The 55,407-nt window shown below is 61.8% G+C and carries 62 protein-coding genes (1 of these 62 only partly in view); 55 read left to right on the top strand and 7 right to left on the bottom strand.

Annotation, left to right across the window (positions count from 1 at the left end; genetic code table 11):
* Positions 1-859: the 3' portion of a heme o synthase gene (cyoE, locus tag QMX82_RS09040; RefSeq protein WP_442969377.1), read on the top strand. The gene continues 26 nt to the left of window position 1, outside the view; the window shows 859 of its 885 coding nt (coding positions 27-885); the start codon falls outside the window, past its left edge; it ends in the stop codon at positions 857-859.
* Between the two features lie 69 nt (positions 860-928).
* Here the strand turns inward: cyoE and QMX82_RS09035 are convergent, their stop codons facing one another.
* The 5 genes from QMX82_RS09035 to QMX82_RS09015 form a co-directional block, all read right to left on the bottom strand.
* Positions 929-4,741, bottom strand: a complete 3,813-nt coding sequence (locus QMX82_RS09035) for a pilus assembly protein (protein WP_282282507.1) — start codon at positions 4,739-4,741, stop codon at positions 929-931.
* A 95-nt stretch (positions 4,742-4,836) separates the two neighbouring features.
* A complete protein-coding gene (locus tag QMX82_RS09030; protein ID WP_282282505.1) occupies positions 4,837-5,445 on the bottom strand; it encodes a pilus assembly PilX family protein in 609 nt (202 codons plus the stop codon).
* Complete coding sequence (locus QMX82_RS09025; RefSeq protein WP_282282503.1) at positions 5,442-6,227, bottom strand: PilW family protein; 786 nt, start codon at positions 6,225-6,227, stop codon at positions 5,442-5,444. The genes QMX82_RS09030 and QMX82_RS09025 overlap by 4 nt, the downstream gene beginning before the upstream one ends.
* Before the next feature lie 3 nt (positions 6,228-6,230).
* Complete coding sequence (pilV, locus tag QMX82_RS09020; RefSeq protein ID WP_282282501.1) at positions 6,231-6,827, bottom strand: type IV pilus modification protein PilV; 597 nt, start codon at positions 6,825-6,827, stop codon at positions 6,231-6,233.
* Positions 6,828-7,361, bottom strand: a complete 534-nt coding sequence (locus QMX82_RS09015) for a GspH/FimT family pseudopilin (protein WP_208692646.1) — start codon at positions 7,359-7,361, stop codon at positions 6,828-6,830.
* 417 nt (positions 7,362-7,778) lie between these two features.
* On the opposite strand from QMX82_RS09015, the gene QMX82_RS09010 reads away from it, so the two are divergent.
* From QMX82_RS09010 to pilM, 33 genes are all read left to right on the top strand, one after another.
* Entirely contained in the window at positions 7,779-8,639 is an 861-nt protein-coding gene (locus tag QMX82_RS09010) for a ParA family protein (protein WP_282282498.1), read from the top strand.
* Between the two features lies 1 nt (position 8,640).
* A complete protein-coding gene (locus QMX82_RS09005; RefSeq protein ID WP_282282496.1) occupies positions 8,641-9,405 on the top strand; it encodes a hypothetical protein in 765 nt (254 codons plus the stop codon).
* Positions 9,405-10,106, top strand: a complete 702-nt coding sequence (locus tag QMX82_RS09000; RefSeq protein WP_282282494.1) for a DUF2786 domain-containing protein — start codon at positions 9,405-9,407, stop codon at positions 10,104-10,106. The genes QMX82_RS09005 and QMX82_RS09000 overlap by 1 nt, the downstream gene beginning before the upstream one ends.
* Positions 10,103-11,515: a replicative DNA helicase gene (dnaB, locus tag QMX82_RS08995; RefSeq protein WP_282282492.1), complete on the top strand. Its 1,413-nt coding sequence runs from the start codon at positions 10,103-10,105 to the stop codon at positions 11,513-11,515. Before QMX82_RS09000 ends, dnaB begins: the two co-directional genes overlap by 4 nt.
* 104 nt (positions 11,516-11,619) lie before the next feature.
* Complete coding sequence (locus tag QMX82_RS08990) at positions 11,620-11,943, top strand: hypothetical protein (RefSeq protein ID WP_282282490.1); 324 nt, start codon at positions 11,620-11,622, stop codon at positions 11,941-11,943.
* 1 nt (position 11,944) lies between these two features.
* On the top strand, positions 11,945-12,340 hold the full coding sequence (locus QMX82_RS08985; RefSeq protein ID WP_282282488.1) for a hypothetical protein: 396 nt from the start codon (positions 11,945-11,947) through the stop codon (positions 12,338-12,340).
* Positions 12,337-13,095, top strand: a complete 759-nt coding sequence (locus QMX82_RS08980; RefSeq protein WP_282282486.1) for a hypothetical protein — start codon at positions 12,337-12,339, stop codon at positions 13,093-13,095. The genes QMX82_RS08985 and QMX82_RS08980 overlap by 4 nt, the downstream gene beginning before the upstream one ends.
* Positions 13,092-13,679 (top strand): hypothetical protein, encoded by a 588-nt coding sequence (locus tag QMX82_RS08975; protein ID WP_282282484.1) that lies wholly within the window; start codon positions 13,092-13,094, stop codon positions 13,677-13,679. The genes QMX82_RS08980 and QMX82_RS08975 overlap by 4 nt, the downstream gene beginning before the upstream one ends.
* A 319-nt stretch (positions 13,680-13,998) precedes the next feature.
* Entirely contained in the window at positions 13,999-14,238 is a 240-nt protein-coding gene (locus QMX82_RS08970) for a hypothetical protein (RefSeq protein ID WP_282282482.1), read from the top strand.
* A complete protein-coding gene (locus QMX82_RS08965) occupies positions 14,235-14,513 on the top strand; it encodes an Arc family DNA-binding protein (protein ID WP_282282480.1) in 279 nt (92 codons plus the stop codon). Before QMX82_RS08970 ends, QMX82_RS08965 begins: the two co-directional genes overlap by 4 nt.
* On the top strand, positions 14,510-16,258 hold the full coding sequence (locus QMX82_RS08960; RefSeq protein WP_282282478.1) for a ParB family protein: 1,749 nt from the start codon (positions 14,510-14,512) through the stop codon (positions 16,256-16,258). The genes QMX82_RS08965 and QMX82_RS08960 overlap by 4 nt, the downstream gene beginning before the upstream one ends.
* Positions 16,259-16,295: 37 nt before the next feature.
* The gene (locus QMX82_RS08955; protein ID WP_282282476.1) at positions 16,296-17,072 is read left to right on the top strand and encodes an STY4526/YPO1902 family pathogenicity island replication protein; all 777 of its coding nucleotides are present in this window, start codon (positions 16,296-16,298) and stop codon (positions 17,070-17,072) included.
* Positions 17,069-18,364 carry an STY4528 family pathogenicity island replication protein gene (locus QMX82_RS08950; protein WP_282282474.1) on the top strand — a complete coding sequence of 432 codons (1,296 nt, stop codon included), beginning with the start codon at positions 17,069-17,071 and terminating at the stop codon, positions 18,362-18,364. The genes QMX82_RS08955 and QMX82_RS08950 overlap by 4 nt, the downstream gene beginning before the upstream one ends.
* Positions 18,365-18,886: 522 nt before the next feature.
* A complete protein-coding gene (locus QMX82_RS08945; RefSeq protein WP_282282472.1) occupies positions 18,887-19,684 on the top strand; it encodes a PFL_4669 family integrating conjugative element protein in 798 nt (265 codons plus the stop codon).
* Between the two features lie 5 nt (positions 19,685-19,689).
* Positions 19,690-20,265, top strand: a complete 576-nt coding sequence (locus QMX82_RS08940; protein WP_282282470.1) for a DUF3158 family protein — start codon at positions 19,690-19,692, stop codon at positions 20,263-20,265.
* Between the two features lies 1 nt (position 20,266).
* Complete coding sequence (locus tag QMX82_RS08935; protein WP_282282468.1) at positions 20,267-20,731, top strand: single-stranded DNA-binding protein; 465 nt, start codon at positions 20,267-20,269, stop codon at positions 20,729-20,731.
* 240 nt (positions 20,732-20,971) lie between these two features.
* Entirely contained in the window at positions 20,972-21,373 is a 402-nt protein-coding gene (locus tag QMX82_RS08930; RefSeq protein WP_282282467.1) for a hypothetical protein, read from the top strand.
* Between the two features lie 105 nt (positions 21,374-21,478).
* Positions 21,479-21,679, top strand: a complete 201-nt coding sequence (locus QMX82_RS08925) for a CrpP family ICE-associated protein (protein ID WP_336619065.1) — start codon at positions 21,479-21,481, stop codon at positions 21,677-21,679.
* A gap of 119 nt (positions 21,680-21,798) precedes the next feature.
* Complete coding sequence (locus QMX82_RS08920; RefSeq protein ID WP_282282465.1) at positions 21,799-22,755, top strand: hypothetical protein; 957 nt, start codon at positions 21,799-21,801, stop codon at positions 22,753-22,755.
* Entirely contained in the window at positions 22,712-24,628 is a 1,917-nt protein-coding gene (locus QMX82_RS08915) for a hypothetical protein (RefSeq protein WP_282282463.1), read from the top strand. The genes QMX82_RS08920 and QMX82_RS08915 overlap by 44 nt, the downstream gene beginning before the upstream one ends.
* The gene (locus QMX82_RS08910; RefSeq protein ID WP_282282462.1) at positions 24,625-26,592 is read left to right on the top strand and encodes a DEAD/DEAH box helicase; all 1,968 of its coding nucleotides are present in this window, start codon (positions 24,625-24,627) and stop codon (positions 26,590-26,592) included. The genes QMX82_RS08915 and QMX82_RS08910 overlap by 4 nt, the downstream gene beginning before the upstream one ends.
* Positions 26,589-26,819 carry a hypothetical protein gene (locus QMX82_RS08905; RefSeq protein ID WP_282282460.1) on the top strand — a complete coding sequence of 77 codons (231 nt, stop codon included), beginning with the start codon at positions 26,589-26,591 and terminating at the stop codon, positions 26,817-26,819. Before QMX82_RS08910 ends, QMX82_RS08905 begins: the two co-directional genes overlap by 4 nt.
* A gap of 217 nt (positions 26,820-27,036) precedes the next feature.
* Positions 27,037-28,230: a PFGI-1 class ICE element type IV pilus protein PilL2 gene (gene pilL2, locus QMX82_RS08900; protein WP_282282458.1), complete on the top strand. Its 1,194-nt coding sequence runs from the start codon at positions 27,037-27,039 to the stop codon at positions 28,228-28,230.
* Positions 28,227-29,963 (top strand): PilN family type IVB pilus formation outer membrane protein, encoded by a 1,737-nt coding sequence (pilN, locus tag QMX82_RS08895; protein WP_282282456.1) that lies wholly within the window; start codon positions 28,227-28,229, stop codon positions 29,961-29,963. Before pilL2 ends, pilN begins: the two co-directional genes overlap by 4 nt.
* A 4-nt stretch (positions 29,964-29,967) precedes the next feature.
* Entirely contained in the window at positions 29,968-31,302 is a 1,335-nt protein-coding gene (gene pilO2, locus QMX82_RS08890; RefSeq protein ID WP_282282454.1) for a type 4b pilus protein PilO2, read from the top strand.
* Positions 31,292-31,942: a type IV pilus biogenesis protein PilP gene (gene pilP / locus QMX82_RS08885; RefSeq protein WP_282282452.1), complete on the top strand. Its 651-nt coding sequence runs from the start codon at positions 31,292-31,294 to the stop codon at positions 31,940-31,942. Before pilO2 ends, pilP begins: the two co-directional genes overlap by 11 nt.
* 10 nt (positions 31,943-31,952) lie before the next feature.
* A complete protein-coding gene (locus QMX82_RS08880) occupies positions 31,953-33,566 on the top strand; it encodes a GspE/PulE family protein (RefSeq protein WP_282282450.1) in 1,614 nt (537 codons plus the stop codon).
* A complete protein-coding gene (locus QMX82_RS08875; RefSeq protein ID WP_282282448.1) occupies positions 33,559-34,647 on the top strand; it encodes a type II secretion system F family protein in 1,089 nt (362 codons plus the stop codon). The genes QMX82_RS08880 and QMX82_RS08875 overlap by 8 nt, the downstream gene beginning before the upstream one ends.
* Before the next feature lie 154 nt (positions 34,648-34,801).
* Positions 34,802-35,269 (top strand): type 4 pilus major pilin, encoded by a 468-nt coding sequence (locus tag QMX82_RS08870; RefSeq protein ID WP_193756759.1) that lies wholly within the window; start codon positions 34,802-34,804, stop codon positions 35,267-35,269.
* A gap of 6 nt (positions 35,270-35,275) precedes the next feature.
* Positions 35,276-36,211 (top strand): ATPase, T2SS/T4P/T4SS family, encoded by a 936-nt coding sequence (locus tag QMX82_RS08865; RefSeq protein WP_282282446.1) that lies wholly within the window; start codon positions 35,276-35,278, stop codon positions 36,209-36,211.
* The gene (gene pilV / locus QMX82_RS08860; protein ID WP_282282444.1) at positions 36,208-37,641 is read left to right on the top strand and encodes a shufflon system plasmid conjugative transfer pilus tip adhesin PilV; all 1,434 of its coding nucleotides are present in this window, start codon (positions 36,208-36,210) and stop codon (positions 37,639-37,641) included. Before QMX82_RS08865 ends, pilV (QMX82_RS08860) begins: the two co-directional genes overlap by 4 nt.
* A gap of 9 nt (positions 37,642-37,650) precedes the next feature.
* A complete protein-coding gene (locus QMX82_RS08855) occupies positions 37,651-37,869 on the top strand; it encodes a hypothetical protein (RefSeq protein WP_027597843.1) in 219 nt (72 codons plus the stop codon).
* Between the two features lie 3 nt (positions 37,870-37,872).
* Positions 37,873-38,310 carry a type IV pilus biogenesis protein PilM gene (gene pilM / locus QMX82_RS08850; protein ID WP_282282440.1) on the top strand — a complete coding sequence of 146 codons (438 nt, stop codon included), beginning with the start codon at positions 37,873-37,875 and terminating at the stop codon, positions 38,308-38,310.
* Here the strand turns inward: pilM and QMX82_RS08845 are convergent.
* Positions 38,307-38,435, bottom strand: coding sequence for a hypothetical protein (locus QMX82_RS08845; RefSeq protein WP_282282438.1), 129 nt, complete (start codon positions 38,433-38,435; stop codon positions 38,307-38,309). The two genes, pilM and QMX82_RS08845, sit on opposite strands and share 4 nt — an antisense overlap.
* Positions 38,436-38,673: 238 nt before the next feature.
* Between QMX82_RS08845 and QMX82_RS08840 the strand changes: the two genes are divergently transcribed.
* Positions 38,674-39,591, top strand: a complete 918-nt coding sequence (locus QMX82_RS08840) for a glycosyltransferase family 2 protein (RefSeq protein WP_282282436.1) — start codon at positions 38,674-38,676, stop codon at positions 39,589-39,591.
* Between the two features lie 4 nt (positions 39,592-39,595).
* Entirely contained in the window at positions 39,596-40,471 is an 876-nt protein-coding gene (locus QMX82_RS08835) for a glycosyltransferase (protein WP_282282434.1), read from the top strand.
* Positions 40,472-40,486: 15 nt separating this feature from the next.
* Here the strand turns inward: QMX82_RS08835 and QMX82_RS08830 are convergent, their stop codons facing one another.
* Complete coding sequence (locus QMX82_RS08830; protein WP_336619064.1) at positions 40,487-41,155, bottom strand: lipopolysaccharide biosynthesis protein; 669 nt, start codon at positions 41,153-41,155, stop codon at positions 40,487-40,489.
* A 435-nt stretch (positions 41,156-41,590) separates the two neighbouring features.
* Here QMX82_RS08830 and QMX82_RS08825 point away from each other — a divergent pair, with 435 nt between their 5' ends.
* The 19 genes from QMX82_RS08825 to QMX82_RS08735 all read left to right on the top strand — a co-directional run.
* Complete coding sequence (locus QMX82_RS08825; protein ID WP_282282430.1) at positions 41,591-43,612, top strand: DNA topoisomerase III; 2,022 nt, start codon at positions 41,591-41,593, stop codon at positions 43,610-43,612.
* Between the two features lie 992 nt (positions 43,613-44,604).
* Positions 44,605-44,982 carry a hypothetical protein gene (locus QMX82_RS08820; RefSeq protein WP_282282428.1) on the top strand — a complete coding sequence of 126 codons (378 nt, stop codon included), beginning with the start codon at positions 44,605-44,607 and terminating at the stop codon, positions 44,980-44,982.
* Positions 44,983-45,302: 320 nt separating this feature from the next.
* Complete coding sequence (locus QMX82_RS08815) at positions 45,303-45,722, top strand: hypothetical protein (protein WP_282282426.1); 420 nt, start codon at positions 45,303-45,305, stop codon at positions 45,720-45,722.
* 76 nt (positions 45,723-45,798) lie between these two features.
* Positions 45,799-45,975 (top strand): hypothetical protein, encoded by a 177-nt coding sequence (locus QMX82_RS08810; protein WP_178118486.1) that lies wholly within the window; start codon positions 45,799-45,801, stop codon positions 45,973-45,975.
* Position 45,976: 1 nt separating this feature from the next.
* On the top strand, positions 45,977-46,102 hold the full coding sequence (locus QMX82_RS08805; RefSeq protein WP_256664731.1) for a hypothetical protein: 126 nt from the start codon (positions 45,977-45,979) through the stop codon (positions 46,100-46,102).
* A 123-nt stretch (positions 46,103-46,225) separates the two neighbouring features.
* Positions 46,226-46,510, top strand: coding sequence for a hypothetical protein (locus QMX82_RS08800; protein WP_282282418.1), 285 nt, complete (start codon positions 46,226-46,228; stop codon positions 46,508-46,510).
* Complete coding sequence (locus tag QMX82_RS08795) at positions 46,507-46,632, top strand: hypothetical protein (RefSeq protein ID WP_282282416.1); 126 nt, start codon at positions 46,507-46,509, stop codon at positions 46,630-46,632. Before QMX82_RS08800 ends, QMX82_RS08795 begins: the two co-directional genes overlap by 4 nt.
* A gap of 299 nt (positions 46,633-46,931) precedes the next feature.
* Entirely contained in the window at positions 46,932-47,150 is a 219-nt protein-coding gene (locus tag QMX82_RS08790) for a hypothetical protein (RefSeq protein WP_282282414.1), read from the top strand.
* Positions 47,151-47,253: 103 nt separating this feature from the next.
* Positions 47,254-47,724 carry an STY4534 family ICE replication protein gene (locus QMX82_RS08785; protein WP_282282412.1) on the top strand — a complete coding sequence of 157 codons (471 nt, stop codon included), beginning with the start codon at positions 47,254-47,256 and terminating at the stop codon, positions 47,722-47,724.
* A 142-nt stretch (positions 47,725-47,866) separates the two neighbouring features.
* The gene (locus QMX82_RS08780) at positions 47,867-48,034 is read left to right on the top strand and encodes a hypothetical protein (RefSeq protein WP_167497031.1); all 168 of its coding nucleotides are present in this window, start codon (positions 47,867-47,869) and stop codon (positions 48,032-48,034) included.
* Positions 48,035-48,085: 51 nt separating this feature from the next.
* Positions 48,086-48,310, top strand: coding sequence for a hypothetical protein (locus tag QMX82_RS08775; RefSeq protein WP_158897093.1), 225 nt, complete (start codon positions 48,086-48,088; stop codon positions 48,308-48,310).
* Between the two features lie 117 nt (positions 48,311-48,427).
* A complete protein-coding gene (locus QMX82_RS08770; protein WP_282282407.1) occupies positions 48,428-48,859 on the top strand; it encodes a hypothetical protein in 432 nt (143 codons plus the stop codon).
* 65 nt (positions 48,860-48,924) lie between these two features.
* Complete coding sequence (locus tag QMX82_RS08765) at positions 48,925-49,479, top strand: hypothetical protein (RefSeq protein WP_282282405.1); 555 nt, start codon at positions 48,925-48,927, stop codon at positions 49,477-49,479.
* A gap of 80 nt (positions 49,480-49,559) precedes the next feature.
* A complete protein-coding gene (locus tag QMX82_RS08760; protein WP_282282403.1) occupies positions 49,560-50,264 on the top strand; it encodes an ABC transporter substrate-binding protein in 705 nt (234 codons plus the stop codon).
* Positions 50,265-50,548: 284 nt separating this feature from the next.
* Positions 50,549-51,181, top strand: a complete 633-nt coding sequence (locus QMX82_RS08755; RefSeq protein WP_282282401.1) for a DUF3275 family protein — start codon at positions 50,549-50,551, stop codon at positions 51,179-51,181.
* A 76-nt stretch (positions 51,182-51,257) separates the two neighbouring features.
* Positions 51,258-51,623 (top strand): hypothetical protein, encoded by a 366-nt coding sequence (locus QMX82_RS08750; RefSeq protein ID WP_282282399.1) that lies wholly within the window; start codon positions 51,258-51,260, stop codon positions 51,621-51,623.
* 65 nt (positions 51,624-51,688) lie between these two features.
* On the top strand, positions 51,689-52,267 hold the full coding sequence (locus tag QMX82_RS08745; protein WP_282282397.1) for a hypothetical protein: 579 nt from the start codon (positions 51,689-51,691) through the stop codon (positions 52,265-52,267).
* A gap of 54 nt (positions 52,268-52,321) precedes the next feature.
* Positions 52,322-53,773, top strand: a complete 1,452-nt coding sequence (locus QMX82_RS08740; RefSeq protein ID WP_282282395.1) for a DUF6094 domain-containing protein — start codon at positions 52,322-52,324, stop codon at positions 53,771-53,773.
* Between the two features lie 262 nt (positions 53,774-54,035).
* The coding region (locus QMX82_RS08735) for an SNF2-related protein (RefSeq protein WP_282282393.1) at positions 54,036-55,407 on the top strand (1,372 nt) is incomplete at its 3' end.

The following is a 55,407-nucleotide window of genomic DNA, read 5'->3' as shown; positions in this document are numbered from 1 at the left end:
GAAGCCGGGCATCATCTTCGGCAACCTGATCTCGGTTGCCGGCGGGTTCTTCCTGGCGTCCAAAGGGAGCATCGACCCGCTGTTGCTGCTGGCGACGGCGATCGGGGTGTCGTTGGTCATTGCTTCCGGCTGTGTGTTCAACAACGTGATCGATAGGGACATCGATCAGAAGATGGAAAGAACCTGCAATCGCGCCCTGGTCCAGGGCACGATCTCCTCGAAGGTGGCGCTGGCCTATGCCGCCCTCCTCGGCCTGGCCGGGGTGGCGCTGCTGTACGGGGCGACAAATCTGGTCGCCACCGCCTTCGCGGTGATGGGTTTCGTGGTGTATGTAGGGCTCTACAGCCTCTGGCTGAAGCGCACCTCGGTATACGGCACCCTGGTCGGCAGCCTGTCCGGTGCCGCACCGCCGGTGATCGGCTACTGCGCCGCCAGCGGCCAGTTCGACAGTGGCGCTGCGGTACTGCTGCTGATCTTCTGCCTTTGGCAGATGCCGCACTCCTACGCCATCGCCATCTTCCGTCTCAAGGACTACACCGCGGCCTCGATTCCGGTACTACCGGTGGCCAAAGGCATCGCGGTGACCAAGCGTCACATCGTCTGGTACACCGTGGCCTTCATGGCCGCCACCCTGCTGCTGACCGTGCTCGGCTATGCCGGCTACGTCTATCTGGCAGTGGCCGCCGTGATCGGCGCCTGGTGGCTGCGCCTGGCCTTCATGGGCTATCAGGCCGAGAACGACGTGCAATGGGCACGCAAGCTGTTCGGGTTCTCCATCATCGCCATCACCGCCCTGAGCGTCATGATGTCGGTGGACTTCCAGATCCCGGGTGACGTGCTGGTAACCTACGCGCGCTGAGACGCTCCGCTCCATGAAAAAGCCCGGCCTGGTGCCGGGCTTTTTCATGCATGGGTGAAAGCCCCTCCACTAGTCCTGGTTGGTGATGACGCGCCAGGTCTGACGGCGGCTGGCGGGCAGGTCACCCCGCAAGCCATTCGGCGCCTTGCCGTCGCTGCCATAGATCGCCGCGTCCGCCAGGGTTCCTTCCATGCTGAAACTGCCATCACCATAGACGAAGGGCACGATCCCACCGAGCAGACCATCGAGCTGGATACGCCCATAGACCGTATCCGTCCCCAGATTGAACAGGCCACTGTTGTTGCCGCCGGTGTAGGGATCCAGGGCATAGAGGTAGGTGGTGACGCCGGCGGTACAGGCGTCGGTGCTGGGTATCAGGGAGCTCATCAACAGGGTGCCGCTGAACAGCTGGGGGTTGTTGATCACCAGCTCGCCATTCAAGGGCAGATTCAGATACCAGCCCTGTTTGCCATTGGTCGCCGTATTGGCGTCGTAGCTGACCGACGTCGTGGAAAGGGTGTTCGCCGTGCTGCTGACGCTGGAACCGGCAGAACTGGTGTAGCTGATGCGCTGATCGGCGCCCAGGGTCTGTTGCTGCAGACTGGCGATCGTCAGAACTGGAGTGCTGCTGGCCGCCGATCCATCGGTCTGGCGATCCCAGATGCCGTAGAGGGTCATGGCCTTGCTGGCATTGGCCAGGGCATCGTTGGCCTCGAGATACTTGCCGGTACCAAAGAGCACCAGATGTCCCGTGCCACTCGGATGAGCCACGACCGCAGGACTGGCGGTGATCGGCTGGACCAGATTGGTGGTACCGGGCGCCAGGCTACTGGCCTGGGCGGTATAGAGGGGCCGCCCCCCAAAGGCGACACGGAAGTTGTCCGCTGCGGCCGTTGCGGTCAGGGAGGTACCGATCAGATCGAAGCGCCAAAGATTGCCGTGCAAGTCACCGGCATAGGCATAGTCGGCGATCAGGTCGCCGTCGACATCGGCCACGAAGGGCGAACTCAGCCCATTGGGTGCCGCGACGTTATCGGTGGCGGGCAGCGCCTTGATCAGACTGCCATCGGCCACGTTCATCACATAGAGCACGGCGTTGTCCTGGGCACTGTTGTAGCCATTGCTGACCACCACGCCCCAGCCGCCGGTATGCAGCCGGGTAATGACGGGTTGGGCGAAGGTGAAGCCCAGGTCCTTGTAGCTGGCGTCGGCGTCAGACTTTTCCCAGAGCAGCGCCGGGGCATTGGGATTGGTGATGTCCAGTGCAAAGATGCCCCGCCCTCCCCCGCGCAGCGTGCCGATCAGTACCGTGCGCCAAGCCCCGTTGAAATAGACGTCCCCCACCACCGGCGTATTGTCGACATAGGACTGATGCCCGCCGCCGTTGTAGCTGCGCTCGGTCAGCCGGTTGAGAGTGCCGATGACGGCGCTGGGAATGAAGGCATAGACCTCCTGCCCCTGATCGTTGAAGGCATGCAGCATGCCGTCATTGGCACCCACATAGATACGCCGCTCACGGGCTGCATTGGTAGTGCGGAACGTCGCGTAGGAAGTGTCGCCAACGGTCGCGTTCATCAGGGCGATGGGACTGTTGGGGCCGTCCACTACCACCGGTGAGGAATTCACGATGTCCCCGAGGATATGGCCGCGCGGACGGAACGCCGGCGCGGCCCCGGGCGCTTCCAGACTGCGATCGCCGCGCACATAATCCACCCGGCGACTGCCATAGGTGTCGGTGGCACCCCCGGAGGTCTTGTTGAGACTGAGTCGTTGATCGGCATTCAGACTTGTCCAGGCGAAATCGGTCAAGGCGCCGCCCTTGGCCATGTAGATCTGGCGAGTGCCGAAGCCGGTATTGCCCGCAGCGTACTTGCCATCGAGTTGTTGAGCGGCGCTCCAGATCCTCGTCTGGGTGGTACCCGTGCGTTGGTACTTGATGACATCCCCGCTCCAGTCGGCACTGGAGAAAGAAGGCACATAGGTGAAAAGCGCGGTGGTATCCCCTACCCGGGTGGGGGATACGGTCTGGCTGGCGCCGACGCTGGTGGACTGGGTGATCCGCGTGACGACCTTGCCAAGGGAATTGATCAGATCACTGGCATTTTCCGCACTGAAGAACTCGCCCCGCGAATTGATCGCTGCGTGCCAGAGGTCGTAAACATTGTTCTGATTGACCGAGTCGGCCGCGCCCGCCACCGGCCAGGGCGTAGTACCTGCGGCCAAGCCAGCGTAGCCACCGGCGAAGGTATCGCCATCCCAATCCGGATTGATCAGCGCACTGCTCAAGCCGATACCCACGTAGAACCCCGTGAGGTGCTGCCAGGTGGCCGGATCGTTGCGTGGATTCCAGTAGGGCGAAAGCGTATTGGTGCCCCGAACCTCACTGCTGGTCACGGTATTGTAGGGCGGTACCTTGTTGTCGAGCCCGGGTTGGGCATCGGTGCGCCAGTAGAGAAAGGCCAGGTCTGCAAGGGTACTCGCCGTAGTATCTTGGAACGGTGCCTGAGGTGAGTACTGCTGCGCGTCAGGGAGGGTCGCGGCAGAGCCGTCGACGTTGCTGGAAGTAAAGGCCGAATTCCAGATCCCGTCCGTCACCACCAGACTATAGCTAGCGCGACAGCCATAAACTGGTGACTCGCTATTACCTGGATCGTAGGCGTATGGACTGTTGCTCCCACTGGTCTTGAGCAGTTCGCCAACACGAGCAACCGCCTGGAGCAGCGGCGTACTCTGGTTGTAATAGACATCCCCGAGCCAGGCGAAGAAAGCCGCCCGGTGCGCACCAGTAAAGGGTCTCAGCCGATTGTCGTAGGTGGTGGAACTGGAGTTGCTGATGCCGCGACAGTTGGCATTGGCTGTTACCAGGATGCAGCTGTCACTGGTACCTAACGCCTGCCAGCCAAGCCGGAGATTTTCGGAGGCATCCGCCAGGGCCAGGTTGGTCGATGTCTGGGCGGCCAGGGCGCGGCTGCGGTAGAAGGAATACCAGTTAGCGAAGTTCTGCCGTTCGTCCGTGCCGTTGGGGCCGGAAGAGCTGCCGACCAGTACCCGCCGGTAACAGCCCTCGGTCTGCAGGGTGGCGGGAAGACAGGTACTGAGCGTCGTATCGTAGAGATAGTAATAGGCCTGCACGCCGGTGATGGCAGCAGAAATATTGGTATTGGCCGTGACCGTGTAGTTGACCGAGGAAACCACCCCAAGCAGCCCATAGTCCAGGTTTCGGGTACAGGTAACATTGCTGTAGGTAACCGATGTCGTATTGGCAATGCTCGCGGTACAGCCACCGTTGAGCGCTGCCCCTGTCAGAAGGCGCTCAAGCAGAGAGGCGTCGCTGATACTGACCTGGGCACCGTTGATGTTCTCGCTGAAGCCGACACCCAACAGAATAGTGAGCAGCGTGAGGCTGCCATAGGTCGAGCTGGTTCCACGGTAAGTACCACTACTGAAAAAATCCTGAGACGGGTTCTCCGCCAGCATGCTCGGGCTGTTGTTCTGCAGCCCCGGATTTCCGTAGGAGTTGCCCCGCGCCACATTGGGATCTGTAGTAATCAGATTGGGGTTATAACTCCAGCTGACGCGGTAGTCGGTGGCCAGATTGACGCTACCCAGGCTCGACCGATAGCCGTTTACATAGGCACTGGTAAAGCTGGTGGACAGTCGCGTACGGGTCAGCCCGCCCGTACTGCTGTAACTCACCGCATAGGGCGCCGGATAGCTGATCGCTGGGTTGTAGTAGAGACTGTTGAAGGCCGCCGATTTGGCACGGCGGGTTGGGCGGATGGCATCGGTATTGGAGGCATCCGGCACCACTGCCATCTGCATGCTGGTGGAATTGTCCAGGGTAACGAACAGATTGGGACCGACACTGTTGGTCAGAAACAATGGCTGTTGGCTCAGATTCAGGGCCGCAGCCTGAGCCGCAGGTGATACCAGGGTCAACAGTAGGGTCAGAGACCCGATGCCAGATGCAGCCCGACTCATGGCACCTCCAGGGCGACGACACTTTGTAGTATTACCGGGAAGCGCCCATCAAGATTTTTAGCGACTGCAGTGACTCGAAACAGGTTGCTTGTAGGCTTTGTTACATCCACCGAGCTACTACCAATCACTGTTACGGCCCAACTCAGGTATCCGTTAAATTTAGCCTTACCATCCGACCCTTTATAGGAAATGGCGCGATCTGTTCCTGCAGGCTGCAATGCTGCTAATGCCCAGTTTTGAGTCAAGCTACTGGTAGTCAGATCGAAATTCTTACTTAGAATACAGAGCTGCCGCTTAGAATCGTTCGGAAAGGCTAACTTAAGCGGCTGCGCAAGGGAGTCGGTACTATCTGTGCAGTTTGAGAAGCCTGAACTGAAGGCTGTAAAGCCAGGCTGACGACTCACAGCCACCAGTCGCCGCTCACCTTCGCGCAACGCCGCCTCCGCAGCATTGAAGGCCTGGGTGTTTTCCAGGGCGGCGCCGCCGCTGCGAGCCTGCAGCAGCGTCTGACGCATGCTGGAGGCGGCCAACAGTGATAGCAGCAACAACATCACCAGGGCGATCAGCAAGGTCGCGCCGCGCTGCCTGCCAATGACGGGGCTCATAGCGCAAGATTCCTCAGCGTGACAGTGCTATGCAGTATCTGCATGGGCCGACTGGCATCAGCGATCTGCTGCCCGGTCAGGGCCTGCCAATTGGCAGCCGTATTACTGGCCACATCGCTGGGTAATGCCTCAGCGGTGCTGAGCAGCGCCGCATAGCGCACGGCTGGTGCGTCCGCCTTGGGTGGAATGGACCAGCGGAAGTCTTGCAGCCCCTGCACCAGCACGGCATTGCCCTTGGGTGTCAGCGCGCCTCCACGCTCGCTCCAGACGGTGCAGCTCAGAGTGCCACTGCCAGGGGTATTGCCTGCCGTATAACGCAGCTTGAGCAGGACGTTGCCGCCCGCATTGAGATTCACTCGCGGGATGGGGTTGCCCAGGCAGTCCTGATCCTTGCTGTCCAGGGCGCCCTGATAGCGAATGCAGACGCCGGTGGGCGCGTTGACACTGTCTGTGGTCGCCGCAAAGGTGGCGCCGGCAGCAAAGGCAGGACAGCTGATGCCATCGGCATCCGCTACAGCACTGAGCGCCGGAAAGGCCGCCTGCAGGCTACCCTGATAACGGATTTCGGCGCGGAAGCCAGTTCGTGCGAGTTGCCGGTCGAGCACCTGCAAGGTCAGCTGGGCGTTGTTGCGATTGCCCGTCTGGCCCTGCTGGAAGAGAAAGCTGCGCTTGTTGTCGATGTAGATCTGCGAGACGCCCAGCACCAGAAAGGTGCCCACGGTCAGGGCGATCATCATCTCGATGAGGGAAAAGCCCCTCTGTCTACGCGGCTTGAGGTCCATGGCCTACAACTCCGAGCGCAGGGCGTAGTAGCAAACGCCCCTGGGGCAATTCAGCGAATCGTTGCTGACGTCCTGCCAGGCCAACACCACCATCACCGGTGTCACCGCATTGGCCTCGCAAGCCTTGAGCGGTGTGGTATTGCCGGTGGTATCGCTGGAGGGCAATGGCGGTACGCCGGACGCCGGACAGACCGCGAAACTGCTGGCGATCAACGTATCCGTCACCGGCAGCAAGGCTTTCACCTGATTCAACCAGCAACCCAGATCCTGACCCGCTACCGTCTCGCCGCCCGCAGAGCGATCCCGGGTCAAGCAGGTCTTGCCGGCATCGAGGGCCTTGGTGCGAAAGTTGGTACCGGGCTGCTTGATATAGGCCCCGTCGATCTTGACCTTGTCACTTGCCACCACCTGGTCGCGATTGCTGCGCATCAGTTCGAGCAGCTCGTTGGCCAGAACCATCGCATTGCTGCGCTGCACCGAATCCTGGGACAACGCCACGCTGCGCGTCTGCAGGGCGACCATGCCCAGCACGCCGATGCAGATGATCACCAGACTGACCAGCACCTCGATCATGCTGAACCCACCTTTGCGGCGCTTCATCTAGCTGCACCCCACGGCGCTGGCACGGTTGGGCGTGTAGTCGATTACCGTCAGCACCCCACCCTGGTTTAGGGTGAATTGCTTGCCCTGGGTGAGCGCATTGGTGGCGCAGACGCGGATGGTGGCTTCGCCGCTGAGTTTCAGACTGCCATTGGGCTGGAAAGTCAGACTGGTAAGGGGAGCACCGCCAATGAAGCCCGTCCCGTTGACGCCATTTCCCAGCCCGCCACTGTATTGCCGCAGGACTTCGGCATTGGGCAGCACCACGGTCTTGGCTGTGGTGATTTTCAGCGCGCCCATCCAGCCATTGGTATCTTCCGGCTCGGTGGTGATCACGACGTTCACTCCCCGGCTCATGGCTTCACTGCGCGCGTAATAGAGCGCGCGCTGCAATTCCCCGGCTGCCGCCTGGACGCGGTTGCTTTGCACCAGGCTCGCGAAGCCAGGCGCCGCCAGCGCCGTGACGATGCCCAGCAGCGCGATGACGACCAGGACCTCGATGAGCGTGAAACCCGAGAGGCGTTTCGACTGCATTCCCACCGCCTGAAAACCCGTTACTTCACCTGATAGTAGTAAGGGCTCAGGCAACCGCTATGACCGGCTATCGCTTCTATTTGCAGGGGAAGCTACCTGGATCAAGGCGTTCGCCGGAGATGAGCGAAATAGAGCATGGGAAGGAGAGTCGAGGATGACCAGCCGGAATACTGGAAGCAGAAAGATTTCGGGATGACGCTCAGCCTGGCGCTGAGAAAATAATGTCCCGAAAACGCAAAAACCCTCCTGGCGGAGGGTTTCTGGTACAAATGGTGGGTCGTGCAGGATTCGAACCTGCGACCAATTGGTTAAAAGATAACTGGTCGAAAGGTCCTAAACGCTTCGCGTCCAGACCCGGTAGAAAGGTACAGACAGTCGTGGCAGTGGCCTCTAATGAACCCATTAGAGGCTGCGAATTTGAAAACCACATCTGCAATTTCGACCAAGGGCGGTACGGGAAAGACCACCAAGACCGCCAACCTAGGCGCATTCTGCGCCGATGCAGGGCTGCGAACCCTACTGATCGATCTAGACCCTGTCCAGCCTTCGCTTTCCTCCTACTACGACCTTGTCGAACCAGCGCCGTGCGGTGTGTTCGAGCTGATCGCCAGTAATGAGACGCGCCTCGATCGCATCGTCTCCAAGACAAATATCCAGAACCTGTCGCTGATCTATTCCAACGATCCGCACAACCATCTGATCAACCTCCTTCTGCAGGCACCTGATGGCCGGCTTCGCTTGGCTCATCTCAAGGAAATCTTCCAGAAGGATTTCGACCTGGTGCTGATCGACACGCAAGGTGCCCGCACCGTGCTGCTCGAAATGGTGATGCTGGCTTCGGACCTCGCCGTTTCTCCCCTCCCCCCTGAAATGCTGTCCGCACGCGAATTCAACCGCGGCACGCTGCAGATGCTGGATGGCCTCCGCCCCTATGCTCGCCTGGGGCTGCCAGTACCTCCCATCAAGGCGGTCGTTAACGGGCTCGATCTGACCTCGGATGCTCGCACCCTCGACGCAACGATTCGGGAGACCTTCCGGGGCCACGCCGATATCCAGGTCATAGATACCGTCATCCCTGATGCAGTGGTCTATTGCGAGTCAGCAACTCATGGGATCCCTGCACACCGTCTGGAGTACAGGCAGCCTAGCAACCGTCAAGCACCCGCTGCCCTGCAGGTGATCCGCAACCTCGCCATCGAACTCTTCCCTGAGTGGGCTGATCGCTTCACAGCCATGAATGAGTCGGTCGTCCATGCCCTGGTGAAAGAGGGCAAGTGAGATGGCCACCCCCCAAAAGCATGATCTGACCCAGGCCACAGGCATCACTGCAGAAGTGGTGCTGGAACAGGGAAACTTCTACGACGCGAAGGATTTCCGCAAGGTACAGACCGGGCTCTCCAGCGCGGCCCGTGAGCTTCGTTCGCTGACCCAGTACAACAACACGATCCACGGCCGCCTCGGCGCGAGGCTTTCCCATGAGCAGCGCGAGCTGCTGAGCAATGCTGCTGCACTACTGGACTCGGTGAAGTACAACGTTGAGCACGCCAAGGAACGGAAGGCACGAGAGGAGAAGGCTGCCGCCAAGCTTCGCGAGCGACGCGAGCGACAAGCGAAGCAGCTAGTCGCCCAGTACTTCCAGCTGCCGACCACAACCGTTGAGCAGCAGATCGAAGTGCTGGAGCTGTACATCGCCACCAGACCTGTTACCGAAGGCTGGCTACTGAAGGAAGATCATCACCTTCGGGACATGATGCAGTCTTCAGCTCCAAGCTGGACAACCACCGAGAAATGGCGCCTGGACCAGGTAACCAGCCTTATCGCTGATCTGAAATCCTCAGTCGAACGCCACCTGGTTAATTCTGACCACACCCCCGCTGAACGTCTGAAGTCCTTGCAGAACCGAATTGCTGAGGTACAGGAGGCGCAGCTTTCGAAGCCCAGCGCCCAGGAGACCGTCAGAGTCTGGACCGAAGCGCTGCTGGAAGTCGCACAGGCCTCAGGTCCAGTGACGTCAATGGCTTCCTCTCTAGGGGGAGCCGCCTGATGGACGCCAACAAGCAGAAGATCCTTGAGCGCGTCGCCAAATGCTTCGCCCTGGCCAAGGACGCCGGCGCTGCGCCGAACGAAGCCGAGACCGCGCTACGTCAGGCGCGCAAGCTCATGCAGCAGCACGACCTCATCGACACTGACGTCCAGGCCGTGCTCGCTAGCGATGCCTTGGTTGCCACCGGCACTCGCAGAGCGCCAGCCGACTGGCTTCATAAGCTGGCCCTGGCTTGTGCTCATGCCTTCGACTGCGACCCTATCGCCTGCCGTGAACGGCAACTGGGTTGGGCCTTCAAATTCATTGGCATCGGCCTCGGGCCCGAGATGGCCAGCTATGCCTACTCCGCCCTTCACCAGCAACTGATTGCTGCCCGCAAGGCCTACGTGCGTAGCCTGACTCGCTGCAAGCTGGCCACCAAACGCCGCCGCGGCCAGCTCTTCGCCGAGGCCTGGATAGACGCGGTCAGCATTAGGGTGAATGAGTTTGCCCAGTCCAAACCCCTCGAGACCCAGCAGATCATCGACGCCTATGTGCGGTCCTTTCATCCAGACTTGAAGACCTCTGACCTGGAGTACCTCGAGGCCAAAGGGCATGACATCCGGGCCGTCTACCAGGGATTCAAACTAGGCGCTCAGGCACAGCTGAACCGCGGTGTTGGTCAGCAACGCGATCATCTCGCGTTGGGAGGTCGGCCATGACGGTCACGCAGCTTTTCGAATCTCCGGCCCAGGCTGACACCCTGCCTGTTTCAGAGGCCGAGCGTATAGCAGCAGGGTTGGTCCCGCCTCACTCCCAGGAAGCTGAGCAGTCCGTCCTGGGCGGACTAATGCTCGACAACAGCACCTGGGACCTGATCGCTGACGTGCTACTGGAGGAGGATTTCTTCTTCCGGCATCACCAGCTCATCTTTCGGCGTATCGCCCTGCTCGCCTCGCAGTCGCGGCCCTTCGATGTCGTGACCCTCGCGGAGGTGATGCCCGACGTCGATGAGGTGGGCGGCCTTGCCTATCTGGGGACCTTGGCCAAGGACACCCCCTCGGTGGCCAACATTGTCGCGTACGCGGAGATTGTTGCTCAGCGAGCGCACCTACGCCGGCTGATCCTGCTGGGCTTTGCCAGCAGTCGTGAGGCCTCGGCACCAGGTGCCAACGCTGCCGAAGTCCAGGAGCAGACTGAGCAGCGGCTGTTCGCGCTCGGCCAAGACCGCAAGGGTGCCGAGTTCTGCAATGTCACGGCAGTCCTCGGCAAGCTAATCGACACCATTGATGAGCGCTTCAACAATCCGACGCCGGTGACGGGCATTCCTTCAGGCCTCACCGACCTGGATACGCTCACTTCAGGATGGCAGGACACCGATCTGATCATCGTCGGTGCCCGCCCGGCCATGGGCAAAACTGCTTTCCTGCTCAACTGCATCACCAAAGCGCTCCACCATGCGCAGGGCAAGTCGGTACAGGTTTACAGCCTGGAAATGCCGGCTGAACAGCTGATGCTAAGGCTGGTGGCGATTATCGGGCACATCGATGCCACGAAGCTCAAGCTCGGACAGTTGGAGGATGAGGACTGGCCGAAGCTGACCATGGCCGTCAACACCATCAACGGCTTTGGCGATCGCCTGGTCATCGACGACCAGGCTGGCCTGTCCCCCACGATGCTGCGCGCCAGAGCCCGTCGTGCCGCGCGCCGTTTCGGCCCGCCCGCCCTGATCCTGGTCGACTACCTGCAGCTGATGCGCTGCGAAGGTCAGGAGAACCGCGCCAACGAGATCGCCGAGATCTCTCGCTCGCTCAAGGCGCTGGCCAAGGAGATGAAGTGCCCGGTCATTGCGCTTTCACAGCTCAACCGGGGACTAGAGTCCCGGCCGAACAAGCGTCCCGGCCTTGCCGATCTGCGTGAGTCCGGCGCCATCGAGCAGGACGCGGACGTGATCATGTTCCTGTACCGCGACGAATACTACCACCCGGAAACCGAGTTCAAGGGCATCGCCGAGCTGATCGTTGGCAAACACCGCAACGGCGAAGTCGGCACGGTCCGCGCTGCGTTCATCGCGAAGCAGACGCGCTTCGAGAACCTGAGCGCGCAGGCCTGGCAGGAGATGAATGCATGAACCTCCTAACCAATGCTCTCGTGCCCGTTACCGATGAGCCTCAACCCTCTTCCCTGCCCTTCCCCTCGATCGTTCGCCGGCGGGAGCCGGCAAGGAGCTGCTCGATGAGCCCACAAGCTATGTTGTCTGGGGTGACTCACCAGTGCCGTCACTGCGGCCATCACTTCTGCCGTCGCGCCCTCACCCCTGATGAGTTCCAGGTCTGTAGCGTCTGCCATTCTTTCGATGTGGAGCCGCTAGAGCCTGTAGAGCAGCCCGAGCCGGGCCCTTATCACGACACCACCGTGGTCTTCCGCGTGGCCGGCTCGCGTGATGACGCGGCAGGGCTCTTTAAGACGTTGGATCTGCTGTTCAAGGACGACGGCTTGGCCGAGATCGTGGCCATAGAATCCGGCAATCAGTTGCAGCAGCGGGCGGGAGGGCAATGACATGCTCACTCACCACTCTGCGGACCCGGACCTGGAACTGCCCTCCTATACCGCTCGCGACCGTGATCGCGAGCGGTTGGGCAAGGCACTCGCTGAGTTCTTGGCCAAGGGCGGTCAGGTCGTCGAAGTGAAACCTTCCGAGCGCGCCACCAGCGGCCCCAGCTTTGTCATCAGCGCGCAGCGCGAAGAGCTGCGTCTGCTGGCCGATTCAAAGCCGGGAACCGAAGTTTCTGATGAGGACCTGGTGCGGCTCCTCCGTGCCCGCGCCCTACTGGGCGACACCTTGCGTACCGCGTCCAAGCGCCTGGAGCAGCCCCTGCAGCGCTGTCATGACCTTGCCCGCTCGCACCGACTGCCTTTCAAAGCAGGCTATGTAAAAGGGGGAAGCCGTACATGAGCTGGATACGGACCGCTACCGGCCGACACCTCGACCTCACGGGCAGCACTGCTGCCGACATCGATCCCCTGGATCTTGCTCGAGGCCTTGCCCGTACTTGCCGCTTCGCAGGCCAATGCGATGCCTTCTATTCGGTTGCGCAACACAGCGTGCTGGCCAGCTACAACGTGCCGCCCCAGGACGCCTTGCATGCCTTACTGCATGACGCTGCCGAAGCCTACTTGGGCGACCTTACCGGCCCCCTCAAGCGCCTGCTGGTCAGCTACCACCAGACGCTGCTGGTGAGCGCCGCCGAAGTCGCTGGAATGGAATTGACCGACTTCATCGAGCAGTTGGATCACCGGTTACCCATGAACTGGACGGTGCCCTACACCGAGGATGTCATGGCTCTGCACAGTCAGCATCCCTTCTATCACCAGCTCGAAAAGCACCTGCTCGAACTGATCGCCGAACGGTTCGGTATCTCAGCTCGGTTGCCGGACAGCGTGAAGGCTATTGACCTACGTCTGCTGGCCACCGAGCGACGGGACCTCATGCCTGACGATGATGAGGTCTGGACGCTATTGGAAGGCATTGAGCCGTTGCCCACCGTGATCGAACCCTGGCCGGCAGTGATCGCCGAGCAACGGTTTCTTGAGCGGTTGCGCAAGCTCACTTCGCCCTCTACGCCGCCAAACATCAACGCCCAGCAGAAGGTACACAACGCCCTTGGAAGCGATGTATCGCAGATAGCCCAGGAGGGCCGGCACTCATGAGCAAAGAACTCCCTGAGCAGCTTTTCAGACCCGCCCTCGCCTACGCCATCAAGCAAACCATCACTGAGGAGGGTGTTTCCGAGCGCCGAGCCTGGCTGACGCGCTTTGGTGTGTATGCCCTATACCCGGCCATCTACCCCGCGATGCTGTCGTTTCTACAGCGTCATGGTGCAGCCGATGAGCTGCCCTCGCAGCAAGCCTTACTGGAGCGATTGGTCGAGCTCAAGACGATCCGCTCCCCTCGAGGGTTCGGCGTACGCCAAACACGCAGCATTTGCGAGTCCATCCTCAATGTCGTCTTGGAGGTGAAACCGGAGGATGTATGGGACGCAAACGAGTGTCTGCCCGATCAGTGGCATGTCACGACGGCGATGGGTCACTGGTATCAGTGGGTGGCAGACCAAGTAGGTTTGTCGTCCATGCCAGCAGATCAGCAGCGTCTTTACCTGCATACCTTGCGTCCCAAGCTGACTGAGCCTCTGGAGGCAGTTCCAGCCTCTGCAAATCCAGATGTAGTGCTAGCCATTTATTGGCCGGCGACAGACTTCGAACTCGATCCGGATACCAGGAGTATTCCGTCATGAGTGCAAAGTCGATGGCGTCCATCCCCCGAATGCTCCAACCCCGCTGCTCGGCCAGGACGTTGCCCAGTGCCGAAAGGGCGAATATCTCGAGTCGTTTTTTACGTATCCGCACCAGATCCGTGCCTGTTGTGCTGGACGCTGGAATGCGAAGTTCCAGCTCATTCAACAACTGCTCATACGGAAATGTTGAGTTCATGCCGGATCTCCAGTGGTCAGCGGTTGGGTCGGGTAATACCCCTGACTCTATCACTGGGTGCGTCCGGCGCCCTTTGCTTGCTGGCCTTCTAAACGGTCAGCAACGGCCCGGGAGGCACGGCTAATGAGCACAAATACCCTCACCCCTCACGCCACTCACAAGAACCTGCAGGCCCTGGTCGCCTTTGCCATTGACGAGGGCTGGGTAGTCACCCGGACCCGCGGTGGCCACGTGAAATTCACCAAGCTGGGGTGCCCGCCCATCTTCACCTCTTCAACGCCCAGTGATTACCGCGCCGGCCTCAATGCGCGCGCCCAGCTGCGCCGCGCCCAGCCTATGAACGAATTGGACCAGACCCTATGACTACCGCAACCAAGCGCAAGCCCGCCGTCCGCAAATCGGCACACGAGGACGAGAAGTTCGTCGTCCGCTTCCCCAAGGGGCTTCGCCCCCAGATCGCCGAGGCCGCCAAGCAGGCCCATCGTTCGATGAATGCCGAAATCATCATCCGCATGGGGCGCACGCTCGAGCTCGAGGACGAGGTTTCCCGCCTGCAGCGCGTCATCGATCAGTTGCTGGCCGCCAATGATGAGCCCAGCCGGCCCGCAACCCGCCCTGCTCAGGAGATCCGCGCATGAGCAAGCCCAGCAACGAAGCGGTTTCTCAGCGCCTGCTTGCCGGTGGTTTCCCAGGGTCAAATACGCCAGTGGCACGGCTGGCAGATCCGATCAAGGAAACGCCGATGGTCCTGACGCTGGACGAGTTGGCGCCCTACGACCACAACCCCAGAACCACACGAAACCCGATGCACGATGAGATTAAAGAATCCATCAGGGCCCGGGGATTGGATCAGCCACCGCCTGTTACCCGGCGACCTGGTGAAGATCGCTACATCATCCGCACAGGTGGAAATACACGCCTAACGATCCTCAATGAGCTCTGGCAAGAAACCAGAGAAGAGAGATTCTTCCGCATCAGCTGTTTGTTCCGTCCATGGGGTGACCGCGGCGAAATCGTAGCGATGACTGGCCACCTAGCAGAGAATGATCTGCGCGGTAATCTGATGTTTATCGAACGAGCTGTCCATCTTGATGCCATCAAGCAGCAATATCTGAATGAGTCTCCCGAGTCTCTATCTCTTCGGGAATTCTCCAGAAAACTCAAGCAAGACGGTTACACGATCTCTCACTCGCATCTATCAAAAATGCAAGAGGCAGTTAGGGTGCTGCTTCCCGCAATACCGGGACTTCTTTATTCAGGTCTAGGAAAGCACCAAGTCGAGAAGCTCTTGACCTTGCGTAGTTCAGGCCTCAAAGCCTGGCTTAGCTTCAGTGGTCTCGATAGTGACTTCGATTTACTGTACCAAGAAGTGCTCAACGGCTTCGACGGCCCCACCGATAATTTCGTCTTCGATTCCATCCAAGACGAGCTGATCGGCCAGATCCGCAGGGCGTTGAATGTCAGCTATGAGGAGGTGCTCAAGGCGATCCTGGACCATCAGGACAGCAGCCGCCGCTCGCAGCTGGTGGGGGTGCAGGTGCCCGACGGGCAGATTCCCCAGATTCCCGCCCCCGGCAACGCCCCCCAAGCCCAGGTCAATAGTGGCACGCTGGAACAGCAGCCTGGTACGCCAGGCAAGCAGAAGCAGCAAGTCGCCTCCCCAGCCACACTACCGCCACTTCCTGAGCGCATCGGCGGTACCGGTGCGGTCGATCCTACTCCCCCGCAACACACGCCGCCGGATCCCGAGCAACTGTCCGAAGAAGAGCGCGCAGCGCGCTTGAACGGCCATATCGTGACACCCGATGGCATCGGCCAGAAGGTAAGGGATGTTCAGCGACGCATAGCGGCCGAACACGGCGAAACGCTACCTGACTTCAACAGTGATGCCCTGCGTGCCATTCCCGTCCAGGCCGGGGGTCTGTATCCCATCTCGGACGTCTGGTACATCGAGCGCAGCAGTGATACTCCGGACGAACTGCGCAAGGTCCTGAGAACGCTCGTCCTCGAAATCGCCCAGCTGTGCGACGTTCCCGGTGAGCTGCTCAAGCCCACTGATTTCGCACTCGGTTTCACGCTTTCTACCCCGCAGTCAGAGCTGACCGCACGCGGAACGACATCCTGGCAATTCCTGCAGTCCTTGACGGGTATGTACAGCTACGTGGTGTCGCGGGACCCAGAAAACGCCGAGGCACTCACGGCAAGCATCGCGGAAGAGAACGCGACATTTACCTTGAACCTGGGCCAGTTGCTTCTTGGCGATCCCCTTTTCGATAGCAAGCCAGCCAGCACCCAAGGCCGTATAACCGATGCCGCCCTGGTGAAGCTGTTCCGAGTGATCCGTCTCGCTCGCCGGCTGATCGAACTCGAGGCCGGGCAGTAGCCCGGTCACCTTCTGGACCTGCATTAGGAAGTCGCATATGTCCACGAAGTACAACCCCCTGAACCAGGCGCTGATGGATCAGATCCTTCATCACCTGCGCAATGGCCAGGTCCAGCGCTGCCTGGACATTGGCCTGGACGTCGAAGTCCTGAACCTGCTGCGTCAGCCCCAGGCCCACAGCATTTTGAAAAACGCTCCGGCGCGCTGGTGCAAGATCCAGATCGACCTCGACATGGTCAAGAAGCTCCTAGAGAACTGTGAACGCGATGAGCGAGAGACCCGCCTCGTACATCGAGCCATCCAGCTGGGTGCCACCAACGGGATGATCAAAGATTTCTTCGGCATGGCTCCCAGCGAGATCAGTGTCGTGCGTCAGCTGCTCAATGTCCCCGGCCGCTCCGGCCGGGTGGCAGGGCTCAATGACACCGATCAGGTCTGGTATCGCTTCCTCGACTTGATGAGTACGCATGAGGTCGACCACAAGGATGCTATCGCCCTGCTCGACATCTGCATGCTCATCACCGAAGAGCTCAACGGCCCGTTCGAGTCCATCAAGCATAAGCACGACCAAATTACCCTTGGCCTGATCTGGAATCTCGTCCAGACCTGGCTCAACGAGGGCCTCTATCCGCCCAAGATCGCCCGTGCCCCCCTTCGGTTGATATCCGATGCCCGGAGAAGACGAGATCGCCACTCCACCGAAGAACAGGCTGCGGGCGATGCCCGTTCCGAGGCGCTAGAACAGGACCAGTCCACTGTCCTCGGACAAATGGATTTGATCGAGTTGGACTCGGTAGAAGGCGACAACAGGTGAAGACCCCTGCTCCACGCGTCGCCCATCTACTCGGTCGTGCCCTGGACGTTGCAGCGTCACACCTGAACGTCCATGTCCAAGCCCAGCGCGACTACAAACAAAAAACCGGCGAAGACCTACCCAAGGAATTCGCCGGCATCGTTTTCAGTGGAAATCCCCACGAGACCGTTCCGCGCCGGCTGCTGCTCGATGATCGTCTCTCCCCCCTAGAGCGCAATACCTGGCAGGTGTTTCGCCTGCTCATGAACGGCGATGGCGTCACCGCATTTCCGACCTACGACCAGCTGCGGCCTTACCTGGGCAACAACCCGGGCCGTCCCGCTTCACGCGAGACCGTGGCCAAGGCCTTGACCGTCCTACGGCTGACCCGCTGGTTGAGCCTCGGTCGCCGCGTCCGTGACGCTATCACCGGCCAGGTTCAAGGCAACATCTACATCCTGCACGACGAGCCGGTGGACTATTCCGAGGCCATCCAGCTCGATCACGACTTCCTACCCCTCGTGGCCAACGGCCTCGAGCACTCGAACAGCTCCGTCCGTGAGATCGCAGGTCTCGCATTCGACGAGATGCTGGTTAGCGAGACTCAGGAACTGCCTACCCGGGTTGAGGTGTTCAGAGAGCGTTTCCGCGCCCAGGGACTTGAGGATCCTGCTCGTGCTGCGATCCCTCCTGCTGAGTTCGGATTCCGAACTCCGGTCTTGCCGCCCATGAATCACCTGAGTTCGGATTCCGAACTCAGTCAAAAAAGCCCAGATGATCAGCTCCCGCCCCTCAGTTCGGAATCCGAACTCAGTGTAAATCAGGGGGTTTCAGCCTCAGTTCGGAATCCGAACTCATCTAGTACGTATACGAATACAAATACTGATGTATCTAAAAGCTCTGTACTGCGCGAAGAGCAGGACACAGGATTCGCGTGGCCCAGTGCCTACCAGCGGATGACGTCCCAGCAGCAGCAACGAGCCCAACAGGCCATCGCGGCAGTTAGCCCTGACCTTCGGCAACCGCTGATCAAGCAATGGGGCGCGCGGTGCACCTCGGGTGGGGTCGCCAAGCCGCTTGCCTACCTGATGAAGCTCATCCAGAAGGCCCAGACCGGTGACTTCAATGCGGATTGGCAGCCGGCGGTAGTCCAATCAGGCGCTTCGACCTTGTCCGCAGCGGCATCCCCGGTGCCAGCAATTCCACGGTTTGAGCCGGCGCCGATCCAGCCCAGAGCTGTCAGCGATGCTCAAACAGGAAATGAAGTATTCAAAAGCCTTAGGAAAATGATGGGTCGTGGTGGCGCGGAATGATTACTGCGCAATCTAGCAACGCTCACCTTGTTTCCCGGGGAAACACTGACCCAGCGATCGCCACTGGCGATGTCCATGAGGGTAGCCGCCCAGCCGAAGCCGATACTGGTTCCCGGGGAAACACCTATCCGGCAATTGCCAATGGCGATGTCCATGAGCGTAGCTGTCCAGTCAAAGCCAATACTGGTTCCCGGGGAAACACCTATCCGGCGATTGCCACTTGCGATGTCCATGAGGGTAGCCACCCAACTGAAGCCGATACTGGTTCCCGGGGAAACACCTACTCGGCGATTGCCACTTGCGATGTCCATGAGGGTAGCCACCCAACCGAAGCCGATACTGGTTCCCGGGGAAACACCTACTCGCATACCGAGACTTTCTCGCAAGACTTAGCGTCACGCACATGCAGCCATCCTCCTTCTCCGCAACCTCCGCGCATCCAAATACGGTTTCTCGCTGCTCTCCAGCGCCAGTCTCGGCACCCTGCCCGAGCGTCATCTCACAACCCAAGGAATTCTTCTCATGGCTGATACCTTCCAGCTCAACCTGGGCTCGCTCAGGTCGAGCGTAAACCTCACCCTGCATACCCATCATGCGTCGCGGCTCTGGTTCGGTCGGCAGCGCTCCGACAACAAGCCCGGCATGATCGGCTTGTCCGGCTTTTCCAACATCATCAACCGCATCTCCGCCAGTGCCGCCAAGGACGATCCCTACTCCGATCTCTTCCTCATCATCATCGAGGACAAGATCGAGGAGTCCGAGCAGCAGCTGACCGCTATAGACGAACGTCTGGACCAGGTCATGGCGATGCTCCCCAAGCAGCTGGACGTGGGCACCAACCTGTCGATCCAGCCGCTCAAGCTGCCGCTGTACCTGAACTCGCCGCTGGCCTTTAAGGGCGTGTACCTGCTCACCCGCTATGACGAGCTGGTGCGCCGGATCCTCCTGGCCGCGCACATCGGCCTGATCGACAACGGCTCCAAAGAGGGTTGGCTGGACGAAGGCGCCGCCGTGCTGCGCCGCCTATATGGCGTGGGCCAGCGCTACAAGGGCTACAGCGGGGCGTCGCGCGACGACATCGCTGCCAACAACGCCCGAGCGACCAATGCCAAGGAGATGTACGGCTTCCTGGAAATGCCCCAGGACGTGCTCGAGGGGACCCGACGTAGCAAGTTCGCCCCGGCCATCCAACGCCCAGGCGATGCTCCGGCCAGCTCCAGCAGCAGCGATGACGGCTTCGATGGCGACTCTGCCGACGAGGATGAGCATTTGGGCGCTATGACCAGCTCCCACGCCGCCACCGAGATGAGTGAGGCCTGATCACAATGGCACTGCAACAGTCCACTCAGGGTTCGAGAACAGCAGGTCTGCAACAGGCTGCCTTCCAGCCCCTGCAACAGGATGCCTTCGCGAACCTGCAACACGCTCCCTTCTACAAAGGGCTTTTAAAACCCTTTAAAGGTAAGGGGGAGCTGGACCAGTTGGCCGAGCAGTGCCGTTCCCTTGAGGCCAATCTGAACACCCTGGCCCAGGAGCGGATCCTCGCTCAGGCCCAGCGCTTCCCCTTCACGCTCTTGCCAATCCGGATGACCCACCAGCACACCTCGGCTGGCCCAGTTTTCTTGCGCTGGCAGCAGAGTGGGACCCGAAAGATGGGGGTGGGGCTCTGGGCGGACTTGTGCCGCCACGACCTGGTCACAGAAACACTGCTCCAGGACCTGCACGCCATGGAGCTGCAGCGCATTGCTTTGAACATGCAAATCAGCCTGGTCCACACCATCGGCCGGCAGGCCGCCGAGTGCGCCGAGAAGATGGCCCAGGCCACAGCCGTTTACACCGAACGGCTGCAACAGATCATCCAATCCCGCGGCGAAGACGCCGCATCCCAACAGGAGGCCTGACATGGGCACAGCAGTAGTATGGGAAGGCAACATTGGCTCCGCACCCGAATACAAGCGGTTCCAGAAGGACAATCAGGATCCGCGGCACCTGCTCCGGCTGAACGTCTACTTCGATAACAGCATCCGCCTGCAGGATGGCTCCTACGAGGACCGCGGCGGCTTCTGGGCCAACGTCGAGCTCTGGCACCGCGACGCGGAGAGCTATAGCCGGCTGTACCAGAAAGGCATGCGCGTGTTGATCGAAGGCCGTGCGGTCCTCGATAGCTGGAAGGATGGCAACGGCGTCGAGCAAGCGGCCATGAAGGTCCAGGCCAACCGGATCGCGATCCTGCCGCAGCGGATCGATTCCATCACCCTGGGCCAGGGCACGGGGCAGAGTCAGGCGCGACCAGTCTCGAATGGCTCAGCTCCAGCTCGCGCTCCGGTCCCCACCGGTGACGACTTCGACGACGAGATCCCCTATTAGGTTGCCCTAGAAAAAATTCGCGCCCTCAGCGTGAAACTGCCGGATGACGGGCCTCACCTAGCGTGAGCCTGTCGCCCGGGACCAGCAGAGGCAGAAAAGTCGCGCCACTGCGTGAAGCTGCTAGGAGAGTCACCTTCCACCTCGTGTCTCCCCAGCTACCCGCTAACCCCAGGGTAGGCAGAAGCCGCGGCACAACGTGAAGCCGCAGGTAGTGCTTACTTGAACAGCGTGGAACTGCACATGGACAACGCCTACCGCTTCAAGCGCGCCGTACAGATTGTCAGCCACGATTTCGATGCTATCCAGCGCCTGTGCCAGGCCAAGGTCAACGAGGTAGGAGAGGTTCGTAGACTCCGCGCCATTGGGGACGTCTCCATGCGTGCCCAGGGCTACATCAACGCCTGCCATGATTTTCTGGGCCTACCAGGCGACCGGTTACGACAGCTGGTCTGGAGCCTCAACGAGTATCGGATGACTCGCCGCGAGCAGTTAGTAGGGGCCTACTTTGATGACGACCCTGAGGACGTGACTCACGAGGTGGAAGTCGCGATCGATTGGTGGAACGGGATGGATCCCACCGAGCGAGAGCACTGGCTGACGCAGGCGGGATCCAGACGCCCACGCGATGCACGCCGCGCCTAAATGCTCCACCTGAAGCAGGAGTGCGAGCGTATGGGGTCCCCAAAATAGATCGCGGCTCAGCGTGATCCTGCTGGTGAACTCAGACCGAGGAATCGGGACACTCCCATGGCGAGCAAAACCATACCTCGTGTGACTTCGATGGAAGGTCGATCCGGGGCGAACGCCCACCGATCAGCCAGGCGCGCAGGCGAGGCCGCAGGTCTGGCCAAGGCCGGTGTTCATACCTGCCCCTACCAGCACCCCGCCTTTCGCTCCTCCTGGCTCAAAGGGTATGCCCAGGCCCAGCAACAGAGCTTCGACTTTTAGGCCAACCTGTTCGGGTCTGGATAGGGTTTCGCCTTCCGCAGGCTTTCAGCGATCGCCACCCTTGGCCTTCCTGTAACTACCCAAAGGTCTGCGCGATGTTTGCTCGGGGTATCCTGTGCTTGTCCGTCACCACCGTTCTCGCCATTGCGGCCGCAGCCCTGTACGGGGAGTACCGCTATTTCGCCCCTGCCCAAGCTCAGTCCCTCATCGGCTTGGCATTTCGCCTGCTGGCCATTCTCTGGAGCTGGCTGCTGACAGTCTGGGCGACCAAATACGCGGTGCTGCTACTGGTCGATGCCCGGCAAGAGGTGCGGGAGTATCGTCGCCGCAAGGAAGCCGTCGAGTGGTACGTTGAGGCCTTGGGAGGCGACATCACCCAGTCCCAGGCCGACTTCATCAACGACCGGCTGACCTATGGTGATCGCTGGGAAGCGGCGGAAGGACTGCTCAAGGCCTACTACGGCCCGGGTATCGAAACCAGCGACATCAAACGACTTGATGACCTGGCGGATCGCGGCTGGCGAGTGACCGGCAAGCTCCAGGTCGACGCCCTTTGCTTGAGCCTTGCCGGCAGGCATCAGATCTACACTCCACTGCGGCTGCTGCCCCAGCACTCGAAAGCCCCTTTACCGGCCTCGCCTCCCTCCCCATCGCCGTTGAAGCCCTTCCGGGAAGACGACCCCTGGTACTCGCCCGATGTGCTGAAGTTCCTCGCCGCGCGCAACACCTTCATCCTGTTCCAACGGCATGGCGGCATCGATCTCGACTGGACACGTGACGACGGGCAGCGCACGGATTCTGTCTCCCGCGAAGACTGCGCGGCCATGCTCAAGGCCATGTCCGCCTGGACCAGGCGAAAGACGTCCGAGGCTGAAGCGACGGCTTTAGGCACCGACCTCGAGTACGTACGACACGACATCGCCCATGTCACCGATTCGCTCGCCCGTGAGCAGCATCAGCACTGTCACAGCGTCATGTGGGAAGCGACCAGGGACGATAATCGGGAGCGCGAGGAGGATGAGCGCCGGGCGGATGAGTATTGCCACCGGCTGTATTCTGGGCCTGCCGATGAGTGAGCTCTCCAATGCATGCAGACCTCCCAAGTTCAGCGAGCAGCAGCTCGCCGTTGCTCATACCTGGGCCTCACACTTCAAGATCGACGGGCCAAAGCGCGACACCTTTATCGACCATTACCTTCGCTCTACGCGGTTCCCTCGCTGCTGGAGTGTCAGCGTTCAGGTACCCGGCCGAGCAAGCCTTATCACCATCCTGCGCCTTGGGCACCTGGTGCAGCTCTACGATGGTGTGTGCATCCGGACGAAGAAGGTCAAGGCAATCGACCGTATGCCCAAGCGCAAACCGGCGGAGCAATCGGCGTTACGCTTGGCTCGATACCTGCTGCTGCCTCACATCACCTGGCCGCTCCAGCCGCTGATGACGTCGTTCTGCGATTCAGCCCGATCGGTTGCCAGACAGTTGGCCTGCGACGATCTGGGGGCCTTCGGAAAGGCATGGGACATTGATGGCCATAGGCACAACCGCTATTTCAGTCCCCGGACGGCCTACTACCTCACGCAGATCGGCGCCGCGCTCAAAGCCTTTCTCGCGGAGGTCGATCAACCGCGGCTGTTCGCGATTCGCTCAGCGAACTGCCCTTCGGCTGAACTCTACAACTGGCTGTCGCGGGGGAACTCTGAACGACGACATCAGGCGTTGCGGTCACAGCCCATCCTGGTGCCGCTTCTTGTGCTATGCGAGGACGACGACTGGCCTATTGGGAGGCGAAACTTCGACCAAGGCCCCGCCCAGCTGCAGGCATCGCTTCGGTGTTATCACCCCAACGACACGACCCTTGCGGAGGCACTTCTTGGAACGGCAGTGGATGCAGGGCTACCTTTGGTGCCGTTGCTCGCCTGGGTGTTCAGGGCACCAGCCGCCTCGATCCGTTTTCTAGGAAGCGTTCGCCCCAACTGCGCCGGCACGGCGCTGGGTCTCATCAAGCGGGAGGGACGTGGCTTGGGCTGGCTGGGGCTGCTGGTAGGCGCCCAACTAGGCAATCGCCGACCTCAAAACCGCCGTGACTGGCGGGCCATCCATGAGCTGCACCGCTGCGTGCCCTACAGCGCCGCTGGTGCCATCGACTGGTCGCGTCTACTCGCCGGTACTCCGACGGCATGGGATGACCCCCGATGGCCAGGCATTCGCGCGACGCTGACGGACGTGAGGGAGCTGCTTAGCGCTGTGTGTGATGAGTCACCGAGTGCCCAGCGCGCCGCCAAGGGGCTTGAGGACTTTCTTAGACGTAGCTCCTATGCCCAGATCGCCCGCCTGGTGCATGATTTCCACGAGGCCATGACCAAGGCCCGGGAGTTTGCCGACAGCCAGGGTCCGCTCCGGCAGACGGATGCGCACACCTCCTGGCCGCCGCTGCTGAGCAAGTCGCGCACCGTCGATTGTCCGAATGGCCTGCAGATCCTGGAGCTGGTGTGTCCTGCTGACCTGATGAGTGAGCACCTCGCCCTGGGTCACTGCATCGACAACTACGACTATCGCGCCTATTCCGGCGCCTGCCGACTATTCTCCGTCCGGGAGTCAGGCCGCGCCCTGGCCTCGGCGGAGCTAGCCATGCCCCTCGAACGGCTCACCAAGAGCGCCCAGAAGCAGCGGATGACTCGCTCGCCCAGCGAGCTACAGGTGGTACAGCTGCGCGGACGCCTCAATCGAGCCATTGCAGGTGACGAGCCTGCAGGGGTTGCATTCGACTGGTTCATGACCTCGCTACGGCGTGGCCGACTGTCGGTAGCCCTGGAATGGCCAGATGTCTCGCACACCATGAGTCGATTCGCCAAGGATGCCTGGCGTATGCACTATCAGCGATTCCTGTGGGAGTGGCTGACGCACCGTTTGGGCCTTGCTGACGCTGTCGCCGGCCTGGCTCACACGGCATGAAGCGGCCCTCCCTGCGCAATACCTCAGGCACATCCCAGCTCCTGCAGCGCGCTGTGTTCGACGGCTACGACTTTGGCCTGAAGATGCCCTACCTCGAAGGGGCCAACCGTCTGCTGACAAGCCGCGGCGGCAGCTTCATTCGCCGCGGCGAGCATCCGTTGTCCGGGTATTGGCGACTACCCCAGCGGCGCCTGCTGGAGGACCTGGACGTGCTCTTTCACCAGCTGGGCGAACTGGCCGACGGTCGATTCGTCCAGGACTGGTCGGGCTTCAGCCGCAAGATCGCCGACGCCCAGGCCGATGCCCGACGAGACCTCTTCATCTGGGGGATGCGCCTGCGGATCGCGCCGCTGTCCGGGGGCGGCGTGGTGCTGTCCGGGGACTATCACCCAGGGTGCGTGGCCGTGGCCAAGCGGATGCACGGCGCCTTCCTGTCCACGAGCCGCGCATGGCGGGTGCCAGCCTCGCCCGAGATCGTGCGCAGCAACCTGATCCTGGAGCTGGGACTGCTCGAGGAGCAATTCGAGATGCTCGACGTGCTCCAGGAGCTGCTGTCCGATGGCTCGGTCAGCGCCGCCCGTGACGTCACAGCGATGTCGATCGGCGGACCTCCGCAAGAGCGGAGCGCGGCCTCAGCCGACGAGGACAGTGCGGCAGACGTCTACCTGGCCGCAGTGCCGGACATCGCCAAGACCAGTTGGACGCTGCAGGCCATCGAGGCAGAGCTCAAGCCGTATTCGCTGATGTCCCACCAGCCCGCGGGGATCCGCCACCTGCTGCAGCGCACCAGCGCACTGCTGGCCGATGACATGGGGCTGGGCAAGAGTCGCCAGGCGGTGATCGCCGCCGGCATCCAGTCTGCCGGCCGCCAGATCCTGGTGGTGGTACTGGCCAGCCTGGTGATCAACTGGGAGCGGGAGATTCAGGCGGTCTATCCAGACGCGCGGATCGCCCGGCAGCGGTATCAGGCTGATGCCCAGTGGGTGATCGTCAACTACGAGCGCCTGGGCGACTTCGTCGCGCTCGCCGAGCAGTTTGCCGTGATGATCGTCGACGAGGCCCACCGGCTGAAGGAACCCACGGCCGCCTGGACGCGCAATGGCTTCGACATCGCCGCCAAGGTGCCCAATCGCTACCTGCTGACCGGGACGCCGGTACTCAACCGAGAGTCGGAGCTCCACACCCTGCTGCGCCTGTCCGGACACCCTATCGGGCAGCTGCCGCTCAAGGACTTCTGCGAGCGCTTCGCCGGTAGCTCCGAATTCCGTCAGGGGCTACGCGCCGAGATCGGCGACTGGATGCTACGCCGACGCAAGGATGTGCTGCCCGATCTCAAGGGTAAGCAGCGGCAGACCGTGCCGGTGGTGCTGGATGAGGCGCAGCAGGTCGAGTACAACGCCATCCGCAATGCCGATCAACCAGTCTTCGCGCGGTTGGGTCGGCTTCGCCAGCTCCTGGAGCGCGTGAAGGCGCCGGTGGTGATGGAACTGCTGGGCGAGCTGGATCCCGACGACAAGGTGATCCTCTTCTGCGAGTACAAGGAGACGGTCACCACGTTGCAGCAGCTGTGCGAGGCCTCAGGCCTGGGGTGCGTTACCCTGGTGGGCACCGATAGCCTGACGAAGCGGCAGAAGGCAATCGATCGCTTCCAGCAGGACGCCGATTGCCGGGTCTTCATCGGCACGACGTCAGCGGCCGGCACCGGCAACAACCTGACCGCAGCTAACTACGTGTTCTTCCTAGGGCTGCCTTGGACGCCGGGACTGCAGGACCAGGCAGAGGATCGGGCCTACCGCAATGGCCAGCGGCGGCTGGTGGTGGTCAAGATCCCGCTGGTGGAGAACTCCATTGATCTGCAGCTGTGGCAGATGCTGCAGGACAAGAGGCGGATTGCCCAGGACCTCATCGAGCCAGACGCGGTCAATAAGGCCCAGGAACAGCTCGCCAGAGAGCTATCCCCTTGAATGACGCACACAACGTCGAGTGGTTTCTTGCCCGACTCCAGCATGAATTCCCGCAGTGTAATTGCCTGATGAGTGCAATCTGCCTCGATGGGGGCGCTGCGTTGAGCGTTATGCAGAAACACTCGGTTGTGACCGTCACCTTGCAGATTGATGCTAGACGGCTGCGTGATGCCAGGTATATTCAAATGCTGCTGCAGTTGGTCCGTGAACAGCTGCATCGCAGCTGAACTACCGACACGTTGGTAGGTCAGTCGTTGTGGGTGCGCCAGACCACCCCCTCCAGATTTGCAATTCTGGTGGCTTCAAACTGAGCTCACCCCCGTCAGATGCGGGGGATTTTTTTGCCCGCCGCTAACCTCTTTCGCTCCAGATACGGTTATCTCCTGCTTTCCAGACAGGTGACTGGCACCGTGAGCCCCACTACGAAATGGGGCCTCACCGCACATGATCTGGAAGCTCAATACCCTCTCGCCGCTCGCCTTCGCCGTTGCATTGGCAGGCTGTGCCCAGCAGGAGCCTGCGCCCAGCGCACCCGGCCCCGACAGCTCGCGTAATCCGGAGCTGCTACAACCCGATCTCTATCCGAAGGGTGCTGTGTCAGAGCCCCAGGTCCGGTACGGCCGCTACACCTTGGTCAACACCGCGCCAGAGACCGAGCAGCGGGATCTGATGGCCCAGATCATCGACGTGAACATTCCGGCGAACATGAAGCCGACCGTTCGCGACGCCATGCAGTACGTGGTCAATCGCTCCGGTTACAGCCTGTGCGGCCCCGAACAGGGGCACGTCAACATCCTCTTCACCCGGCCCCTGCCGGCCGCCCAGTACAAGCTCGGGCCCATGAGCCTGCGCAACACCCTGCAGGTGCTGGCCGGCCCCGCTTGGCAGGTCAAGGTCGACGAGGTCATGCGGTCGGTGTGCTTTGTACTGCGCCCGGGCTACCAGCTCCCGGAAGGCCAGCGCTACGCCGCCGTGCCGGCAACGGCTCCGTCTACGACCGCCGTGAAGCCAGCGCCAACCCCGTCCAGCTCGCCGGTCACCGTCGCCACCGTACCAGCGGCTAAGCCGTTGGAAACGCACACCGAACCGGCCAAGCCGGTAACGAACGCCGCTACGCCGTCAGCGGTCAAAGCTACGCCCGCCGGCGCGGCGCTGACATCTGCGCCGGTCAATGCGCCTGGGGAGGCCTTGTCTGTCAGGCAATCTCCGAATGCCTCCTCGGCGAAGGGCACTCCTGCCAAACCTACTGCACCTGCGGCTAAGCCTACGAACGTAGCGGTCACCACACCAGCAGCCAAGCCTTTACCCACTGCTGTCTCAACGTCTTCCGCCGCGTATCTCCTGCCCTCGGTCCGCCTGACCGAGCCGGCCTCTGCCATGACCCAGACCTGGGATGCACCCATCGGCAGCACCCTGCGGCAGTCCGTCGAGGCCTGGGCCAAGCGTGCAGGCTGGCAGGTGGTCTGGGAACCCGATGACCTGGACTACCCCATCGAGGCCGCCCTGCACTTCCGCGGCACCTTCGCCGAGGCCGTTGCCCAGGTCTTCCCGCTCTACGACGGCGCTCGCCGTTCATTCATCGTCGATGGCAATTCCAGCCAGCGCATCGTTCATGTTTCCGAGAGGAAGAAGTCATGACCCACCCCCTTCGCCTGAGCGCCCTGGCCGCGGCGCTCCTGCTCGCCAGCTGCTCGGTGCAGCGGGTGGACGAATCGGCCCAGCGCGCCGAGAACGATGGCGCCATGGCCAGCCAATACGCGGCCCTGCTGCGCAATCAGCAGCAACAGCCCAAGCGCGAGACCGTCGTGTTCAGCGACAAGCCCTGGGTCTCCACGCAACCGGTGGTGGCCAAACGCAGCATGCCCTCGGCGCTGGACTGCGAGCTGAGCTATCGGCCCTCCGGCAGCGTCGGCATCACTGAGATCGCTCAGTACATCACTAGCCAGTGCGGTATCGCCGTGCTGGTGTCGCCCGATGCACTCAATCCCAATGCCGCAGCGCCCAGCGCACAACCGCCCAGCACCGCACCGGCGCCGATCGGCAATCCCAGCCCAGATAGCCTGGCAGGCCTGCTGCCTGCAGGTGTGATCACCAACCCGGCAACGATGGGCGCTGCAGCGAGCTCCACTGGCTCCGGCTATCGCGCGTCGGACTTCACCAGCCTGGCCGGCGGAAGCCAGGTCAGCGGCCTTAAGTACAGCGGCAAAGCCTCCGGCTTGCTCGATGAGGTCACCGCGCGCCTGGGCCTAGGGTGGCGCTATTCGCCCGTCGAGCGCGCCGTGCGGATCAGCTACTTCGAGACGCGGGTCTTCGACGTCTGGTCCTTTGGGGACAAACAGGTCATCACCAGCACCGTGAAGTCCGGGATGACTACCGCTGCCGGCACCAGCGGTAGCACCTCCGGCGGATCGAGTACCAGCTCCGGCGTTTCAGGGGATTCAGGCAGCAACCAGAGCACTACCGTGACCCTGGAATCTTCTATCCTGCAAGACATCCAGAACAACGTGAAGGCGATGCTCAGCGTCGCCCCAGCCGGGCGGATGTATCTGGCCCCCTCCACCGGGACCCTGACCGTCACGGACCGCCCTGAGGTGATCTCGCGGATCGAAGCCTACCTCAACAGAACCAATCGCAGCATCACTCAACAGGTGCTGTTCAACGTCAAAGTGTTTGAGGTCACGTTCACAGATACGGACCAGCAAGCGCTTAACTGGGCGGCGGTCTACAAGTCCCTGAACACGAAATGGGGCCTGTCACTCTCCAATACCGTCGCAGGTATCAGTACCAGCGCGTCTACTGCATCGGTCGGCATCGTCGATACCGCCAACTCCGCCTGGGCGGGGTCCAACGTCATCGTCCAGGCCTTGGCCGAGCAGGGTCGCGTTTCCAACGTGCGGTCGCCCTCGGTCACGACCCTGAACTTGCAGCCGGCGCCCCTGCAGATCGGCAATGTCCAAGGGTACTTGGCCGCCAGCTCGACGACGACCACCGCCTCGGTGGGATCCAGCACTTCGTTGACACCCGGCACCATCACCAGCGGCTTCAACATGACGCTGCTGCCGCGCGTGCTTGAGAACGACGAGATGTTGCTCATGGTGTCGATCAACATGAGCAACAAGCCGACCTTTCAGACCCTGACGAGCAACGGTTCCAGCCTCCAGCTACCCAATTACGATGCCAAGTCCCTGTCGCCCAAGGTCAAGCTGCGCAGTGGCCAGACGCTGATCCTGTCGGGATTCGAAGAAGCTAACGAAAACGCCAACAAGACCGGTGTGGGTGATCCTAGCTTCTTCGGCCTCGGTGGCAGCCGCACGCGGACTTCCGGTCACAGCGCCCTGGTGATGCTCATCACCCCGATCTTGACGGACTGAGCGCATGGCCATCTCTGGTATCCCACCGGCAGTCCCCGCGCAGAACGTGCAGATCCTGACCTATCACGGCAAGAGCTTTGTCTCCGGTCTGCAATGGCATCCGTTGGGCAGTCTGACCGGCTACATGAAGGAAGCCCGGGAGTACGGGCGCCTGCACAAGATGGACATCGTCGCCATCCGGCGCACGCCCAATGTCATCCAGGCCGGCTTCGTCGCGCGCAGCGCCGGGGCCATGAAGGGTATGTACTCGCTAGCTGCGGCGCTGGCCGGGCAGCTAGGTCAATCCTGGCTGGCCGCCTGGCAGGTGCCTGGCGATGAGCCGCGCTATGCACTGGTGGCCGTGATCGACGGCGCCGTCATACCCGGTTATGACCTGGTGGGCTCGGCAACCGAGATTCAGCGCAAGGTAGCCCAGCTCGAAAGCCGTGCGCTGACCTTCGATGAGACCTACCTGCCGATCGAATTCGGCCTGGGCGGCAAGCCGCTCGACATCGACGAGCTGTTACAGCCTGGCAATTTGAAGCGCGACTACGCCCTCAAGCCGCTTGCTTTCGGGATGAGCAAGGGCGAGTGGATCCGCGTAGGGGTCCTCGGACTCATCGTGGTGGCCGGGATTATCGGCTACAGCCAGTGGGAGGCGCATAAGCGCGAGCAAAGGCGACTGGCCGCCGTCGCGGCCGAGGCCGCGCGTCAGGCCGAACTGCAAGCGATCAACGAGCGCTCCAAGGAGCAACAGACCCTTCAAGCCCTGGAGCACCCGTGGGCGAAACGCCCAGGCGTGCCGGACTTTCTCCTGACCTGCAACGGCGCTATCGATAGGCTTCCGCTGTCCATCGCCGGCTGGCTGTTCACCTCGGCACAATGTGATGGCGTGCTGCTGTCTACCAATTACAAGCGTGACGGCAACAGCACGGCTTCAGCCTTTGTCGCGGCTACGCATGGTCACTTCGCTGATGAGCCGGCCTTCTTTGACGAAGGCAATGGCGCCGCCCTCAAGCTGACCTTCGAGCCCCCATTGGCGGGCGACGATGAGCTGCTGCAGGCCACACCTGCCCTGGCTGATCTGACCTCCTGGCTGCATGGCCAAGGCCTGGCACCAATCATCAAGGAAGTCCCGGTGGTCATTCCGGCGCCTCAGGCCATGCCTGGCCAGCCGGCGCCACCTGCGCCGCCGCCCCCGGACTTCAAGCACTTCGAGCTGACCTTCAATACCGCGCTACCGCCGGACATCGTCCTCAAGGACGTGCCCCACCAAGGCCTGCGATTGCGCGAGATCAAGACCCTTCTACAGAGCGATCAGCTGGCCTGGTCGGTGACCGGTGACCTCTATGTCAAATGACCTCTCCCTCGTCGTGCTCGGCGCCCTGATGCTTGCAGTGGCCGCCCCAGTCATCGCTGCCGAAGCGCAGTCCTCCGACCCAGACGGCATCACCGTTGGCGAGCTCTCCCGGGTGCAGAGTGAAACCATCCTCTACAAGGCCCAGGGCGAGCGCGCCAAGGCGCTTCGCGAGCTCAACGATGGCGGGGCCCAGGCCAAGACGGCGCCGCAACCTAGCTATCTGCCACAGCCCATCGTGCAGTCGAACGGCGCAGCGAGCGGCACGCCTGAACATAGCGGCACGGTGGAGCAGTTGCCCGTTGTGAAACTGGTCTACGGCGCCGGTACCGCACTGCACGCCACCCTGCTCTATGCGGGCGGCTTCGAGATCGATGCCTCACCAGCGTCGACCGACCTCCCTGGTGGCTACCGCGTGGCCAACTTGAGCCTGGACAGCGTGGTGCTCAGCCGCGGCGGCAAACGCTATCCGCTGGGGTTCTCCAACCGCGCGCCCAGCTATCCAGTAGCCACCGTCGCGGCGGGTCAGACTTCTGTGTTGCCAGTGACCGTCACACCGATGAACCCGGTAGCGCCCGTGCCGGTGCCCGCTCCAGCCCCCATTGCCCTTCCGGGCTCCGCGCCTACCGCCCTTCAACCCTGAGGTGACTTTGATGAGTTCGAGCAATCACGCTGTGTCCGCTGCGGACGAGCCGGAAGGCGACGCCAAGGCTATTGGCCAACGGTTGGCTGGGGAGCTGGTCAGCGAGCTACTCCCGCTCCAGCCCCGTCGCGTACTCACTGCCGAAGGCGCCCTTTGGGGCTCGGTGAAGCCGGAACTGCGTCAACTCCTAGCGCTGGTGGAAGGCGTACGGCCCGGTGACCATGCCCAGCTGCTGGTGTCAGGGCAGCACCTGCGCGATCCCTTCGTCATGGCCTTCATGGGTGAGCTGGATCGTGCGGATCTGGACTACCGCGTGGTACCCAGCACCCTGAGCGAGATCCAGGCGCTGTACCAGGTCGATACGACCCGCGGCATCGGTACCAGTAGCCTCGACAGTACCTCTCGCCAGCAGGAGGTCATCCGTCTGCTCGGCGAAGCTCACAGCCGCGGGGCGTCGGACGTGCACTTCGTGGTCGGTCGTGAGATCACCCACATCCTCTTTCGCATCCATGGCCTGCTGACCGAGTACGGTCAGATCCAGAGTCACATGGGCCGCGAGCTCTGCTCCGCCTTGTACAACTCCATGTGCGACGTGGCCGAGGAGCACTATCAACCGGAGATCAGCCAGGACGCACGGGTCAAACACGCCTTCGTGGCTCAGTTGGGCCTCTTCGGCGCCCGGGTTGCGTCTCGGCCGTTGGTAGAAGGACCGCTCATGGTCCTGCGACTGCTCTATGACGAGAAAGCCAAGCAATCCCTAGATGAGCTGGGCTTTCTGGCCGAACAGATCGCCCTGCTCAATCGACTGCGCGGCCTTCCGTACGGCGTCATCCTCATCACCGGTCCGACCGGATCCGGTAAATCGAAGACCCTGCAGGTCACACTAAATCAGCTGCACAGCGAGACCGACGGCACCCGCCACATTCTCTCCGTCGAAGACCCGCCCGAGTACCCCATCAAGGCCAACCAGTCGCCGCTGGGTCACGCCGAAACTTGGGACGGCGCCATCACCAACACCATGCGTCTGGATCCGGACATCCTCATGTATGGGGAAGTGCGCGACCTCGCCACCGCCCAGGCAGCGTTTCGCGGTGGCATGACCGGTCACCTGGTCTTCTCGACCCTGCACACCAACAACGCGGTAGCGAGCCTGCAGCGGCTCATCGACATGGGCGCCGACCCGAGCCTGGTGACAGACCCTGCACTCATGTCAGGCCTCATCAACCAGTCGCTGTTACCGGTACTGTGCACGCATTGCGCCCAGCCACTGGCCTCTCAACGCGACCAGCTGAACCCGGCCCTTATCGAGCGACTGGAACGGGTCATGGATACCGCGAAGGTCAGGCTGCAGGGTCCTGGCTGTGCGCACTGCCGCAACATGGGCGTCTCCTCGCGGACGGTCGTTGCCGAGGTTCTGATCCCCAACCATCGCTTCATGCAGATCTTCCGCGACCAGGGTGCCAGCGCGGCGAAAACCTACTGGGTCAGGGACATGGGCGGGATCACCAAGATCAAGCACACCATTGGCAAGGTCGCTGCTGGGCTGATCGACCCCCGGATGGCCGAGACCATCATCGGGCCGCTGGACCTCGAGCTTTTCGTCCTGGAGCAGCCCAATGCTTAGCCGGATTCTGGACAGTTGGACGACCTTTGCCGATGCCTGGTACGCCAAGCAGTTCGGTAGCAAGGAGCGCATCCAGTTCTACGAAAGCCTCTGCGCGCTCCTGGAGAACGGCGTCGGCATCGACGATGCCCTGGAAGAGCTACGCGCAATCTTCAGCGATGGCGGCAAAAAGCGCCGGGACCCGACCGCCTTGGCTACGGCTGGCATCAGCCAGGCCGTGCGAAACGGCAAGTCCCTGGGCGATGCCTGTCAGCGCTGGATGCCCTACCAAGAGACCGCAATCATCGCCGCCGGCGAGCGGTCGGGCGCCCTGGTACAGGCTTTCCTGGATTGCGTGCAGATGATCGAGGCCCGGGGGCGGATCCTATCCCTGATTCTGTCCGTGACCGTCTATCCCATCATGCTCTGGGCAATGATGGCCTATCTGCTCCACGTCATCGCCTCGCGCATGGTCCCGGCCATGACCCGGGTCTCCAACCCCGAGGGCTGGACCGGCATCCCCTACCTGCTCTATCAGGTCTCCAGCTACGTCAACAACTGGGGCCTGCTGACCCTGATCGTGGTGCTGAGCGTCATTGTCTTTGCCATGGGGTCACTGCCCTACCTGACCGGACCACTGCGCGTCAGGCTCGATCGCGTACCGCCTTGGTCGATCTACAAGGCCCTCCACGGCTCCACCTTCCTGCTCAACATCTCGGTGATGCTCAAGGCCAACATCAATCAGATCGAGGCCTTGCAGTCCCTGCAGCGCGGCGCCACGCCCTGGCTGCGCGAGCGGCTGATCGCCGCCATCTACGGCGTCAATCAGGGCAAGAACTTCGGCGAGGCCCTGCGTCTGGCTGGGCACGAGTTTCCCGATAAGACCGCCGTCCAGTTCCTCTGCGTATTGGCGACCCGCAAGGGCTTCTCCGAAGCCATCCACCGGTTCAGCAATCGCTGGATCGAGCAGACGCTCAAGCAGGTGGAGCGCTACACCAAGGCTTTCCTCATCTTCTCGACCATCGCCATGGGGCTCTTGATGCTCCTGGTCGTCAGCGGCGCCTTCAGCTTGCAGAGCAACGTTGCCAGCCTCCACCACTAGACCCACCACCCAAGGAACCGTCATGAGCAAACCCACCCCCTGTATCGATCCCGCATTTGTCAGCGTCGATGTCGAGTCGCCCAGCGAAAAGAATGAGTCCCAGCCTTTCCGCCTGCCGCCGCGCCACCGCCAGCGTGGCGTCTTCAGCCTGGAAATGATGTTCGTCTTGATCATCGCCGTCGTCGCCCTGGGCTACATCATCTACAACGGCGGCAGCCTCATGGGCTCCCAGGATGTGACCAACGAGCAGTCCAACATCGGCACCCTCATCGCCAACACCCGCAAGCTCAAGGCCAGTAGCGGCTACGGGACGTCCGGTACCAGCCTGGTTTCCCAACTGGTGGCCAGCAAGGGCCTGCCCAACATGAGCGTCAATGGCAGCAACTTGTACAACGCCTGGGGCGGTTCGGTCACCGTGGTGTCGAGCGGCATGACCTTCACCATCACCGAGAACGCGCTGCCTCAGGATGCCTGCGTCACCCTGGCCACCAAGATCAGCCGCGGCACCAAGGTCACCACCGCCATCAACGGCGGTACCGCGGTCACCGGCGAAGTGGATCCCGGCACCGCCACCAGCGGCTGCAGCAAGGACAGTAACGTCCTGGCCTGGACGGTTTACTGAGTTCGCATGAGCCTGATCACGCAAGCCAACTTCGTCGACCTCTTCCTCGGCCCGGACTTCTCGGACGTGAAGGGCCTCGACGGTTCCGGTAGCCGGCGGGAATCTGCGCCGGCGGCCTGGAGCACTGAGCTGCAGGCGCTGCGCGAGCAGTGCCAGGCAAAGTCGACTGAGTTCGGCGATCCGGAGTTCTCGCTGGTCCAGGACGGGATCGTCCTGCGGGTGACGCAGATCAAGGACGCCTTCTCGGAGGACGTCTTCATCATCCGCAAATCCAATGCCCAGATCCGCCCCTTCCACATGCTGGGGTTTCCCGAGTCGCTGGCCACGGCCATGCTCAGTGACCAGGTGCGCGGCCTGGTGATCTTTTGCGGCGAGATGGGCACCGGCAAGACCAGCAGCGCCGCCTCGCTGATCGCCGCTCGCCTGCAGGCCTGCGGAGGCACGGCGCTGGCGATCGAGGATCCGGCCGAGACCAACCTCAATGGTCTGCACGGCGAGGGTCGCTGCATCCAGATGCAGGTATCCCGGCGCACAGGGGGGTACGAGGAAGCGCTGCTGCGCGCCCTGCGCACCGGTGCCGACATGATCCTCATCGGTGAAATCCGCGATATCCCGACTGCTGTTCAAGCGGTACGGGCCGCCATCAATGGCGTCTTCGTCGCCACCACCTTCCATGCCGGCAACCCCACCCAGGCGCTGGAGCGGGTGCTGGCTCTGGCCAGCAATGAGATCAAGAACGCTCGCGAGATCCTGGCTCAGGGTCTGGTAGCGGTGGTGGCTCAGACGCTGGAAACCCGCAATGACCGCCGCATCCTCAAGGTGCGCAGCCTTCTGGTCAACGGCGAAGACGGGCCCAGCATCCGCGAGAAGATCCGCGCCGGACAAATCGCGCAGCTGGACCAGGACATCGACAACCAACTCAAACGAGACCTCTGGGGATGAATACCTCATTCAGCAAAGCATCACAGCGGGGCTTCATCGCCCTGGATATGCTCTTTGGCTTGATCGTCTTGGCAGCCGTGATGACCGGGGCCGCGGTCATGATCGCCAATCAGATGGACTCTCAGAACTACCAGATCGCCGCTGACCAGCAAAAGCAGGTTGCCGACGCCGCCGCCAAGTACCTCAAGGACAACTTCGCCACGGTCTACGCTGCTGCCGGTACCACGACGCCGGCGCAGATCACCCCGGCGATGCTGCGCAACACCAACTACCTCCCCGCCGGCTTCACTGACGCTAACGCCTTCGGCCAGACCTTTGTGGTGCTGGCCAGGCGGGTGGCGACCAACCAGCTCGAATCTATCGTGCTCACCACCGGTGGCCAGGTCATCGATGAGATAGGCACCCGTGAGATCGCTGAAAACCTCGGCGCCCCGGGCGGCTTTGTACCGGTGGCCAACACCGGCATCGTCCAGGGCGTGCGGGGTGGCTGGTCGTTGGCGCTGAGCAACTACGGAGTGAACCCGGGCGCGGGCCACACCGCTAGCGCCCTCTTCCTGCAGGACGGCACGCTGGCCAACGATTACCTCTACCGCAATGCCATCGCCGGCAAGCCCGAGCTGAACCGGATGAACACTGCGCTCAACATGGGCGGCAACGACCTGAACAATGCGGCCAACATCACCGCGTCCGGTACCGCCAGCATCAGCGGCGATGTCAACGCTGGCCGCAACGTCAACGCCACGGGCAACGTGAATCTCAACGGCACAGTTACGGCCGGCGGAGACCTCCGGGCAGGCTCTCTCTACCTGCAGGGCAATGCCACCATGAACGGCACCGCTACGGTCGGAGGCAACGTTGCGGTCTCTGGCGATACCACTACCGGCTCGATGTACGCCCGGGGCAATGTTCAGGGCGTTACCGCCAGCATGTCGGGGGAGACCTACACTACAGGCTGGTTCAGGACCCGCGGGGACACCGGTTGGTATAGCGAGAAGTGGGGCGGCGGCTGGCACATGACCGACAGCGACTGGGTACGAGCCTACGCCGGCAAGAGCGTGTACACCTCTGGCCAAATGCGCGGGAACAGCCTCTTCTCCGACGGCAGGACCTATGTCGGTGAGTACATCCAGCTGATCGGCTCGGCGACGGAAAACGCGGGGTGCGCCACTAATGGACTGGTCAGCCGCGACGGTGGTGGTGCCTTGCTTTCATGCCAGAGCGGGTTGTGGAAGCGCCAATCCAGCAAGACGCCGACCTGCCACGCCTACACCATTCCGGGTTACGACCCGAATGACGTAACGACCTATGCCTGTCCTGTCGGTACCAAGGTAGGTTGGGACACGGCAGGTAGCGGTCAGCGCTGGGCGTCCACGCCCAATATCGCCATCGGGCACAATGACTATGCGACCATTTTTTGTTGTGAATTCTGAGGTAGACGCATGTACGACATTCCGACCCTGTTAGCGCTGCGCCTTTTGGCCAGCGCTGCACGTGTCCAGCAGCAGACATTGGAAACCATGGCCCTCGATGAGCCAGGGACCCATCAGGCCCGTGAGCTGCTCCACCAGGTCGATGCCCTGCTTGAGGAGATGATCGATCCGGAGCAGCTCGAGACCCTGGTGCAAGAGCAAAAGCGCCTGAGCCGGAAGGTGGGCTAGGCCATGCCCATGCTGTGGGTCATCCTGGTGGTGATGCTTGCTGGAGCGGGACTGCTGAGCGAGCAGCTGCAGCGCAGCGACAACCGGCGTCAGGCCGTCGACGTCTCCGCGCTTGCTCACAATCTGCTGATCTACCGCAACGCCCTGGCCGAATACGCCTACAACAACCCGGGCCTCTCGGGCGCGCCGGCGGATTCCGCGCTGGCATTGCCCACCTGGTGGGTGCACGCGGCAGGTGTGAGCGGCTACGTGCAGGCCGGATCTAGCTACGCCTACTACGCGGCTCCTCCCAAAGGTCTGGTCACGACGCTGGCCGAGCTCACCAAGTCCGCCGCGGTGGGCTACGCCACGAATGGACAGCTCGTCAGCCCTTCGTATGGGGCGACCGGGATAGCGCTGCCACCCGCGGTCCCCGCCGGCGCTGCCGTGGCCTATCGCTAGACCAGCAGCTCAGCAAGTAGGGCAATGCCGCCGGCCAAAGCAGCACCAACGGTCAGGGTCAGAGCCATCATCAGGCCACTGGCGGTCGCAGCGATCATGTCGGTCGGTTGGTCTTCGGTGTCCATGGTGAGTCCTCTTCATCAAGGTAGCTCCAGACCCTCGTTATCACGGAAATTCTTAGCGGATTACCAGCAGGTGGATCAGCGGAACGATTCGGCGGGTGACTGACCAGTCCGGCCGGTCTTTGCAGCGGGGAGGATAGGTTGGCGTTTAGGTCAGTGAGGACCCGAGGCTCAGTTTTCAGTCGCGATCGTAGGGTCGAGCACAGTACAATTTCATGGCGTCAAGAATGGACCTTTCGCTATGCAAGCTCTCCCCCTCCCGCGCACGTCACCGGATGATGATGCCCTGAGGCATCTGCCCCTGATCTCCGTGATCGTTCCCTGCTACAACGCAGGTGCTTATCTTGAGGAAGGCCTGGCGAGCATCTACGCCCAGGACTACCCGCGCTTTGAAGTCATCGTGGTCGACGATGGATCAACCGACGACAGCGTGCAGCGCCTGGTCGCGCTGCAGGAGCGTTTTGATTTCAAGCTGGTGACCCAGCCCAATGCCGGCGTCAGCGCTGCATTGAATACCGGCCTCGCCCATGCCCGAGGCCAATACGTCGCGACTCCTGACCTCGATGATCTGATGCTGCCGCAGTCCTTGCGAATCCGCGCGGCCTACCTTGAAGAGCATCCCGAAGCGCCTTGTGTGGGCGCCCTGGTCAGTTTCATGGATAGCGCCGGCAACTGGCTCAAGGACCAGCACGCCGTAGGTGTTCAGTGGCTGGACTTCGATGAGATCCTGCGCAAGACCCGAGTGGTGGGTGCGCCGGTTGCGCTCTATCGCAAGGCGGTACTCGACCAGGTCGGTGGCTACGACCCGGCAATTCGCGTCCAGGACTTCCAAATGACGCTCAAGGTCGCGGCACTGGGTCAGCCCATTGCGATCTTGCCTGTTACGGTCACCCGTTATCGACGCCATGCCGGCAATCTCTCTCGGCGATACCGGCTGCTGCTTGAGGCGGATCTGCTGGCGATTGCGCCCTATCAGGATCACCCTGGCTATCGGCAAGGGCATACCTCAGTCGTCAACAAAGCCCTGAAATACGCTGTACGGCACGACAAGCTGGAGGCACTGCGCATGCTCCGGCTGATCCCGCTGCGGGCCATGGATCGCACCACCCTGCACCGCGTCCGTCGCCTGCTCACGCCTTATCGGCCTTCCAGGAAGTAGCGCCATGATCTCCATCGTCATCTGCTCGGTGAAGCCTGAGCTGCTGGATGCGGTTACCCAGAACATCGATGCCACCATCGGCGTGCCCTATCAGCTGATCGCCATCGACAACCGGCAGGCCAACCGTGGGCTCTGCGCCGTCTACAACGAAGGCACCGGGCGTGCTCGGCACGATATCGTTTGCTTCATGCACGAAGACCTGGAATTTCTGGAGGCGGACTGGGGCCTCCGGGTAGTCGACCACTTCCAGGAAGACGTCCAGCTGGGTGCCATCGGCGTTGCCGGGGCCCGCTTCAAGAGCCGCGGCCCCTCGGGCTGGATGGCGGCCGGCAAGTCCGAGACGAACTGCATGCGCCTTTATCAGCGGCATCATGACGGCACGGACAACCTGTTTCACCTTCGCCCTGCAGGCGATGGACGTCCGCGTCAATCGGTTTGCACGCTCGATGGGGTCTGGATCTGCGCTCGCCGCGAAGTGGTGCTTGAGGTGCCCTTCAACGAGGCCCTACCCCCGTTCCATTTCTATGACATCGACTTCGCCCTGCGCGTGAGCCGGCGCTATGAAGTGGCGGTGGTCTACAACGTCGGGCTGCGCCACTTCTCGGAAGGCCATTTTGATGCGCGTTGGATGCGGGCCGCGCTGGACTATCAAGGGCTACGCGAGGAGGTGGTGTCCCGTGTGGCAATGGGTGCTCAAGACCTATCTGTTGCCACGCTGGAACAACGCGGCGCACGCTTCTGGATGAAGTTCTTACGCAAGGTGAAGGCGCCGTGGCGCCTGCGGTGGGAGTGGGTACAAGCCAGCGGCGCGCTGGGCTATCCCAAGCTGTGGTGGCTGGTGGCCAAATTTCTCTGCTACTACCCGCTGAAATTCCGCTAGGCCTGCCAGGCCTACCTAAGACGCGAGTGCTCGCTGCGGGTTGGCCAGCTCGCGTTGTACCTGGTGTGGACACGCCCGGGGAAAGACGTCCTCAGGTATCAGGCTCTGTTGGGACAGGTTGATAACACGTCGACCTTCCGCTGCCAGCACGCCAGCGGCCAGCTCCATCGCCGGCAGGATTCGCGTCTGCAGGTGCTGATCCAGGCCGCACGGCGCTGATTGCCCAGGTGCCGTCTCATAGAACCGCGGCGCCTGGACGTTGAGATCAACTCCCGCCAGGTAGATCTCGTCAAAGCCCAGGTGATAGGCCAGCTGCAGGCAGATGTAAGCAACCGTTCGCACGTCGAAAACGCCGTAGTCCATGTCCTTGCTGAAGCCAATATCCCGTGCCCGCTTGCTGAAGGGCGAGACCAGCCGCACAGCCTGGCTTTGATCGCGCCCGAAGTAGTCGCGAAAGCTGGCCCGGGGCGCCTTACGCAGCCCGTAGGCCTTGCCGGCGTACCGGCTGGACAGCCGCTGGATGTCCTCGGGCCACAGGGCAAGGCGCTGCGCTTGCTCGACCGCAGCCTCATAGAGAGCAGGCTGCTGCTCCTGGAAGCTGCGATCGCTGCAGACGTAATACAGCGGCAGGACGGACGCCTCGAGGAGCTTGGTGACCGCACCGTTCATGGTGATGATCGGCACGCCGGCCCAGCGGCGAATGTCGAGCTCGGCCGACGAAGGCCCGGACGCCAAGATCAGGACAGCACCCCGATGAGCATTTTTTTGCGATGAGAAAGCTCTTCCCACGTGGACAGTCTCCATAGGCGGGCCAGATAACTTGACCGTGGCCAAGCGCGGATAGGGTTCGTTAGGAAGGGCTTGTTGTTATCGAAAGCGAGGGGGCTGTTGCAGAAGACCAACTTGGAAAGCGGGAAAAACTGGCAGCTGGTGTCCGCTAAAATTGACCCAGGTCGCAATGGTCCCAAACCAGGCCCTTCGCCCACAATGATCGTTAGCGGGACAACTATTCCCAAGGTGTAACCATATCTGGACCGTTTTCGGTTAAGCGCTGCCCTCGTACGCCATGCCTGGCACCGTTTGCCCTGCAGGCCATTCGGCCATCGACAGGGGAATCCCATGCGTGTGTTTTTGTGCGAGAAGCCCAGCCAGGGCAAAGACATTGCCCGGGTGCTCGGCGCCACCGGACGCGGTGAAGGCTGCATTCGCGGTCAGGGGGTGGTGGTGACCTGGGGGATCGGTCATCTCCTGGAGCAGGCGCCACCCGAGGCCTACGATCCGCAGTTGAAGTCCTGGTCGCTCGATGCACTGCCGATCCTGCCGGCAAGCTGGAAGGTCGAGGTCAAGCCCAAGACCAGCAGCCAGTTCAAGGCGGTCAAGGCGGTGCTCAAGGAAGCGACCGAACTGGTCATCGCCACTGATGCCGATCGCGAGGGCGAGATGATCGCCCGCGAGCTGCTGGAGCACTGCGGCTATCGCGGACCCATTCAGCGTCTGTGGCTGTCCGCCCTCAACGACGCCTCGATCCGCCAGGCCCTGGCCAGCCTCAAGCCGGGGGCCGAGACCTTTTCCATGTATCACTCGGCGCTGGCTCGCTCCCGGGCTGACTGGCTGATCGGCATGAACTTCACCCGGCTGTTCACCCTCCTCGGCCGGCAGGCCGGCTACAGCGGGGTGCTGTCGGTAGGACGGGTTCAGACGCCAACGCTGCGTCTGGTGGTCGACCGCGATCGGGAGATCGCCCACTTCGTCCCGGTGCCGTTCTGGAGCTTGGACGTACTGCTGGCCGCCAACGGCCAGACCTTCACCGCGCAGTGGCGACCTGCCCGCGACATCACCGATGACGAGGGGCGCTGCCTCGACCAACGCCATGCCCAGGCTGCGCAGGCGCGCCTCACTGCGGGATCTACCGCCATTGCGGTGTCGGTCGACACCGAGCGGGTCAAGGAGGTGGCGCCCCTGCCCTTCGATCTGGGCACGCTTCAGGAGATCTGCTCAAAGAAGCTTGGGCTCGGGGCTCAGGAGACCCTGAACGTCGCCCAGGCGCTGTATGAGACGCACAAGGCAACGACTTACCCCAGGACCGACTGCGGCTACCTGCCCACAAGCATGCTGCCGGAGGTGCCGGCCGTGCTCGAGGCGATCCGGCGCACGGATCCGTCCATTGCCCCGGTGCTGGCCAGCATCGATCCGGCGCAGCGCTCGCGGGCCTGGAACGACGCCAAGATCACCGCGCACCACGGCATCATCCCGACCTTGGAGCCCGCCAACCTGGCGGCCATGAGTGACAAGGAACGTGCGGTCTACAGCCTGATCCGCGCGCACTACCTTGCCCAGTTCATGCCCCACCACGAGTTCGACCGGACGGTGGCCGACTTCGACTGCAACCAGGTGGCGTTGCGGGCGGTGGGCAAGCGCATCGTGGTGCCAGGCTGGAAGACGCTGTTCCAGGCAGTAGCAGCTGATGACGATGAGGACAGCAAGGAGAAAGACCGCGCGCAGATCCTGCCGCCGCTACAGAACGCCTCTCGCGCCCAGTTACAGCAGGCCCAGCTCAAGGCGCAGCAGACGCAACCACCCAAACCTTATACCGAAGGCGATCTCATCAAGGCGATGAAGACCGTGGCCAAGCTGGTGACCGACCCGCGCCTGGCCGCCAAGCTCAAAGAGACCACCGGCATCGGCACCGAAGCCACCCGGGCCAGCATCATCCAGGGCCTGATCGATCGTGAGTTCCTCCTCAAGAAGGGCAAAGCAGTGCGGGCATCCGACGCCGGCGTCTCGCTGATCGCCGCGGTGCCGCCGGCAGTGGCCGACCCGGGTACTACCGCCATCTGGGAGCAGGCCTTGGACATGATCGAGGCCGGCACCATGCAGCTGGACGACTTTATCGCCAAGCAAGGAGCCTGGATCGGCAAGCTGGTCGCCCAGTACCGCCAAACCACGCTCAACATCAAAGTCCCGGAGGGCCCGTCGTGCCCGCTCTGCCAGGCCAAGATGGCCAAGCGAAAGGGCAAGAGCGGCGACTTCTGGTCCTGCCTGCGCTACCCCGACTGCAAGGGCCTGGTGAACATCGAAGCGCCGAAAGGGAAAGGCAAAGGCGGCCCAGGAAAAGCCAAGCGCAGCAGTGCTTCCGCCTAGGATCCGGTCCTCTGGGAGCTTTCTTGCCTTTGTCACGGTCACAGCCCCATAATGCAAGCGTTCCACCCCGCTCGCGCACTGGCGGTCATCAGTGGCAACCCCGAAGCTTCTCGACCTGGTCTTGAAGCTTCACCCCTAGAGCACGCTAAGCATCGGGTAGGGCGTGTAGATCTTTGCGTGATGCTCTCCCTGTGTCTCCCTGTTCTGCAGCAGACACGCAGCCGTCTAACTCGTGATAAGCGGGTTCACAGGCACATAGGGCTCACAGAAGGTTCGGTGCACACTGTACTTCGGGCCAACCTGGTGTGTTGGCCCACACTGTTCCTCCCCTTCAGCTGCATTCGAAGGGTAGCCTGGTCCTCTCGGCATCGCCTGGTGGACGAGGCTACCCCTCGGGTAGCCCTCCTCTCTGCCGGTGCCCGCCGGCGCAAAAATGGGATCCTTTTGTGCGCGGATGCGTGCCTTGCGATTACTGGCCCTAGCCACGATAACGGGTCGGGTGAATGCGACGATCATCAGGACGGTAGGTCAATGCCCAGGGACCACCAGCGCCGGTGCTCACGCTCACAGGTGGCATCTTTGTCTTGAGCTTCACTAGCCTCACCCTCGCCGAGGCGCCTTGCTGCTAGACCCAGCGCTGCGCCTGGCGCGCTTCTCCTGCTTTCCTCCCCCTCGCTCGACCCCCGCTTCCGCTTTTGCCTCGCTCTGCCCTCCTTCCGCTTGACAGCCTTATCCGCCGCCTCCGATGATTGCCCCATGTTCCGCTGACGTCGTCAGCAACATGCCCAGGCAGCTCTGGATCTCAAGACTGCAACGTGGTCACCCACGTCGATCCGCACCCATAGTTCGCCAAGCTTCCGGAGGCGCGAACGGTTGACTGGTTCTACCGGTTGATGGAGGCACCTCACACATCTGCTCTACCTACCCAGCGGGGACACACTCCCCCGCCCGGGATCAGTGTTTCTCTGCATCATTCCTGCAGGAGAAACATCATGATTTCCAACCTTTCCCACACTGCTGCTTTCCCCACCAGCAACCGGGTAATGCTCGAACCCAACAAAAGCACGCTGTTCCAGCCTGTTTTGATCAGACAGCATGTCGATCAGCTGTATGCACAGTCCTGCGCTCGCTATACCACCTACGACACCATGGTGAGCAAGGGCTTCTCCGAGTCCATGCGCGAGGCGTTCAGCGAAGACGAGCAGGCGGACGAGAAAACGATGTTCGCTTTCAAATATGCCCGTGAGCGTTACGGCTATTTGAGCATCGACGAGCAGGAGCAACTCGATGAAGAACTGGCAGACGATGGGTACTGCACCCATGGCTTGACTTGGATGACCTGCCCCTGCGGTTGTTTCGAAGGGGACTGAAAGACACACATGCCCTCCTCCTGGAGGGCTTTTCTTGTCTGCTCGGATTGACAAGCGCGAGGCCCCTGCACATTCTTGAGCCATGTTCCGCTGACGTCGTCAGCAACATGCCCAGGCAGTTCTGGATCTCAAGACTGTAACGTGGTTACCCACGTCGATCCGCACCCATAGTTCGCCAAGCTTCCGGAGGCGCGAACGATTGACCGGTTCTACCGGTTGATGGAGGCACCTCACACATCTGCTCTACCTACCCAGCGGGGACACACTCCCCCGCCCGGGATCAGTGTTTCTCCGCATTACTCACCTGCAGGAGAAACATCATGACCACACCTACCCTGAGCTACCGCTTTGGCGAATCCGTCGGTACTGCCCTGCGTGAAGTCATTCGCTCCGTGCGTAATGCTCAAGCCCAGGCACGCACTGCGCGTCCGTCCATAGCACCGGCTGAACGTCATGTAGTCGAGTTTCCGCAACCGATCTTATCGGCACAGGATCTTGAGCTGATGGATCACGTGCCTGCGATGACACGCCGTGGTGGGATGGATCTTCACACGTGGTTCAACAAGAACACTCGCGAAGCCCAGCCTGAAAAGCCCAAGCGTGAGCGCAAGCCGCGCAAACCCAAGGCTGCCGCCTCTGCCACTGAGCCCGTCCAGTCGCCAGCGCCTCTAGCGCTGCGGCCGGGCTCCTTGGACCAGCTGATCGCCCCGTTCGACCCTGAGGTCGCACTGGCCAGCTGATTCACACCTTACCCACCCCTGTCGGGAAACCTCCCGTCAGGGCGGTTTTCCTGACGCCACAACTGAAAGGAAAGCCATGGCTTCGAAACGACTCGCTGCAATTGCAGACGACTTCCGTAAGGTTGGTACTACCGCCATGGGCGCGGCACTGATCGGTATTTTCCTGAGCGATCATCAGGTCCTCACGGTCTATACCTTCCTGTCAGGTGCTATACTCTGGCTCATTGGTATCTGCCTCACCCGGGAGGATTAACATGGACCAAACCACCTTTGGCGTCCTGATGTTGAGTGGCATGCTGGTGTTCTTCAGCGCTGTTGCGGTTTGGGCTGACTGGCCCAACGTGAAGCAGAAGGCTCAGAAGCTGATCCGCTCGCATTGATGCACTGATCTACCAAAGCCCTCCTCGGAGGGCTTTTTCATTTCCGAGGTATTGACAAGCGTTGACCCTCTGACACCTTAGGCCTGTCAGCCACCGAGAACTCTCCCACCATGGAGGCCTTTCATGGGACTTGATCTGGCGTTGTACCGGGCGTTGCGTTCCGTCGATATACCTGAAGATAAGGCAATGACTGTCGTCGATGCGTTGGAAGCTCACATACGTGCGCAGTGGGCTGCCAAGCCTGGCCTGACACAGCGTCAGTTAGATACCCAGCCAGATGTGTCACCGCCCCAATTGAGCACCAAGTCTGACAGCGACCCGATAGCGAGCAGATTTACGATCGACGTATCCCTCATGCTCATTGCCTTTGTGCTGATCTTGATAGCTGGGATGGGATCCACGATATGAGTCAGACCGCCTTTGGAATCACCCTCTTGTCGGTGCTGCTGATCGTCTGTGTTGGTACGCCTGTCTGGCTGGACTGGTCCAACATCAAACAGAAGGCATTAAAGCTGATCCGGTCGCATTGATGCACCGCTCTACCAACGCCCTCCTCGGAGAGCTTTTTCATCGCGGGGGTATTGACAAGCGATACGGCTCTGAACATTCTGAGGGTGTATGCCGCTGACGTTGTCAGCAACATGCCCCGGGCAGTCTCGGATCTCACGACTGCGATGCGCTCCAAGCGCATTGATCCAAACCCAAGTTCGCTAAGCATTCGGTAGCGCGAACGATTGACCGGCACCCCCGGTTGATGAATGCACCTTCCACCCACCCTCGACGGGACTCCCCGTCAGGGCCGGTCTCCGTCACATCCTGGAGACCTTCCATGAAAAGCGGTTTTGCGTTGTACCAGGCATTGCGCTCCATCGATGTCTCGGAAGACAAAGCAACTGCTGTTGTCGATGCTATGGAGTCCGATATGCAAACTCACCTTGCTACCAAGGCTGATCTCGCGCAGCTCGAACTCAAGCTCACCATCCGCATGGGCGTCATGCTCTCGGCCGCTGTTGGCGTCATGCTGACTGCGTTCAAGTTCATGCACTGACCTGGCACCACCCTTTCTGGCTACACCCACCCACGCGGGGAATACTCTTCCCCTCCCGGGCAAGGTGTTCTCCGTTTTCACCTCTTGAAACTGGAGAGTCACCATGAGCAACCAAGCCAACGAAAGCCAATACTTCGACCTGCACACCACCGGTATCGGTTACCTCAACCGCATCCGCGAAGTGAAACCCAAAGGCAGAGGCGCCAAGCCGTTTTTGGCTGTCACCGTAGCAGCCCTGTGCGGCAGCAAAGAAGCGGTGGAATACCGCTACATCGACTGCAATGTCGTCGGCGCCGAAGCTGAAAAGCTGGTTCGTCGTTGCATTGAAGCCGTCAACGCTGAGAAGAAGGTCCTCGTGTCCTTCCGCATCGGCGATTGCTGGGCTGATCCCTTCACCTACTCCTCCGGACCGAAGCAGGGACAACACGGCGCGAGCCTGAAAGGTCGTCTCCTGTACATCGGCTGGATCAAAGTGGAAGGTGAGTTCGTCTACGAAGCCAAACCGCGCGACGCAGCCTCGGCTGAGCAGCAAGGTACGGATCAAGGGAACGAAGGCGACCAATCGGCCGCTTGAGTCACCCTGCTCTTCCAGGCGCCCACTGGGCGCCCCTGCTCTACCTAGGCTTTGCCACTTTTCTCTTCGCACACCCATCCGGGGGCACCATCCCCGGACCGGGGCATGGTGATCTCCATTAGCTGAATTTTTGGAGCCCATCATGCAAGTCATCGCCACCATCAAGTCTGAGCTGCCCGCCCTGCCCATCGTTGCCGAAGTCTCCTATGACGATGCAACCGAAGAGCTGCTGAGCAGCGACCTGTTTTGCGACAACGCCTGGTTTCTGTTCGAGATGAACGCCACCAGCGCTGACCGCGTCCAGGCCTGACTGATCACACCTTATAGGCGCCCTCGGGCGCCTTTGTCTTTTGGAGGCCCCATGGGTACCGAAACCTCACCCGCTCACAGCAAGTTCGATCTTGACGACGCCGGCCACAACTACCCGTTGCAGGTCCTGCAGTCCCGCCGCGGTTTCTACCTCGGCACGCTGGACGATGAGGGCCTGCCCTTTAGCCGCGAGTCGAACGAATACTTCCGCAGCCACAAGGCTGCTGAACAAGCACTCAACTCAGGGAAGTGGACTCGGCATTCGCTGAGCATCTGACGACCTGAACACCACCCACCAGGGGCCTTTTCCCTGGTGGGATATGGCCCTGACGCGCCTTGGCAGTTGCCAGCTAGCTATCGATTGCTATGCTGCGACTTCAACAGGATGTGAACCATGCCATATAACCTTGTAATTTCAGGATGCGTCGAGTGCGCGGTCTTAAGCCTTGAGGCTGCCGGTCAAGCCCTCACCTTTTACCGAGCGCTAGGCCATAAGCCGCGGTTGTTTTACTCGATGTCCCTTGATCACCTTGGTGATGAGATTGATGACGCGGGTAAGCCCGTGCGCGAGCACATTTCAATGAACGCAGCGGAGTTTGCCGAGTACCTCAATAGGTTTCGTCAGGTCCGATACGCCCGCGATCACGATCTCGACTGCCCTACCGTACCTGCGCAGGTTTTCAGCGTATTCGGGACCTACAAAGGTCGTGAACGCCTGATAGCTGAGCTTCATTACCAGGACGAATCAGAGCAACCCTCTGAGATTCGCGTCCATACCCATTTGCTACGTGTCACCCAGGGCCTCATGGCGCTCGAAGACCTGTAGCAACACCTGACCACTAACCCAGAGGGGCTGACCCTCTGGGCAGCTCTTCGTCCGAGGAGCTGCATATGAACAATGATTCGACTTCCGGCACTCACACAATCACCGAACACTCCGGCCTGGTGGCCGTGCTAGCCGACCTGCAGCGTCACGGTTGGCGCGCAACCGAGCTTTGGGATGGCAAGGAATGGGGTCCCATCCAGGCCACCTGGTCCGTTGATGAGGTAGCCGAGCAAGCAGCGGAGACCGAGCTGTCCCGGGTGCGCTTCCTATCGGAAAACCATGCGGGTTACGAAGGCACGATGCTGCTGATTTGGGGCAACAGTCCCATTGAGCTGATCGCCGACTTGACCATGACTCATGGCTTCGCTGAGGCCGTCGAACGTGCTCAGCGGACGGTCTGGCCACATTACCCGGACGATGAAGCTGCCATCCGCTGGGCTTGCCCAAAATGCGGATCGGCTGATGTCTCGGCAGAAGGTGGCGTAGAACCCCCTCACCCTGTGACACATTCGCTCGAGGATGATGAAACCGCCTGCGACGACACCTGCGAGATGACCTGCAATACCTGTCAGCATCAGGACAGCGCCATGTTCTTCGCTGAGGATCTAGACCAGCTGTAACCCTTCTTAACCGAACGCTACCACTACACAACCCAGAGGGGCCGACCCTCCGGGCGGCTCCTCGTTTCGAGGAAATGCCCATGACAACGCTCAACCCTTTCATCCGCGGTTACCAGGACCTGTACATCCGCCGCGAGCTCCTGATCACCTATGACGATCACTTCCAACCCTGCTACCGGCAGATGCCCGAGGAGCAGAAAGATGCAGCCGACCAACAGGTGGTAGGCCACTTCTGCATCTTCAACGATACCCATGCTGTGGCGGTCGAGCCTGGTGAAGTCACAGAAGACCAGCACGCCCTATACCCGGCCAACGGGCAGATACGCGCCGTGGTCTACGCGGTCCGGGCTATGGAGAACGGCCAGGAGCTTCACCTCGGCGACACGGAAACGCTGGAACGGGCCCAAGGCCTGCTTAAGCGCATCCAGTTCGAAACGGGCTTCTACAGCCGCTCCTTCGAGATCACTTCAGCGCACTTGCCAGATGACGAGTGGGACGAGCTGCAGGACCTGGTGCAGCACGCTGATACCCACTTGCTGCTGTTCGAGTGCTTCACCCTGCCAGACAGCGATGCCGTCGGCTTCAAGCTTCACGGCACACCCTGGACGGACGAGCATCTGAACAAGCTGGAAGGGTTCGGACTATCGGCCCTGCAGGCCATGCACCACGAAGAAGGTTTTATGCCGGAGACCATACGGGTGCTTGGCCTGGCAGGCCAGGCCGACGTAAGGATCCTGATCCTCGATCCCAATGGCTTCCTCCTCGAAGGTCTGCCTCAGTTCTAACCCTCCTGTCAGGCGCCTCCGGGCGCCTTTCTTTTGTCAGGCCTATTGACCAGCTACAGCGCCGCTTTCAGAATTCATCCCACATGCCGCTGACGTTGTCAGCCATGCCCAGGTGGTCAGGATCTCAAGACCACGGCGCCCCGCGCTGATCCAACCCCAAGCTTGCCGAGCATCCGGTAGCGCAAGCGGTCGGCTCCGCCGATGGATGCACCTTTCACCGTTTTCTCCCACAGGGTACCCATTCCCTGCTGGGCATGGCGTGCCCCCTATTCACGAGGACCGCCATGATCAAGATCCCCGGCCATCTGGCCATCCGCACCATCCAGGGACGCAACGGCGCCTTCAACGTCGGCCGGCTCTCTACCTCTATCGGCGAATTCGTCATCAAGGACGCTGTGCTCGAGCAACACGTGGAGGGCAAGTACCGCGGCGAGTTCGTCATCACCGAGATACGTGCCTCGTCCTACAGCACTGGCGGCCGCCTGGTCATCGAGATTCGCGCGCGCCTGGACAGCATGGTGCTCGAGGACCTAGACACCCTGACGGCCTACGACAACGCGCAGATCGATGCGCAGTCGCCGGATCCGCTCGATGAAGAGCAACCTGTCGCGGCGCCCCTGCCGAAGGCTCGACCACAACCCGCTCGTCCCGCCAGGTCTGCCAGCACTCTGGTAGCGCCTGCAGACGACACCGCACCCTTCGGGATGCCGGCATCACCAGCAGCTTCTCCGGTAACGCCTGCGCCTGATGTCGATGAAGCTGACCAGGAGCTCTTCGGCACCGTCTGGCCACTTGGCGAGACCGTGCGGCTGGACTCAACGGTCGACCGGCAACGCCTCCGGCAGCAATGCCAGCGGTTGGGCCAGTTGGGCTACACCATGGACTTCAAATCGCAGGCCTGGAATCGCGCGGCCTGACCTCACCCTCACAACCACACCCGGCTGGGACCTCTCCCAGCGGGAAGGCCTGGCCATCACCACAAGGACCTTCCCTATGGGCTGGCTGTTTTCTCACCCCACGCGCGATGCGCTGATCTCCGAACTCACCGCCAACGGCGAAACCGACAACTGCACGCGCACGGTCCTCGATCATCACCTGGTCGATAACGTGCTGTGGCAGATCGTGAAGCTGGTACCCAAACGCGATGGCGTCTTTCCCGGCGTCGCCGCCGGTGAGGCTTGCGTCCTAATCGGTTGCGACCTACTGGACGTTCACGGGGGCCGTTGGGGCCATAAGTCACTGGATGAAAGCTCGGGCCCCTTCTACTGGAGTTGCCCGCTGCACTTCCTGCCCAGGGCTACCCACGGCATCAATCTCGAATGGCGCGAAGGCGTCCGGCGATACCACGCGGCGCGCTGAGCGTCCTCTCTCACCCACCTCGGGGCAACCGCCCCTAGGCGCGTTGCCTCCACAAGGAGCTGACGATGCCCCTCTACCCTATCGATGAGTGCCCCGATCTGCTGGTGGACGCCTGTGTCTGCGATGAAGAACGGCGGCTGATCTTTCTCTCGGCCTGGGGCCGCGACACCGCCGTCCAGGAATTCCTGGCCAGGCTCACCTTGGGACGCAGCGAAGGCGGTCTCGAGCAATTCCACCTAGTCCAGAGCGGCCGCAGCCTGCCGGTCTTTCCGGACGCCGAGCGACTGGAGAAACGCACGACCCGCCAACTGCGCGGCACCCTGTTTGGCAGCCTGCTTCACGTCTGGCTGTTCGACGGGCGCTGCGCGATACCGGATCGTGCCAATCACCTGGCCTACGCCCTGGTGCGCGACAACATCGACCCCCTGGCCAGTCTCTGGCCGCTGGTGGTCAACACCTGCCCACTCCCACTCCTGCCGCACTGGCAGGAACCGGTCATGGAGCTGCTCCTGCAGGAGCAGATGCTCGAGCGCCTACCCGGCGCCCTGGGCGACCTGGCCGGCTGGCGACTCCGACTCAAGCTCGACGAGCTGCAGTACCACCTTGGCCAGCGCATCCGCGCCGGTCAGCTCACCACCTCCTGATTGGGCTGCTTGCGGCCCCTCTTCCCTCACTTTCCCAACACTGGAGCTCCGACCATGGCCCTGATGTTTCCGCGCCTGGCGCGCAACTTCGCCAAAGCTGGCTACTACCCCACCGACGAGGTCACGCTCGAACGGACCCTGCAGGCCCTGAGCCCTGCCTCCACCGGCACCATGCGGATCCTCGATCCGTGCGCCGGTGAAGGCGTGGCCCTGGCGGAAGCTGCTCATACCCTAGGGCGTGAGCGCGTCAAGGCCTGCGCGGTGGAGTACGACCGGGAGCGTGCCGAGCACGCGCGCGGCCTACTCGATCGCGTCCTGCAGGGCGACCTGATGGACACCATCGTCACGCGGCAGGCCTTTGGGCTGCTCTGGCTCAACCCCCCCTACGGCGACCTGGTCGCCGACCACAGCGGCGCCACCCAGTATCAGGGCAGCGGCCGCCGGCGACTGGAGAAGCTGTTCTATCAACGCTCGCTACCGCTGCTGCAATACGGCGGGACCCTGGTGCTGATCGTGCCGCACTACGTTCTGGACGATGAGCTGTGTGGCTGGCTCTGCAATCACTTCACCGGCCTGCAGATCCATGCGGCCGCGGATCCGACCTTCAAACAGGTGGTGATCTTCGGCATCCGGATTCGCCGGCAGGATCTGGCAAGACCTGCCGACGTCAAGGCAACCCGAGAGCGCTTTCGTGCGATCGGCAGCGGCGAGACCTCGGCTGAACCGCTACCGGAGGTATGGCTCGGGGAGCCCTATGGTGTGCCGGCCGCCGTCACGGAGCTGGAGCACTTCTACCGGGTCACCTTGGAGCCTGAGCAGCTTGCCTTGGAGACAGGTCGACTGGGCGGACTCTGGAGCGACTTCACCCTGCACTTCGGCCAGGCTGGCCAAGTACCACGACCACCGGTCAAGGCGCTGTCGCAATGGCACCTGGCCCTGGCTCTCGCAGCCGGGGCGATCTCGGGCGTGGTCACCTCTCCCAATGGGCGCGTCTTGGTACTCAAGGGCGACACCTACAAGGAAAAGGTCAGCCGCACCGAATTCACTGAGGATGAGGACGGCAATGTCCTGGAGTCGCGGATCCTGACCGACCGTTTCGTGCCCGTGATCCGGGCCTGGGACATGACACCGGGATCTCAGACGCTGGGACAGGTCCTGACCATCACCTCGGCGACGGCAGCGACCGAGCCACCACCACCTACAGCACCTGAACCGCTCCGGCTACCGGCTGGACGCTTCGACTCTGGTCGGATCGTCATGACGGCAGCGGTGAGCGAGCGGGTGGAGCGCGGTGAGCTCAACCCCGTGACCTACCTGCGGCGTCACCTGCAGGCGGACTGGGGCGAGCTTGACCAAGAGGACAAGCACAGCAACGACCAGGCTCTGCGCCTGGGCAATCGGCTGTTCTCCAGCTACGACACCCCGATGTCCGATGAGCCCCGGCTCTGGATCATCACCGAAGCCGATCGCAGCGTGACCACGCTGCTGTTGCCCTCGGACTACTAAGGAATCTTTCGAGGCGCGTCTCCTAACAGGGATCCACAGAAGACCACCATGAGGAACAAGCCGAGATTACCTGCGGCGAGGACCCTCAAAATCAACTCGAGATTAACCGTCATCTGTAGTGCCCCCGGCACTGATCCTTTACCGCTTTACTGAAAGTCAGCCGTTACAGACCCGCAATTCCACTAATTGATCAATCACCGCCCCCTGGGTACGCCGATACCCATCCGGGGTCGGCCGTGCCCGCCTCTCCAAGGAGATCCACATGACCGACCTCAACGCTGGCCAACCGGCCCTGCTCACCACCGTCAGCCTGACCGATTTCATCGCCGAGTTCGGTGAGGGTCTGCTCGACTCCCTCAACCGCTCCAACCCACCGGTCTATGCCGGCGCCGCTCACCCCGGGCGCCAGGCCGTGATGGCAGGTCTCAAACGCACACCCTTCCCGGCGCAAGCCGATGTCGTCCAGGCGATCGCCGCGCTGCTGCTCGACCGCGGAGAACAGGCCGGCATCATCAACGCCGAGATGGGGACCGGGAAAACCATGATGGCCATTGCCGTGGCAGCTGTACTCCACGCCGAAGGCCACCGCCGCACCCTGGTCGTCTCGCCGCCCCACCTGGTCTACAAGTGGCGGCGCGAGATCCTCGAAACCGTCCCAGGCGCGCGCGTCTGGGTGCTCAACGGACCGGACACCCTGGTGAAGCTGCTCAAGCTCCGCCAGGCCCTGGGCGAGCCGTACGATGGTCGCCAGGAGTTCTTCATCCTGGGCCGTGTGCGGATGCGGATGGGCTTTCACTGGCGGCTGGCGTGCGGTACGCGCCGCGCCGCCGGTGGACGGCGGCTGGCCTGCTGCACGGACTGTGGTCGCGTGCTCGAGGACGAGGAAGGCAACTACCTCACCCTGGAGGACTTCCAGTGCGAGGAACGGCGCCGGCAGTGCCCGAAGTGCAAGGCGCCCCTCTGGACGCTGATGCGCCCGGGCAAGGCCGCCGGCGGTGACAGGCGCAGCGTGATCCTTAAGTCGATGTGTCGCATACCCACCATCGGCCCCATCCGGGCCGAGAAGTTGGTGGCGGACTTCGGCGAAGAGTTTCTCGCCACGATGCTGGCTGACAACGTCCACGAGTTCATCAATCTGATGGACGCCAAGGGCAACTTCGTCTTCAGCGACCGCCAGGCCAAGCGCATGGAGCGGGCGATGGCCAACCTGGAATTCGGCTTCGGCGAGGGCGGCTACCAGCCGACCGAGTTCATCAAGAGGATGTTACCTCAAGGCTATTTCGACCTACTGGTGGTGGACGAGGGACACGAGTACAAGAACAGCGGTTCGGCCCAGGGCCAGGCCATGGGAGTGCTGGCAGCGAAAGCGCGCAAGACGCTGCTGCTGACGGGCACACTCATGGGCGGCTACGCCGACGACCTGTTCTACCTCCTGTTTCGGATCCTCTCCCGGCGCATGATCGAGGACGGCTACCGACCGAACGCGCGTGGCAGCATGGCCCCTGCAGCCATGTCGTTCATGCGCGACCACGGCGTGCTCAAGGACATCTACACCGAGCGCGACAGCCAATCGCACAAGACGGCCCGGGGCAAGAAGCTCTCGGTACGGACGGTGAAGGCCCCAGGCTTCGGCC

This window comes from Pseudomonas sp. PS02302 (assembly GCF_029959585.1).
In the GTDB taxonomy this organism is placed as follows: Bacteria; Pseudomonadota; Gammaproteobacteria; order Pseudomonadales; family Pseudomonadaceae; genus Chryseomonas; species Chryseomonas aestiva.
Note: the sequence above shows the minus strand (reverse complement) of the source record. Positions and strands in the feature narration are given on the sequence as shown.

What these genes read in the sequence shown, in the direction of transcription:
- QMX82_RS08910 (WP_282282462.1), top strand. Translation starts at nt 24,625, where the DNA reads ATGAAGCGGCCCTCCCTGCGCAATACCTCAGGCACATCCCAGCTCCTG.
- QMX82_RS08815 (WP_282282426.1), top strand. Translation starts at nt 45,303, where the DNA reads ATGACCACACCTACCCTGAGCTACCGCTTTGGCGAATCCGTCGGTACT.
- QMX82_RS08810 (WP_178118486.1), top strand. Translation starts at nt 45,799, where the DNA reads ATGGCTTCGAAACGACTCGCTGCAATTGCAGACGACTTCCGTAAGGTT.
- QMX82_RS08945 (WP_282282472.1), top strand. Translation starts at nt 18,887, where the DNA reads ATGGCTGATACCTTCCAGCTCAACCTGGGCTCGCTCAGGTCGAGCGTA.
- QMX82_RS08865 (WP_282282446.1), top strand. Translation starts at nt 35,276, where the DNA reads ATGAGCCTGATCACGCAAGCCAACTTCGTCGACCTCTTCCTCGGCCCG.
- pilO2 (WP_282282454.1), top strand. Translation starts at nt 29,968, where the DNA reads ATGGCCATCTCTGGTATCCCACCGGCAGTCCCCGCGCAGAACGTGCAG.
- QMX82_RS08760 (WP_282282403.1), top strand. Translation starts at nt 49,560, where the DNA reads ATGACAACGCTCAACCCTTTCATCCGCGGTTACCAGGACCTGTACATC.
- QMX82_RS09015 (WP_208692646.1), bottom strand. Translation starts at nt 7,361, where the DNA reads ATGCAGTCGAAACGCCTCTCGGGTTTCACGCTCATCGAGGTCCTGGTC.
- QMX82_RS08820 (WP_282282428.1), top strand. Translation starts at nt 44,605, where the DNA reads ATGATTTCCAACCTTTCCCACACTGCTGCTTTCCCCACCAGCAACCGG.
- QMX82_RS08755 (WP_282282401.1), top strand. Translation starts at nt 50,549, where the DNA reads ATGATCAAGATCCCCGGCCATCTGGCCATCCGCACCATCCAGGGACGC.
- QMX82_RS08855 (WP_027597843.1), top strand. Translation starts at nt 37,651, where the DNA reads ATGTACGACATTCCGACCCTGTTAGCGCTGCGCCTTTTGGCCAGCGCT.
- QMX82_RS08805 (WP_256664731.1), top strand. Translation starts at nt 45,977, where the DNA reads ATGGACCAAACCACCTTTGGCGTCCTGATGTTGAGTGGCATGCTGGTG.
- QMX82_RS08745 (WP_282282397.1), top strand. Translation starts at nt 51,689, where the DNA reads ATGCCCCTCTACCCTATCGATGAGTGCCCCGATCTGCTGGTGGACGCC.
- QMX82_RS08840 (WP_282282436.1), top strand. Translation starts at nt 38,674, where the DNA reads ATGCAAGCTCTCCCCCTCCCGCGCACGTCACCGGATGATGATGCCCTG.
- QMX82_RS08985 (WP_282282488.1), top strand. Translation starts at nt 11,945, where the DNA reads ATGCTCACTCACCACTCTGCGGACCCGGACCTGGAACTGCCCTCCTAT.
- QMX82_RS09025 (WP_282282503.1), bottom strand. Translation starts at nt 6,227, where the DNA reads ATGGACCTCAAGCCGCGTAGACAGAGGGGCTTTTCCCTCATCGAGATG.
- QMX82_RS08935 (WP_282282468.1), top strand. Translation starts at nt 20,267, where the DNA reads ATGGGCACAGCAGTAGTATGGGAAGGCAACATTGGCTCCGCACCCGAA.
- QMX82_RS08780 (WP_167497031.1), top strand. Translation starts at nt 47,867, where the DNA reads ATGCAAGTCATCGCCACCATCAAGTCTGAGCTGCCCGCCCTGCCCATC.
- QMX82_RS08970 (WP_282282482.1), top strand. Translation starts at nt 13,999, where the DNA reads ATGAGCACAAATACCCTCACCCCTCACGCCACTCACAAGAACCTGCAG.
- QMX82_RS08875 (WP_282282448.1), top strand. Translation starts at nt 33,559, where the DNA reads ATGCTTAGCCGGATTCTGGACAGTTGGACGACCTTTGCCGATGCCTGG.
- dnaB (WP_282282492.1), top strand. Translation starts at nt 10,103, where the DNA reads ATGACGGTCACGCAGCTTTTCGAATCTCCGGCCCAGGCTGACACCCTG.
- QMX82_RS08785 (WP_282282412.1), top strand. Translation starts at nt 47,254, where the DNA reads ATGAGCAACCAAGCCAACGAAAGCCAATACTTCGACCTGCACACCACC.
- QMX82_RS08940 (WP_282282470.1), top strand. Translation starts at nt 19,690, where the DNA reads ATGGCACTGCAACAGTCCACTCAGGGTTCGAGAACAGCAGGTCTGCAA.
- QMX82_RS08770 (WP_282282407.1), top strand. Translation starts at nt 48,428, where the DNA reads ATGCCATATAACCTTGTAATTTCAGGATGCGTCGAGTGCGCGGTCTTA.
- QMX82_RS09005 (WP_282282496.1), top strand. Translation starts at nt 8,641, where the DNA reads ATGGCCACCCCCCAAAAGCATGATCTGACCCAGGCCACAGGCATCACT.
- QMX82_RS08825 (WP_282282430.1), top strand. Translation starts at nt 41,591, where the DNA reads ATGCGTGTGTTTTTGTGCGAGAAGCCCAGCCAGGGCAAAGACATTGCC.
- QMX82_RS08775 (WP_158897093.1), top strand. Translation starts at nt 48,086, where the DNA reads ATGGGTACCGAAACCTCACCCGCTCACAGCAAGTTCGATCTTGACGAC.
- QMX82_RS08790 (WP_282282414.1), top strand. Translation starts at nt 46,932, where the DNA reads ATGAAAAGCGGTTTTGCGTTGTACCAGGCATTGCGCTCCATCGATGTC.
- QMX82_RS09000 (WP_282282494.1), top strand. Translation starts at nt 9,405, where the DNA reads ATGGACGCCAACAAGCAGAAGATCCTTGAGCGCGTCGCCAAATGCTTC.
- pilV (WP_282282444.1), top strand. Translation starts at nt 36,208, where the DNA reads ATGAATACCTCATTCAGCAAAGCATCACAGCGGGGCTTCATCGCCCTG.
- QMX82_RS08835 (WP_282282434.1), top strand. Translation starts at nt 39,596, where the DNA reads ATGATCTCCATCGTCATCTGCTCGGTGAAGCCTGAGCTGCTGGATGCG.
- pilL2 (WP_282282458.1), top strand. Translation starts at nt 27,037, where the DNA reads ATGATCTGGAAGCTCAATACCCTCTCGCCGCTCGCCTTCGCCGTTGCA.
- QMX82_RS08965 (WP_282282480.1), top strand. Translation starts at nt 14,235, where the DNA reads ATGACTACCGCAACCAAGCGCAAGCCCGCCGTCCGCAAATCGGCACAC.
- QMX82_RS09030 (WP_282282505.1), bottom strand. Translation starts at nt 5,445, where the DNA reads ATGAGCCCCGTCATTGGCAGGCAGCGCGGCGCGACCTTGCTGATCGCC.
- QMX82_RS08960 (WP_282282478.1), top strand. Translation starts at nt 14,510, where the DNA reads ATGAGCAAGCCCAGCAACGAAGCGGTTTCTCAGCGCCTGCTTGCCGGT.
- QMX82_RS08800 (WP_282282418.1), top strand. Translation starts at nt 46,226, where the DNA reads ATGGGACTTGATCTGGCGTTGTACCGGGCGTTGCGTTCCGTCGATATA.
- QMX82_RS08740 (WP_282282395.1), top strand. Translation starts at nt 52,322, where the DNA reads ATGGCCCTGATGTTTCCGCGCCTGGCGCGCAACTTCGCCAAAGCTGGC.
- pilP (WP_282282452.1), top strand. Translation starts at nt 31,292, where the DNA reads ATGTCAAATGACCTCTCCCTCGTCGTGCTCGGCGCCCTGATGCTTGCA.
- QMX82_RS08765 (WP_282282405.1), top strand. Translation starts at nt 48,925, where the DNA reads ATGAACAATGATTCGACTTCCGGCACTCACACAATCACCGAACACTCC.
- QMX82_RS08980 (WP_282282486.1), top strand. Translation starts at nt 12,337, where the DNA reads ATGAGCTGGATACGGACCGCTACCGGCCGACACCTCGACCTCACGGGC.
- pilM (WP_282282440.1), top strand. Translation starts at nt 37,873, where the DNA reads ATGCCCATGCTGTGGGTCATCCTGGTGGTGATGCTTGCTGGAGCGGGA.
- QMX82_RS08925 (WP_336619065.1), top strand. Translation starts at nt 21,479, where the DNA reads ATGGCGAGCAAAACCATACCTCGTGTGACTTCGATGGAAGGTCGATCC.
- pilV (WP_282282501.1), bottom strand. Translation starts at nt 6,827, where the DNA reads ATGAAGCGCCGCAAAGGTGGGTTCAGCATGATCGAGGTGCTGGTCAGT.
- QMX82_RS08915 (WP_282282463.1), top strand. Translation starts at nt 22,712, where the DNA reads ATGAGTATTGCCACCGGCTGTATTCTGGGCCTGCCGATGAGTGAGCTC.
- QMX82_RS08990 (WP_282282490.1), top strand. Translation starts at nt 11,620, where the DNA reads ATGAGCCCACAAGCTATGTTGTCTGGGGTGACTCACCAGTGCCGTCAC.
- QMX82_RS08955 (WP_282282476.1), top strand. Translation starts at nt 16,296, where the DNA reads ATGTCCACGAAGTACAACCCCCTGAACCAGGCGCTGATGGATCAGATC.
- QMX82_RS08880 (WP_282282450.1), top strand. Translation starts at nt 31,953, where the DNA reads ATGAGTTCGAGCAATCACGCTGTGTCCGCTGCGGACGAGCCGGAAGGC.
- QMX82_RS08845 (WP_282282438.1), bottom strand. Translation starts at nt 38,435, where the DNA reads ATGGACACCGAAGACCAACCGACCGACATGATCGCTGCGACCGCCAGT.
- QMX82_RS08750 (WP_282282399.1), top strand. Translation starts at nt 51,258, where the DNA reads ATGGGCTGGCTGTTTTCTCACCCCACGCGCGATGCGCTGATCTCCGAA.
- pilN (WP_282282456.1), top strand. Translation starts at nt 28,227, where the DNA reads ATGACCCACCCCCTTCGCCTGAGCGCCCTGGCCGCGGCGCTCCTGCTC.
- QMX82_RS08930 (WP_282282467.1), top strand. Translation starts at nt 20,972, where the DNA reads ATGGACAACGCCTACCGCTTCAAGCGCGCCGTACAGATTGTCAGCCAC.
- QMX82_RS08795 (WP_282282416.1), top strand. Translation starts at nt 46,507, where the DNA reads ATGAGTCAGACCGCCTTTGGAATCACCCTCTTGTCGGTGCTGCTGATC.
- QMX82_RS08975 (WP_282282484.1), top strand. Translation starts at nt 13,092, where the DNA reads ATGAGCAAAGAACTCCCTGAGCAGCTTTTCAGACCCGCCCTCGCCTAC.
- QMX82_RS08870 (WP_193756759.1), top strand. Translation starts at nt 34,802, where the DNA reads ATGATGTTCGTCTTGATCATCGCCGTCGTCGCCCTGGGCTACATCATC.